The sequence below is a fragment of the Pinibacter soli genome, from assembly GCF_029961145.1.
In the GTDB taxonomy this organism is placed as follows: Bacteria; Bacteroidota; Bacteroidia; order Chitinophagales; family Chitinophagaceae; genus Pinibacter; species Pinibacter soli.
This window is the reverse complement of record NZ_JASBRG010000007.1, coordinates 576,939-634,609: the sequence shown is the minus strand read 5'-3', so window position 1 is coordinate 634,609 and position 57,671 is coordinate 576,939. Positions and strand designations below refer to the sequence as shown.

The window sequence follows — 57,671 nt, the reverse complement described above, 5'->3', positions numbered from 1 at the left end:
CATAACGCCCCATACGTGCAATTACTTGTTTGCCGCTTGCAGATTCAACACCCAATTCACGTTCACCTTTTGCTCTTTCTGCTGTTTCAAGTGTTACTTCTATACTGTTATGAAATGGCGAATAGAATTCATCTATCATTTTATTCCACTTCATTTTGCCTTCGGCAATTTTATCAAAGTCGCTTTCTATTTCAGCCGTAAAACCGTAGTCCATTACCGTTTTAAAATGCTGCTTTAAAAAGTCGGTTACCAGCATACCCAGATCGGTAGGGAACAGCTTTCCTTTTTCTGCACCGGTGGTCTCGGTTTTAGTTTCTTTAGAGATATCGTTCTTCTTATCGAGATGAAGAATATTCAGTTGTCTTAAAACGCCGTCTTTATCGCGTTTCTCGACGTAATTTCTTTTTTGGACGGTAGAAATTGTCGGGGCGTACGTACTCGGACGGCCAATACCCAATTCCTCTAGTTTTTTGATAAGCGATGCTTCTGTGTAACGTGGTGCAGGGCGGGTATACCTTTCGGCGGCCAGCATCTCTTTAAATTCAAGTTGCTGTTTTACCTGCAATGGAGGCAGGATGCTGTCGTTTTCGTCATCACCGTCTTCCTCGTCTTTTCCTTCAAGGTACACTTTCAGGAAGCCGTCAAACTTCATCACTTCGCCGGTTGCGGTTAGTGTATCCTTATTGGTAGAAATGTCAATTTTAGCTGTAGTCTTTTCAAACTCGGCGTCGCTCATTTGCGATGCAATGGTACGTTTCCAGATCAGCTCATACAAACGTTTTGCATCGGGATCATCCACAGTATGGTTTTCCATATAAGTGGGTCGTATCGCTTCGTGCGCTTCCTGTGCACTTTCGTTTTTGTTCTTGTATTTACGTGGCTGGTGGTATTTAGCTCCGTAGCTGCTTGTAACCTCGTTTCTGATTTCGCCCATCGCGGTGTCGCTAAGGTTCACACTGTCAGTACGCATATACGTTATCTTACCGCTTTCGTATAAACGCTGTGCGAGTAACATTGTACGGCTTACACCATAACCCAGTTTCCGGCTCGCTTCCTGTTGTAGTGTTGAAGTGGTAAAAGGTGCGGCAGGAGAACGTTTGGTTGGCCTTACGGTAATGTCCGTAACCGTATAGTTGGCCCCTTTGCAGCTTTCCAGGAACTTTTGTGCATCCTGGGCGCTATCAATTTTTGAGGGGCCCTCTGCCTTGAAAGTTACTTTCTTGCCTGTTATATCGTTTGCTACAAAATAGGCATCGATTTTATAGCTGCTTACTGCGCTAAACTGGTTAATCTCTCTTTCTCTTTCCACGATCAATCTTACCGCCACACTTTGTACACGGCCGGCACTCAGACTACGCTGCATACCGATCTTTCTCCACAGCACAGGGCTCAATTCAAAACCTACGATCCTGTCGAGTACGCGGCGGGCCTGCTGCGCATCTACCAGGTTCATATCTATGGTGCGGGGATTTTGCACCGCTTTTCTGATGGCAGGTGCAGTAATCTCGTTGAAAACAATACGTTTGGTGGTTTTAGGATCCAGGCCGAGAACTTCCGCTAAGTGCCAGCTGATGCTTTCACCTTCGCGGTCCTCATCCGAAGCGAGCCAAACCTCATCGGCTTTCTTCGCAAGGCTCTTCAAGTCGCGAACCACTCTCTCTTTATCTTCGGGAACTATATATCTAGGTTGAAAATTATTGTTTATGTCAATCCCCATATCGTCCTTCTCCAGGTCACGAATATGACCAAAAGAGCTCTTCACCTCGAAATCTTTCCCCAGGATTTTTTCAATGGTTTTAGCTTTTGCCGGGCTCTCCACAATCAGTAAATTCTTTGCCATACTATATTATTATATACCAAAAACGGTTTTAGTGTCGTGCAATTTTAATGTATAACCCTGAAAATAAAAAATTGCCTAAAGCAACTATTATCAAAAAGCATTGATTTTTAATGTAAAAACATCCGCTGGCAAACAGACTGTAAACCACATTTGGCGCGGCATATGAATTGATTATTAATAACTAAAGAAAATTTATGAAAAAAAGAAAAATAATTCCAGCCATAGCTTTAGGCGCTATCGCTGCCGGAGCCGCTTCTTATTATTTTATAAAAAGGCTAAAAAACGGCGAAGAAAACGGAAGTTTAAGCGTAATGGACCGCAGCAGAGGGATCCGGCACATTATTTATTCCGCGAAACGATTTCAGCACGGGCATTCTTTTAAGTAGCTGAAAAAGAGCAATGCATAGCCGAAGAAAAGCAAATGATTTATTAAAAACTGCTAATATGTAAGTGTAAACATATACATATACAACGGAGACCTCGCATCTCACATCTATTAACCATGGTACGACGCTGAAAACGTGTTTTACCGTGGTTTTTTATTTAAACAATTTTTTGAAAAAACATACGTTCTAATATTAATATTCTATTTAAAACCAATATCTCGTTATGGACGCTATTCTAACAAACTCACAAGCGGAACTGGCTGCCGATTTTCAAATGAAAGAGATTCAAGTAAGATACAATAGCCAGATCGGATTATTAAAAATACAAAGCGTGAAATATGCTCAACGAACTCCGGAATTAGGGGGTTCATATTTACAGGCTGCAAAAGATATCATGCATCGTTCATTATTTTTCTATGTCTCTACTGGTTTTGTTTTAAGTGAGGAGGGATTCTATTTTTCAGCAATGGAAAATTAACCTCATCGCAGTTTGTTGGTTATTGGTGATAAAAAGGACAGCTCTTAGGACTGTCCTTTTTTATTGAATAACTGAGTGGTAGCTATCCGATCATGCACTTCAGCATTCGACCACTCAGTTATTCAGTTAATCAGTTATTCAGTTATTGTTGTTTCACCGGTTGATCGCTCTCTAACTCAGGATCACCGTCGTTCTTTTTGCCTTTAATATCTCGTTCTGTTACTAGTTCGGACATGCCTTGTTCTTCACCAGGAGCTTTGTCTTCACCTTCAAAATCTTCATTCGGTAAAGTAGGCTGTTTTTCATCCTTTACCCGGAACTTATTGTCGTTTTTCATATGCCATGAGTTTTGTTCAAACTATAACTTCAAACTTCATTCCGTCGGCAGGGTGAGAAACAATTAATAATTAATAATTAAGAATTAATAGAGCTGTATTCGTTATTTAATTTAACAAACTAAAGATGTGGTCATCGTTGTTTGTTAGGTGTGCATCGGTAATTCAGGTGAACATCGTTGCGTCGCACACTTCAGCATTTGAATATAGATGGACGGGGCAGCGGCACAGAGTTGCAATTTTGAGAACTTTGAGTTTGCAGATATCATTTGCAACAGTACTTATTAATTATTAATTAAAAAAAGCCGGCATTGCTGCCGGCTTGGGTAAGGGGATTTAGGGGCTAATGTTTACTACATGATAAACACTTGCGTTCACAGGGGCTATTCTGGAAAAAGCAACCGCAAGGTTTCAAGATTAGAGTAGGGATTATTGTCTCGCTGCCGCACCTATTAATTATTAATTATTGCCATTAGCTTGCTTATTTTCCTTCAACATCTGCAGCAACTGCAACCCCATCAATCCACTCAAGCTTCCATCGCTGCCATTTCCACCACTTACGATCAGGTCAGGGATGATCTTGATGTTGCCTTTACCAATTTCCTCGGTGATCTTATATTTGGTAAAGTTGTCGCCACCCATGGCTTTAACCTGCAACTCATATGCTTCAGCGGTAGACTTACCAATCGCCATGATTTTTTCAGCTTCCGCCAAACCTGTTTTACTGATCTTTTCAGCATCGGCGCTGGCGTTTATCTTTGTCGCTTCGGCTTGTGCACCGGCTCTTGCTTTTGTAGCTTCCGCTTCTGCATTTGCACGCATTTTGGTGGCTTCAGATTCTGCGTTTACCTGCAGTTTCAAACTAGTCGCATCACCCTCAGCTTTCTTAACGGCCGCATCTGCGGTGCGTTGAGCGATCTCAACACTTTGCTGCGCTTTTACGATCTCTTTCTGCATGTCTGCAATCGCCGTTTCTTTTTCCATACCCTGTCTTTGTTCCTGCGCCATCTTTTGCGTTTGATAGGTTTTTTGTTCCTCTTCCGCGATCTTTCTGTCCGTTAAGGTTTTCATCAATGCTTCCGGAGGAACAATGTCTCCGATCAAAGTATCCACGGCGTTTACGTTGTACTCGTCAAGCACTTCTTTGATGTGTTCCCTTGCAGACTTCTGTCTCTCCTTACGAGTGCTTAAGAAACTGATCACATCGCTGTCCTGCGCACTGTTACGGAAATAGTTACCAATTGTTGGTTCCAGCACTTGCGACACAAGGTTAGTCATGCTACCGAATCGTGCAATCACTTTTGGGGCCTCATTCGCAGGAACGTGAATGATCTGTGCCACGTCAAGATTAAAAGGGAAACCGTCTCTTGAACGAACAGTGATCGTACTTAAATTTTTATCAAGGTCATGCGCTTCACTTCTCGCATTTGCCCAGTTCAACACAAGGTTGGTCGTTGGTACCAATTCAACTTTCATCGTATAAGTGTTAACAGGATATTTGCCCGGACCTAACGGCTCCATCCACACACCACGGAAACCTTTGCTTACGATGTTACCATGTTTAAAAGTATCACCCGTCATATCCTTACCATCTTCACCGATGTAAGAGATCACAACACCTACTTGACCGATCGGTACGTTGGTCATTGGTATCTCCTCGATCTGGATCGCCCACTGGTTGATAAAGTAGCTACCGGCCAGCATTACCTGCGGTTGCAGACCACGATTACCTCCGTTTACCAAAAAGGCATCAACGTCCTGGAAGTTGTTGTGACCTTCAATTTGCTCACCGGCGATTTGTCCGGCTTTAATTGGCACACCGTCCAGCGTTGTAACGATACCCACTTTGTTTTCATGGATGATGGTCATGTCGGCGATAGTCACAGTGAACGCATAGCTGTTGATACGATATGTACCTGCAGTCAGCAGCGCTGTCTGCCTACCTTTCTGACCACCATTGCTAAGGAATTTCTCAGCATCCTGGAAGTGATCGCTGTCCACTGTGCGACCAAGGATGTTACCTGTAGGCAATTGCGCACCGTCGTTTGCCAACACAAGGCCAATCTTGCCTTCCGGAATTATCATGAAGGGTTGCATTTCGACACCGTACTGCCATGGCCACATGCCCCAGTAAAGACCGGGAGCGAGGGTTTGCGCCTGGAAACCGGCTTCACCTTTTGTGGCGATGATGCGTCCGTCTGGCAGGCCACGGTTGGCACCCACTAACACGAATTTTTTTGTAACCAATCCAATTCGGTTTTCCGGTACGATTACCATACCGAAGAACATTCGTAAAATGAACTTGTAGAACAGGATAAAGATCAGTATCAGTGCTATCCACCAATAACTGGCAAAAAGGGTTGGGATGTTCATTGTTTGTGTTTTGTTTTTATTGTTTGATAATTGTTTGATTGAGATGGGAACACAGATTATCATGATTATCATGATTTGTCAAGATCCTGAATATTGGGTTTAAAAATCATGACAACAATCAAAATCATGAGAGTCAGCGTTTCGGCTTTCAGCAATAACTTGCCCACCACATAATGCATTGTTTGGTAACATTGCACATATGCGCTTATGCATAGTTGTTAGCTAGCTTGTACTTTTTTTGCCTTAAATTTTTGTCAGGAACTGAAGGTGATTGCAGGTAGTATTTGGGAACCGTCGTTTGGGAAAAGAACCGCAATATTATGTTTCATATTCGTAGGAGAGGTGCTCCTTTTTTGTTTGATGATGTAAAGATATATCGCGCTATCGCTTCATTGTGAGTGATTTAAGGAGCAGCGGGACTCGCCTAGTGAAGAGCGGAAAAGTATGTGTGATGAGTGGTAAATATGGGGTGTTGGGGGCGTGATAGGTGGATAAGCGGGGAGGAGCAATAGGAATTAGAAATTAGGAGATAGGAATTAGAGTGCCCTGTAGAGACTCGTTGAACGCGTCTTCTCGATGCACCCGTTTTTCTGTACCGGCTCTAAAACGTGCTTTCCACCTGACCAATAATTATCGCAGGAAAAACAGACCTGAAATTTGTTATTCTTCCATTATAAATTGCTTTTTGTTTTACAATTGATGGTTGAAAATGGCGGTTGTTAGAAATTATTTTTCTATTTCATCTTTTATAATATATCATATAATGAGGCTGCCGGGCCATCTCAAAAACTATCTTTAATTTGACTAACAAACGATAGTATAATTAAAATACAACTTGCCATGGAACAACAATATGAATTGTACACTTCAGAAGATCGCGAAGTTTGGAAACAGCTTTACACACGCCAGCACCCACAAATCGTTCAGTATGCTTCTCAAGCGGTTATTGATGGTATGGAACAATGCGGCTTCAGGGCAGACGAAATTCCCGACTTTAGAAAAGTAAATGAAAATTTATCGCACATTACCGGCTGGGAGATCTATGCTGTACCGGGTTTGATCGACAATAAACTTTTCTTCGAAAACCTGGCGCTTAAAAAATTCCCGTGTGCTACCTGGTTGCGTACCATGCAACAACTCGATTATCTTGAAGAACCAGATATGTTCCATGATGTATTCGGTCACGTGCCTTTATTGACCAATCATGAGTTTACAGGCTTCTTGAGCAATCTTGCAGTAATTGCTTTGAAAAATATTGATGACGAAGATTTCATCGAAAGAATGAGCCGCTTGTACTGGTACACAGTCGAGTTTGGTTTAATCAAACAAAACGGTGTGCTTAAAGCGTACGGTGCCGGAATATTGTCATCTATCGGTGAAACAAAATATTCGCTATTCTCTGATCAGCCTAAACGTGTGCCTTATGACCTGCATACAATCTTAGATACACCTTATATCAAAGACAAATACCAGGAAGTGTATTACGTGATCAACTCTTATGAGGAGTTGTTTGCGAGTATTGAGAATTATAGTGAGAGCTATGTTTGAGTAATGAGTAATGAGTAATGAGTGATGAGTGATGAGTGATGAGTGATGAGTGATGAGTTTCGCAACATACTCATCACTCATCGCTCTAATCCGCCTCTATCTCCGAAACAAACGTCCACGACTTATTTCCCGCGCCTTGTTTGCCTTCTTCGATGGTGCCGTAATTTTTTACTAATACCCGTATATAACGGCAATTAGTATTCGCAAAATTAACGGTGATGTTGCCCATGTTATAACTTTCGTAAACAACGTTTGCAGATTGTCCTGCATCGGTGAAGTTTTTTCCATCGCTGCTCACCTGTACCTGTACATATTTGGGAGCATAGATCCAGCTCGCGGGTTGATACAATATGTGAACATTCACTTTCGAAATGTTTTCTGTTTTTCCTAAATCTATAGTTGCGTCACAATCGCCACCAAACCAGCCGAGCCATTCAGGCGAGTTGATGTCTCGTTGTGCCTTCACGCCGTTCACCAATCCGGAAGCTCCGCCATTACCACTGTATTTTGGGTCAGGTATTTTGGTGATGGTAACTTTTTTGCCAGTGGCTTTATTGAAAGAAAAAGTTTGACGCACCTCTTTGCCAAGCGTGCCATCAGCGTTTTTTACTACGGCGACCATAGTGGCATTATTCGTTACCACAATAGGAGATTCGTACACAGTCGCTTTTTCAACAGTTGTCTTGTCTGCGTTGTACACCAATAATTTTCCCGCTGTGTTATTGGTGAATACTTTCCATGAAACGCCATTTCCTCCGGGACCCGGCGTAACAGATGTCTGTATGTCGTAGTAAGCTGTGCTGAAGGTTGTTTTTTGAAAAGACAGTTTCTTAAAAACATCAGGAAGTTTTTGCTCGAATTTTTTCCAATCTCTTTTCGATGCAGGGCTCCATAGTACTTCACTTAGTGCTGCATAACGCGGGAACTCCTGGTACTCAACTTTTGAAGGATAGCCGATGTATTCTGTCCACAAATTTGCCTGTGCACCCAATACATGTTTTTGTTGTGATGCATCTAAAACAGCTGGGATAGGTTCGTAACTGTACACTTTTTCCAACGGAATAAAACCGCCGATGGTTACTGAGTCTTCAGTTTTGGTTTGTGCGTAATCAAAGTAAACATATGTGTTCGGCGTCATGATCACATCATGATTTTGCTTCGCTGCATTGATGCCGCCCTCTTCTCCGCGCCAGCTCATTACGGTTGCGTTTGGTGCGATGCCGCCTTCCAGAATTTCATCCCAGCCAATGATCTTTTTGCCTTTGCTGTTGATGTATTTTTCCATGCGTTGTACAAAATAGCTTTGTAAAGCATGCTCGTCTGCTAAATGTTGGTCCTTGATTCTTTGTTGACATTTCGGACATTTTTTCCAGCTTGTTTTCGGGCATTCATCGCCACCAACATGCACGTATGCCGCGGGGAACAAGGGAATGACTTCATCCAACACATCCTGCAGGAATGTAAAAACGCTATCGTTTCCCGCACAAAAAACATCATCGAAAACGCCCCATGTCTGCTGCACTTTGTAAGGACCGCCGGTGCAGCCAAGATTTGGATACGCTGTTAGCGCTGCAGATGCGTGACCCGGCATTTCTATTTCAGGAATGATGGTGATGTAGCGGTCAGCAGCATATTTCACTACTTCTTTGATTTGTTCTTGTGTATAGAATCCTCCATAATGAATGCTGTCATTTCCGGTGCCGGGATAACGGCCAATGATGGTGCCATCGCGCCATGCACCCACTGATGTGAGTTTTGGATATTTCTTTATTTCTACGCGCCAACCCTGATCATCTGTTAAGTGCCAGTGAAAAGTATTGATCTTGTACATAGCGAGATAATCGATGTACTGTTTTACAAAATCAACATCGAAGAAGTGACGGCAAACATCGAGCATTGCTCCGCGATAAGCAAAGCGCGGATGATCGTTGATATCAACAGCCGGAACTTTCAAAGACTTTGATGCGACCGGCGGAAGCAATTGTATTAATGTTTGTATGCCATAAAAAGTGCCTTGTGCATTATCGCCGGCGATGTAGACATTCTTGCTGTTTACATTCATGACATACGCTCCTGGAACAGGATATTCCATTTTCTCATAGTTCAGCACAATGCTGTTTTTAGCAGTGTTGTTGCCGCTTGCAACCTTCAGTTGAAAGCCATAGTATTTCTGCAGATAGGCGTTGAAAAATGAAGCTGCATTCTCTAAACCCGTTCCTTGCATAACGATGGTTGTGGAAGGAGTGATTGTAAAGTCCGCCTTGGAAGCCTTGATTTCCGCGGGTTCCGGAATGATGCTTTGTGCATGTAACTGTAATAAACTGATTGTCAGGATTGCCGAAGCGAGAATGTTTTTCATCATGTTGGTTTTGCGATATCCGCACAATTTAAGATGTTTTGAAAGCCAGCAGGTAATTTGAAGGCCTTTATTTTTTTGCTGCCTTTGCGTAAGTGTTTAGTTTATGCATTTCAAGAATGGTTTTTTTCCCGTCATTACTTTCGCGATACATTGGAACAAATTTTACGTCAAATTTGACTTCGTCATAGGTGTAAGAAGTACGTTGCAGAACGTTTGTAGAATAAATATCGTTGAATGCTTTCACGTGCACATAGATCTCAAAATCTGCAGTCTTAAGATCATCTAAAGTAAAACCGTAAATAGGACTTTGGTCGTTGATGGGATGCACCACGGTAAAATTCATCGGCAAAGAATCTGCCTGTTTCCGTTCCAATGGAAGGTCGAAGAATTTGTAGACGTTTTCGCCATTCTCATTCGACAGCAAGGCGAGGCTAACTCTTACTTCCACATTTGTAAGTGTATGACCGTCTTTGTAACACGCGAAGCGAAACATTAAACCTGTAATATCCTGATAGGGAGCGATCACAGCATTATCGCTAAATGAAAGAAAGGCCCTGGGTTTGGCGAAACGGCCAAAGAATAAACCGGTAGCTATGGCAAATGAAAGAAAACCTGTCATTGCCTCAAAAGCCGCAACGATATTGGTTCCGTCGCTGATAGGATTTACGCGGCCATAACCAACAGTGGTAAATGTTTCGGTACTAAAGAAAAAAATCTCTTTTATCCTTGACCATTTATCTGCGCTTAAATATCCCTGCAAGCCATTGATGCCGATCGCCACATATATCAGAGTGTAAGCCAGGTTGATTGTGATGAAAAATGCAACGAGCACAATTGCAAATTTCCAGCCGGGCATATTAATGAGTAAGTGATAAACATTAAAGCGTTTGAAAAAAGGTACTCCTTCTCTCTGCAGGTTGAAACTACCATCTTTGTTAATAAAACGACCGCCATAGTTACTGGCATTTGTTCCGAAACCAGTATCGTTATTGGTTTTGGAAAAAGGATTGAGTTTATGTAAGGCCATAGTAAGCGTTGTTATAATTGCAATGTAATATTAGCGAAAAGGCGCGAAATGAAAATCGGTAGACGATTGCATCTTTTATAAGAATTGTTCCGGTTTTGAAATGTCCTTATATTGCTTCGAGCCTTGAAATCAATTACACCATGATCAGGAAAATTGCAGTTGCCTGTCTGTTTGTTTTAATAAATTGTTTTGCTTTTTCGCAAGCAAAACCCAAGCCTTTGCAAATAGAACACCTTGCGGGAAACGTGTATGTTTATACCACGTATAGCCTGTTAGGTGATACGTGGTTTCCCGCAAACGCGATGTATGTAGTTACTTCGAAAGGGGTGGTGATGATTGATACGCCCTGGGACACAACTCAGTTTCAACCATTGCTGGAAAGCATTCAAACGAGGCATCACAAAAAAGTGGTACTGTGTATATCAACACATTTTCATGATGACCGTACCATTGGTGTTGATTTTTTGAAAACAAAAGGTGTCAAGACATTTTGTTCCAGAACGACATATGATTCATGCAAAACGAGGGGAGGGCGACAACCGCAATTTTATTTCACAAAAGATACAACGTTTAATGTAGGCGAATACGCCATTCAAACTTACTACGCCGGTGCAGGTCATACAAACGATAACATTGTGATTTGGTTTCCGAAAGAAAAAGTATTGTATGGTGGATGTCTGATCAAAAGCACCGATGCTATTGATCTCGGAAACCTCAAAGACGCCAATGTAAAAGCATGGCCGGCAACAATGCAAAATCTTAAACGAAAATTTCCTGATCCGCAATTTGTAATTCCCGGGCATCAGGGCTGGAGAGATAAACGGTCAATTGATCATACTATCGAGTTGATAAAGGAATATGAAGCGGGAAAGAAAAACTAGTCTGTTTTATTTCGGATGTTGTATAGATCTGACAGGTTTTAAAACCTGTCAGGTCTTGATCATCGATTAAAATAGAGTATTCGCTGCATCTGTTGTTGAAAAAACTAGGCCGGATTTGGTACAACCTTTTTATTGGCGACAACCTTCGAACTTGCCTCGATATCCATTTTACTAAAGTCTTTCTTTTTGTAGGTGTACAAAGCCTTGATAACTCTTGATGGTTTTTTCCATTCAAACAAATGAATGAGCCAAAGCGTGAAGCGTAAAATACCTTTTGCGCTTACGAGTCCTTCTGCAAGTTTTGTAATGGTTTTGTCGCGGTCCGTTATACAACTGTTGAACACCGCGCCCTGTTTGGAATAAAGATCTTCCGCAAAGCACCATGCACCATCGCGAGCATTGGCAATGCTGAATTGTATGATGATGGCGTTATAGTTGGTTGCATGTAGTCCCATCAATGAAAGCAGTGGAGATACGCGTGTTATTTCATTCATTACCTCGTAGGTTAGTGATGCAATGATGCTATTGATAGCAGCGAAATCTTTTTGGATGTTTGGCAAAGGCCCTCCATTTAAAGCTTGCACTGCTGCAACGCCAAGATCAAGATTGATGTGTGCGTTAATGCCGAGTAACAAATGTTGCAATACCAGTGCTCGGCGCTTGCCGACTGTAGTAAAAGCAATGTCCCAGGAGCCCGTTGGTTTAATATTGTTTTTCCACTGTTCATATGCAGCGAGATAACGATTTGCAAACATTACGTCGAGCTGTTCCATTCTTGCGCCATCTTCAAATTCTCCATTTTTGATGCCGAGTTTCACCTGATAGGTTACTTTGTGATACAGGGCTGCGAAGTAGCCTGCTCGGTTGTTGGTGGTAATAGATTCTTCGATGACTGCTTCAAGGGTTGTTAAGACTTCATCAATGGTGTTTGCTTGCATATGGCGCTGAGTTTGGGTTGTTATTCTGTTGAACAAAAGTTGTGCAATAAAGTTCAATGCTCATCATTGTTGATCAGTTCAAGAGTGCGACGCAAGGATGTTCAATAGTGTTCAAATGCTTGTCTCCAAAAAAAAGATAATTTTATAAACAAAGCAAGAATCGGGTTTTCGGGCGTCAATTCCGCTTGTAATTTTGAGCCATTAAACAAAAAAGTATGGAATTGCAAGAGCAGATTAATTTCAACAGAATTGCGGATGCAATCAACTTCTATAAAGATAATTTCAAACAGCAACCTTCACTTGAGGATGCAGCGGCACATGTGCATTTGAGCCCTTTTCATTTTCAAAAGATGTTCAAAGAATGGGCAGGCATTACTCCAAAGCAGTTTTTACAATATTTAAGTATTGAGTATGCGAAGGATATTTTGAAAGAGACAAAATCGTCTTTGATTGATACAGCCTACGATACCGGACTTTCAGGAACAGGCAGATTGCATGATCTTTTTATTAAAATAGAAGGGATGACGCCGGGCGAATTTAAAAACGGCGGGAGGGAACTTACAATCAATTATAGTTTTGCAGAGACGCCTTTTGGTGAGATGATCGTCGCATCTACACCAAAAGGTATTTGCCACATGGCTTTTGCGGATGATGGACAAGGCGCGGCGTTCAATGAATTGCAAAATAGTTTTCCCAATGCACAGTTTTCCCAATTGGTAGACGCCAATCAGCAACAGGCGCTTTTTATCTTTACACAAGACTGGAGCAAATTGTCGCAAATAAAATTGCACCTGAAAGGCACCGCATTTCAATTGAAAGTATGGGACGCTTTGATTAAAGTACCAGCTGGAGAATTGAAAACATATTCAGGCATTGCAGAGTTGATCGACGCACCAACAGCGTCACGGGCTGTAGGCTCGGCGATTGGCAGCAACCCGGTGGCATTTCTGATTCCCTGCCATCGCGTAATCAGAATGAACGGGGAAACAGGCGAATATCATTGGGGAAGTGCGAGAAAGAGTGCGATGATTGGATGGGAAGCAGCGAGGAGGCGAATTAGAAATTAGAAATTAGTAATGCTTTCTGTGCTGCTGATTAAAGGTGATTGTAGCATGCATTTTCTGCAAGTTTGCACTCGTTCTATTTGCTACACCTGTTAATTATTCTTTATTAACTATAATTAGAACTGCTTTGATAAAACATAGCGATGTCAATGATTCTGATCTTCGCAAAATGATAAGAGCGAATGAAATTAATTTCGGTGGAAATGTGAAGCTGAAAATTTATGGAAAGCTTGATTGCAAGAGTGGAAAGCGGATGAAGAAAGCGAATAGATTTTTTTTCCAGTCAGTGGAAGAGTCAATTGACCATGGCTTCAGGCCCTGTGCGCAATGCATGTATGATGACTATAAAAAATGGAAAGCTGAAAAACTATGACAACCTTGTTTGACAATGATACCGTAGAAAATCTTCTGCCTTATGATGGTGAAGTAGTTTACTATGGAAGAATCATTCCGTTACCTGAAGCAAACAATTATTTGCATACGCTTTTAAAGGAAATTCAATGGAAGAATGACGAGACGGTGATTTTTGGCAGGCACATAATTACAAAACGAAAAGCAGCATGGTACGGCGATTCCAGTTATTCATACACATATTCCGGCACAACAAAACAAGCTTTGCCATGGACAAAAGAATTACTTGCATTAAAAACTATCGCTGAGAATTTGACTGGCACCAAATATAATTCCTGTCTGCTCAATTTATATCACAATGGCAACGAGGGCATGGCCTGGCACAGCGATGATGAAAGCTCGCTTGGCGTAAATACGAGTATTGCTTCTTTTAGTTTTGGTGCAGAGAGGAAATTTTCATTCAAACACAAACGCACCGGCGAATCGCATTCCATATTGCTTGAAAACGGTAGCCTGCTTTTAATGAAAGGCGCCACGCAAACCAATTGGCTGCACAGTTTGCCAAAATCTAAAAAGATTGTTTCGCCGAGAGTGAATCTGACTTTTCGGACAATTGTTGATCAGTGATTGCGATGTACGATAGTGTTTAGGATGAATCATTCTAGCGAATTTCGCAAATCGTACTTCTTACATCGTACATGCCACATCTCCATGTTCATCCCTATATTTGTGCCATGACCCACGACATCAGTTCCTATGCATCAAAATACGTTACTGCTACAAAGGAGGAAATGACACTCTTCAATTCTTTATTGCAGCCTAAAATTGTTCCCAAAAAAACGTTGCTTTTACAAGAGGGTGAGATTTGCCGCTTCGAGGCGTACATTGAAAAGGGATGTGCGAGAACATACTACATTAATGAAAATGGAGCAGAGGTTACACTTCAGTTCGCAACGGAAGAATGGTGGGTGAGCGACATCGCAAGTTTTCACGACCAAAAGCCGAGTCGCATGTTTATAGAGACATTGGAAGATTGTGAACTGCTAATATTGACTCCCGATAGTAAAGAAAAACTGCTTAGAGCAGCTCCATGTTTTGAAAGGATGTTTCGGATTATGGTGCAGCGCAATTTATCACGTTTGCAGGAGCGGCTTTTTCAGACCATTGCAAAAACAGCGGTAGAAAAATACCTTGATTTTATTGAACGTTATCCGACCATTCCCCAGCGGGTGGCTCAGCATTATATTGCATCTTACCTTGGTTTTTCACCTGAGTTTTTGAGTAAGGTGAGGACTAAGCTGTCTAGGAAATAACTGCCAGTGTATGATGTGCTGCGGTCTTTTGGGTAAGCCCCGAATCTTTACCACTAAGGCACTGAGGACACTAAGTTTCACTAAGGGAAGTTAAATTATTTGAATAGTCGTCATCTATAAGGTATTTCTTAGTGAAGCTTAGTGTCCTGAGTGCCTTAGTGGTAAATCTTGATGCTGCGCAGAAACGAATTCCTTTTTCTTTGTTTCCTTAAATTTAACCTTCCTCCATTTCTTGTTCTGGTTCAATGTTTGTAACTTATTCGTGCAGCAACTTTGTAGCGCTGTAAAGTGTTCTTTATAGTGTAACCAAAATAACAATCATGAAAGAAATAAGCATTTTATACATCTGCCGCAACGCTGATATTGTTGATACTATGGTGAGGGTTATTAATAAAACCGAAAACTGGAAGGGTGTTGGTGTGCAGACAGACGACCAGGCGATGGAGATATTCAGCGAGAATAATTTCGACATCATTTTGCTCGGCTCAGGAATAGAGGAGGCCAGCGAAAAAAGACTACGCTCGTATTTTACTTCCCGCTGCGAGGATGTAATTGTTATTCAGCACTATGGCGGAGGAAGCGGCTTGCTACAAACGGAAATTCTGCAGGCACTCAGCCAAAAAGAATAGTTCTTTATTTCTTGTCCTAGTTCAATGGAAATCTTTCATCGCTGTTAGAACTTTGTGTTATCAAAAAAGGAAACTATATGACAAACAGAATTTTAGGACTACATCATATAACAGCTATCGCTGGAGATGCAAAACGTAATTTTGATTTTTATACCAAAGTATTGGGTCTACGTTTTATCAAGAAAACAGTAAATTTCGACGACCCACAAACATATCACTTCTATTTCGGTGACTACGAAGGAACTCCCGGCACCATCCTTACATTCTTCCCTTGGGGAAGTGCAGTGAGACAAGGTCGCAGAGGTGCAGGAATGGCAACAGAGATCGGTTATTCTGTGCCAAAAGGAAGCCTAGAATGGTGGAAACAACGTTTTGAAGAAAAGAACGTTATTTATAACAATATCGCAGAAAAATTCGGTGCGCGTTATCTTACTTTCCTCGATCCGGATGGCTTGAAACTTGAGTTGATAGAAACTGATGACACTGATAGCCGCAAGCCATTCGAAACAGATGAAGTAAAAGCGAATGTTGCGACAAAAGGTTTTTATAATGTTACATTAACATTGAATGACGCTAAACCAACAGCGTCAATATTGACGAATGTGTTTGACTACAAACTGATAGCGCAAGAAGGTAATCGCTACCGTTATGCTACTGATGCAATAGCTACAGCAAACATAATAGATATCGTGGAACTGCCGAATGAAAACCATGGCTTGGGCGCCAATGGTACAGTACACCACATCGCTTTCCGTGTAAAAGATGATGCTACGCAAATGGAATTGCGTGAGAAGATAGAAGCGCTTGGCTTACACATAACACCGCAAATAGACCGTAACTATTTCCATTCATTATACTTCAGAGAGCCTGGTGGTGTGTTGTTTGAAATAGCCACAGATAATCCTGGTTTCACAGTAGATGAGCCGGTAGAAGAATTGGGTAAAAACCTCAAACTGCCTGTTCAGTACGAACCTCAGAGAAAGAAAATAGAAGCGCATTTAGTGCCGTTGAATTAATAATTGAATAACTGAATGACTGAATAAACTGAGTGGTTGAAAGTCGAAGAGACTTTTCGAATATGAACATTCAATTATTCAATTATTCAGTTATTTAAAAAAAAGGAAACAATCATGAACTATAGCGAACTTAAATATATATACCAACCCGCCGAAACGAAAACACAAAACACTCTGTTACTTTTACATGGCACCGGAGGAGATGAGAATGATCTTTTGCCGATAGCTAAATATTTCGGAGACAATTTTAATATTCTCAGTTTGCGTGGGAATGTTTCGGAAGGAGGAATGCCAAGGTTTTTCAAACGTCTGGGAATGGGCATTTTTGATGAGAAAGATCTTGCGTTCAGAACAGATGAAATGGTGCATTTTATTAAGGACTTGGCCGTGAAGGAAAATTTTGATGCTGGTAAAATCATCGCACTTGGCTATTCGAATGGAGCGAATATTGCAGGCTCCACGCTTTTACAATATCCCGATTTTTTAGCGGGTGCAATATTGTACAGACCCATGCAGCCGTTTAAAGAAATTTCTGCCACAGTAGTTAATACAAAGAAAACGCCTGTCTTCATGAGCAATGGTGCCAGTGATCCAACCATTGATCCAGCAGCAACAGTACGTTATGTTGATGTATTGAAAAAAGCTGGCTTTGATGTGGCAGACTACAACTTACAGACAAGTCATGGCTTAACGCAACAAGATATACAGCTGTCAGTGGAGTGGTTTAAGAAGCACATTGGATAAGACGATTTGCACACAGATGACGCTGATTTAGCAGATTTGAGCTGATTTTTTGTTTGCTGGGTAATAGCATTCAGGAGTTGCTTTTTCTAACCGCAAAGGGCAAAGAAGTTGGCAGCAAAATAGATAGCAGGCGGTAAAGGGAGCGAAGGTTGTAAGATATCTTTGTTCCCTTTCTTTTTATGACGCAGCTATTTAAAAGTATGTTCGAAGTTGTAAAATACCTTCGTTGTCTTTGTGTCCACTTCGCGTTCTTTGCGGTTAAAAATCAGCGTAAATCTGCTAAATCAGCGTCATCTGCGTGCTCTCTTATTGTGGGATGGCGCTCATCACTGTCGGTGATTGCTCGTAATCCTCCTCAACGGGTTTGTCACTTATGAAACGGAAGCATTCTTGAGGTGTGGTGGCCCAGGCCTTTGTTTCTTCCAGTTTGTCATCAATCAATTTTCTCCATTTTGTAAACGCATCCGGCGATTTGCCGTTAAAAATTTCTTTTGCGTAATCGTCGTTCATTTTTGCCTGCTGGGCCTTCATATCTCTTACAACAGTAGCGTACATGCTAAAAACAATTCCATAACCGGGAACAGTTTCCTGGTATGATTTTAATTGTTGCCTTCCCCACCTTGCCCAGACTTCTGCAATGTCAAAATATATTTGTTGTTTGGCAATTTGCGTGGCATCGCTTGTAAGGGCAAAAGACCCAGTGATATCAAAAGCGGGAGCGATGTAGGCTTTCTCCAGTTTCCTGCCTCTGTCTTTCTTTTTCTTTGGTACATCCAAAATGCTCCAGATGACAATATGGGCAAAGGCTTTTATATTGGAACTGCCATGAGGTTCTTTGTATTTGTCGGTGCTGTCTCCTTTAAAATCAGAAAGAGAGAGCACGGTTCCGGGTTGCCAGAAAATATGCGCACTGTCCCGCGTGACGAAATTGCTTTGGGCGTGGACAGAGGTTGCAAGAGTAAGCAAAAATAATAACGGCAGTCTGGTCATGTCAATGGGTGTTCAATACTAAATATAAGGATTTCAGGTATTTCATGCAAAGGTTTCACGCAAAGGCGCCAAGGGAAAACAAAGGACGCAAAGGATTTTTGATATTCGGCTCAGCAACGTCTATAAAAAAAGTTTCAGGCACAATTGAGAAGCTTTGGATTACAAGAGTGCTCTTCAGAATTCGTCATATCCTTTGCGTCCTTTGTTTTCCCTTTGCACCTTTGCGTGAAATAAAAAGACCCGCCAGCAGAAAGCCGACGGGTCGTGAAGTATGTTGAGTGTCTTTGATTAACTGCCTTTCTTTTTGAAGAGACCATTGATTACACTTTTGCCGGCGTTTTCAATTCTCTTTTTGTTGTCTTCTACTGTATTTGGAGTGGCTGTTGTGGTGTCTTTTTGACCAAACAACTTATCAGTGATTTCTTTCTTCGCATCGTTGATCACCTGGTTCTTGATCGCTTTTGCAGAATCTTTGATGGCAATTTTCGCGCTATCAGCTGCTGCTTTAGCGAAGTCGGTTGCTTGTTTTTTCATCTCGTCGGCAAGACTGTTTGATCCGCTTGCCATGTCCGTTTTGATGGTTGGGTTTGTTATAGTGCCGCCCATGTGTACTGTCAGCGGAATAATGTCACCTACGTTAACAGGAACGCCTTTTTTCGCTGCTTCTGCGGACAGGTTGTTGATCAGGTTATTGGCTGCGCTTCCCATCATGCTGCGCGGTACTTTCATATTGATCGCATAGTCGATCGTTTGATCAAGGCCGTGTGTACCACCCACTTCCATGTCGATATTGCTTACATTAAACTTGAACGGTTTTACCAATACTTTACCGCCGGCGAAATCAAAATAAGCTTTTACGTCTTTTAGCGAAAGGTTTTGCAGAGCGCTTACATTTAGTGTAGAAGCCAGTTTGTCTACAGGCGCAAATTTGCTCAATACACCTTGCAATAATAACAGATTGCCATTTCCTGTAAGACTTCCAAGATTTGGCATCATGTCTTGTCCCAACGTTCCATTCATGGTCAGCTTAGACTGCATTTTACCGGAAATGAATTTGCCGACAGGCATAATTTTCTGTACCGTATTGAAAGCGTAAAATGTTTTTTGAATATCGAGATTGTTTACGTCGTATGTAAGACTGATCGCTGGATTCTTTTTACTTGCTTTTGTAGAATAGCTTCCGTCAATTGCGATAGAGCCATCCAATGCTTGTGTGCTTACATTTTTCAATGTTACAGTTTGATCTTTAATGATCACCGTTCCGGCAACATTGTTGTAGTCGACTTTGTCATATTTTACCTGATCGGCTTTTGCATTTAATACAAATGAAATGTTCGCAGGTACAACAAAGGGTTCTGATGAAGCGGCAGCTGCAGCAGTGTCTGTCGCCGGCGTTGTGCCCATCCATTTGTTGAGATCAATTTTGTCAGCAGCTACATTTAATGTTCCCGCCAAAGGTTCGTCTTTCAACGAATAACCAATCAGGTTGTCAAACGTGCCGTTTGCATTGAAATTTGTTTTCTGGAAATTTCCTGCAAGGTTATTAACCGTTATGTTTTTAGGATTGAAAGTAAGTTGAGATGTTTTCAGTTCAACGCCATCAGGGTAATCTTTTGATTTGTACACGATGTTATTCGCTGCCAGTGTTCCCGCCATTTGAATAGCGTCATACTGCGATTTATCGATGTATGATTTTTTCCCTTTAAAACTCACATTGGCATTCAAATTTCCCACCAGAGAAGTGCCCGGTTCAAATTTGTAGAACTGTGCAACGTTTGCCAGATTGAATGCAATTTTTGCAGTGCCATCAAAATCAGGATCGGTAGCGGGATTTTTCAATGACAAAGTAAGATCGCCATAATCTTTGCCCACTTCCACGTGTGCCGCAGGAATTTGTATTGTTGTGTGATCCGGTACGCCATCAGGATTGTCAATGATTATCTTCGCACTGGTATTTTGGATCGGTTGTGGAAAATCTTTTGATGCATAGTACAATTTGTTTACATCAATAAATCCTTTTGCACTGAATTCGCCTGGTTTCTGTTGCATGATCACAGAGAGATTTCCTTTTCCTGCAACATCTGCATCCACCACACCTGCAAGTTTTGTAGAGCCATCCAGCTTTACGAATTGTGTAACCTGTGAAAGATCAAGTCTTCCTTTTGCTGCCGCATCGATATAGCGATCCGTCATTGGTTTCTTCAATAACAAACGGAAATCAAACGGCATATTGTCCATTTCAATATGACCTCTGGAAAGATCAACCACCGTGTTGTCTGTAACACCATCAGGGTTGTCTATTTTTACTGCAAGGTTAATGTTCTTAACTGGTTTTGGAAGGTCAGGGTATTGGAAGAAACCATCCTTTACCTCAAGGTTAAGATTGTATGCAGGAATTTGTTTAGGGCTATAAGTCCCTTTTACAAAACCGTTGAAAAGTGCACTACCGCTGGTTTTTATTTTATTAAAATCAGTTTGATAAATAGAAGGAATTAAAGAAAGAATTGACTTGAAGTCAGTAGAAGGCGCATTGAATTTAACATCCATTCCATACGTGCTGTCATTCACCAATTGAAAGAAACCTTCTGAGCTGATCTTAAGATCATTCAACGCGATCTTGTCTGTTTTAAAAGTGTATTTACTGTTTTTATTATCCACCTGTATATCCAGATCGATAGAAGTTTTTGTTCTGTTTAAATATGGAACGCCGCCGTAGCTAAAGTTTACTTCGTCTGCGTCAGTTTTTGTTGCGAGTGTAAAAAGGTCAGACGTGAAGTCGCCGCTACCTTCGTGATTAAGATTTGTGATCTCTGCGCTCATATTTCCCTGCTCATCTTTGTAGCTGATGTAACCGTTGTTGATGGAGTATTTGTTCAGCTTCATTTTAAAAGATGAAGGGGAGGTGCTGGTGTCTACTTTGGCCGTATCAGGCTTAGTAATATCCCAGTTAGCCTTGCCATCTTTATTCACAATGGCGTGGATGCGCGGTTCATCAATGGTAACGGAGTAAATGTTCATTTCGTCGCCCTTGATAACGCTCATGATGTTTAGCGCCAGATCGATTCTTTTCGCAGCAATCAGTGTGTCTTTTTCGAAACTTTCAACGCCGGTAATGCTGAGGTTGTCAAGCGCCACTGCTACGCGAGGGAAATGCCGGAAGAACGAAATGTCTACATCGGAAAATTCTGTTTTCGCATTGAGTGTTTTGTTGATCTCGGTCTTTGCTATTTTAAGGATCTTACTCTTAAAAATAAACGGAGCCGCAAAGGCAACCACTATCAATACCAGCAAAATGATCCCAACGATTTTTAGCGTTTTCTTTAGCATGGATATCCGGGTTTTCTAGTTTTTATTTAATTGAATTTTAAGTAGTCGCAAAAATAAGGCACTAACGTTGCAAGTAAATGCTAATATGGAAAACAATATATCATAAACGGACATTATTTTGTTTCAGTATTTTGTAAATTGACCTATCATGAAAAAAGTAACTATCCTTATCTTGATGCTTTGCATTTTTGATGCCATTTTTGCTCAAAAAATCAAAAAAATACGAATCACACAGTTGGCGGACTATATTCAGCAGTCGAAAGGGCCGCTAATCGTGAGTTTCTGGGCCACTTTCTGTACTCCATGCTGTAAGGAAATACCATACTTTCAAACCCAGACTGCAAAGGATACCGTAGAATTACTACTGGTGAGCCTCGATTTGCCAGATTACTATCCCGCGAAGATTGACAATTTCGCCACTAAACAAAAGTTCACGGCACCTATCGCCTGGCTTAACGAAACCAATGCCGATCTGTTTTGCCCGCTTATCGAAAAAAAATGGAGCGGTGCTATACCCGCCAGTTTGTTTGTAAATAACGCAACCGGCTATCGCAAATTTGTCGAAGGGCAGGTTGCAGAAGGAAAGCTGAAACTGGTGATCGCGGAGATGAAAAAGAAGAAGGTGATTAAGAATTAGGAATTAATGTCGTTTCCTTAAGAGCACCTCTTTTGAATGAGATTGCTTCGCCCGGTTCTTGTTTGTTTATTTTACTTGTTATAATTCAACCATTCATTCCCCGCTCGGGCTCGCAATGACGTGCTGATTCCCGAATTTTGAGGTAACAGGCTGTTGGGTAAAGCTCAAAATGGTTGCGCCGTCATTGCGAGACCCCGCGGAGGATGGAGATTGTAAAAGGAAACCAATTTCTGAAGTCTAGGGAATGGGTCGAAGCAATCTCGAAAAATGTTAGGTTGATGTTTTATTTCGCGACATTTCGGTTCATGATGCTTGTTCAAATTAAACTGGTTCAAAATAAAAAAAGATTTCTGTAGATCGCATTTACTCAGCTGTTTGCAACAAGAAACAATTCTCCGCTTGCCGGCACTAAACCATCCGTTCTTTCTGCAAAATAAAGTTGTTCCATGTCTTTTGTTGAGATAGTCTTCGCTTCCTTAAAACCAGCTTCACGAGCGAGTTCTAATACTTCTTGCGGTGCAAAAAAGCTCACGAATGGCGTGCCCGCAGCCCGTGCGCCCTTGTCTGCAATTTCCTGCATGGGCCGGTCTTCCTCATCAAGTAAATCTATGGGTAGATAAAATGTCATCGCAAGTGTTGAGCCGGTTGCAAGCGCTGCGATTTGTTTTAAAGTGGAAATGATCGCATCTTTTGTGAGATATAACGTAACGCCGGTGCAGGCAACAACAGCAGGTTTGTTTTTAGCGAAACCCGCTTTCAATAATTCCGTCCACCATGAAGATTTTTCAAAATCTACCTGTACAAAATGCAAAGAATCGGGAACGCCGAAACCGAGTTCTGTTAACCGCATTTGTTTCCACGCCAATGTATCCGGCTGATCGATTTCGAATATCTGCAAATGAGCGGAAATGTCTGGCCTGCGTTGCGCAAATGTGTCCAATCCTGCGCCAAGAATAACATATTGTTCAATGCCTTTTTTGCTTTGCTCAATGATCAGATCTTCGATAAACCTTGCGCGGGCCACAATAGAGGCTCGAAGGCGTTTGGTGAACTTCATATCCGGACGTTCCTGCCAGCCCTCTGGAGGGGCCACAAGCTGCAATCCGAGTCTGTCGTCGATGATGTGTGGTGTAGCGTCCACCTGCACGTGTAATGCCCGCCATAAAGCTGTTCTGACTGCTGTATTATCCGGCTGCAATGATTGCGTTGTTTGTTTCATAGCTGATAAAATCGCGCTAAAATTACGGTAATCTTTTTGGGTAAAAGGAGAGGCAGCGCTTTGATTCGAGGCACAATTTTATTATCTTCTGTTCAAACTTATGGTAATGAAAAATTATCAGTTCGCCGCCGGGTTTGTAACATTATACTTGTTGGTTTTTACCATACTTACACAGGCCCAAAATACTCCTGTCAATCTGTTGATGATTATGTTTTTACTAGCTCCATTTCTGGTAATATGGATGGTGGTAATGGTATTGAAATATGCAGTTTATAATGGCAAGGAACTGGAGGAAGATGAAATCCTGTAGAGACAAGGCATTGCCTTGTCTGAGTAATAAATATAGCCGTTTTGCTTTAGCGTTTTGTATTTCGGCGGTCCATCGTCCATTGCTTTTTCTTCTTTTAATCCGTTTGAATAATAACTGTCTTTTCCTTTAGGTCGATGTAAAACCACTCGTCGGTTTTGTCTTTTGGTATACATTCAGAAATATCCAGATCTCTTGCATACTTGCTTAGTGCCGTAGGGCCAAATCGCAGGATCAGCTCGTATTGATCCTGACCTGTCAGACCGATAAATGCAGTCATAGTTATTTGGCGGCTATCATTCACAAACTTTTTAGAATAGTCATTTTCAAAAGTTGGCAACAAAACACCATCGCACCAAAAGCCTTTTAAGTTATCGTCTTTAGAAGAAGCGAGGGCATTTGATATTTCGAGTTCAAGAAACCAGCAAAACTTATTGTCTAACATTATTCTCTTTTAATAATTTTTATTCTTCATTTCAAATTAATGCTTTCAAAATTAAGTGCGTTTATTTTTTGTTCTTTCCTTTGTATATTAAAGTTTATTTTCTGCATGAAGAAAAAGGACCTCACACATTTTGTTCGCTTTGGATCATTAAATCTTAATAAGCAGCAAGGTTTTGGTGAACGAGGCTTTCATAAACCGCCCGCACCTCGCGGATTCTATGCGTTTCCTTATACTGTTCAGGAATTTTTCCTGATAGGAAGTTTGCCTAAAACTCAACCTCACCAGTTTCCTAAAACAAAATTGCCAGCGTATGACGAAACATTACCTGCTGAAGAATTAGAAAAAATAAAGGAAGATATTGATGCCTTTGATTGGGATGGTTATTATGTGAAAGTTCATAAGGTAAAGCAAAATATCAGGAAAGAATTCAGGAAAACAAGCGGATGTCTCTGGCATCATTTGGGTGACCATGTAGAGAATCATGAAGTAATTGCAAGGAATGGAAGCTGGGTTAAAACATCATTAATGACATGGCAAAAAGCTTTCAAAAAATGTTGCCTGGAGATGAGGTATGGTGATAATGATATCATCAAAGTGACTTCCATTAACGAAAGCAAAAAAACTTGCGGCCGTTATGTACGGGATTCTTTTGAAGTTTTTTTCGATGAGAAAGTAGGGTGAGGGGCAGAAATTGAAAATGCACCAGATGCGCAATTCCTTCTAAATGTGGTGAACGATTAATCATTTTTTAAAAACTTAGTCATGAAATTTTTATCCGCTAATTGGTACAAGTTAATGATGAGTTGTTCGTCATTAATATTTGCAGTAGCAATTCTGATCTATGCAATTAAGACAAATACTGCTCTGGCAAAGGATTTGCCCTCGAAAATAAATAACACCACATCCGATGTGTTTGCCGTATCGGACGGTAGAAGCGCTTTTATTATTAAATGGGATCAGGGTATTCAGGAAGGCAAGATTATATACACGATTCCTTTACATTAGAGGTTCCGGGAATTTTAAAATTGCCAGATTAACCTCAAATTATCATCCATCGCTTTGCAATTGCCTCCGAACTTTTATATCTTCAACGTAGCTCAGCGTTTTATACAACAGCGCCAATCCCCGGGTCGTGAAAACAATAATTAAATCCTAAAACCGTCTATATGAAGCCGCTATTTGTACTCGTTTTGGTGGTATACCCCTTTATACAGCACGCTTATGCGCAGGAAATAAAAGAATCCAAAACACGATTTGTACTCGGGTTATCGTTGCCTGAATTGATCCATGCGGGTGTAACTTACAGGTTTGCCAGCTGGAGCCAACTTGGGGTAAATGCCGGGGTGACCCCTGCCTATGATGAAATATATCCGACTATTAGCCTTGAGCACAGGTTATATTTTGGAAATAAGAATCCCAAACTCGCACAAAAAACATGGTTTTGCCGGCAGGGTGGTACATATCTTCCGGATGAGGTGTCGGGCGAACAATTCACTGCTAACCTAACTGTGGGCAAGGACCTGGTATTTAGAAAGAAAAATGGAATGACTATAGATGCCGGCGTTTACTACAAGAACGTGGATAAATCTTCGCATATCTATCCGGCATTGCGGGTTGAATTTTTTATCTCTGCAAAGCCGAGGACGTAAATCTGAAATTGAAAATACGCTAATTTGAAAATGCATTCTGTGTATCGCTCTACGCAATAAAATTTATCTTGTCATTCGATCAATTTTAGAATCAATAACGAAACCTGCGCTCAAAGCATTTGAAAATTTTCAAATTAGTATTACCTCCAGCAATCCCTTGCGGCCATGATAATCTCCTGCACTACTATACGTCCATTCTTCTTCTTTTGAAACAAAGCCGGCTTTGACAGGATTTTGATGCAGGTAATGCAGCTTTTGATTTGCAATAAAAGGAGAGCTCAATTCCATTGGATGGCTTTCCGGCTGCCAAAGCTGAAATTTTAAACCCATTTTACTGCCTGCACGCATCATCAGCCACAGCATCCATTCTCTTCTGCTTTCCCTCTTGTTAGCTTCAAGGGCGATATGCAATTTCTCTGATGTGTGCCGTTTCAAATCTCGCATAATGTTACTTAATGGATTGCCTCTGCTGCCTACTATCATGTGCACGTGATTGGTCATAATGACCCACGCAAATACGTCGAGATCCTTGTTTTGCTGGCAATATCTAACGGTATCCAGGAAGATGTCTTTGTAAATATTTCTTGTAAACAGATCGATCCAATTAACGACAGTAAATGTGACGAAGTAAGGCTTTTCGTTGTCTAAGAATTTGTACTTTTTACTCATGTGGCTTTGAACTTAATTGTAGATTTTTAAGTTGGCCACAGGTTACTAATGCAGATTGTTAATTGCGAATATAGGTATAGGTTATGATATGCATGCGAAAAGTGCTGCCACGATGAAAGTGCACGGCACAGACACGCCAGGCTACGGAAGCTGGGCTGCATGTCCGCGCCAACATTGTGTAGGTGCAGCAGCGTGTCGTGTGTATCGTGCGACATTTTTTTGAAACTTGCACCTGCAAAAATGCCCGCGAACGATCTCGCTGTCGCCACGTTGGCGCAGACATGCAGCTTAGCCTTGCAGCGCTGCGTGTCTGTGCCAACGCCCGCCCCTCGCACACAAACCCGCCCCGCTAACTTACCGACTGCCACACCTGCGAGCCAAACTTGAAAATTTGAAAATATGCTAATTTGAAAGTTCATTTCGCGTAACAAAATCTGGATGACGAGCAAGCGGTAAATATGATCTCCAATACTTTTGATCATGGTGCTATTTTAAACGGCATCAATTACAATCCTACATTTCATCCCATTGAAAAAATAGTTGAACTGCATGAAGAGAAAATTGCTCTTTATGAAAGGATGCTTAAAGAGAAAGAGGAAATGATTGCGAGGTTGGAGAAGTTGATGGAGGGAGGTCAGCTGATGTAAAAATACAAGCATGATCCAGTTCCAAAAGTTCATGCTTGTATAACCTTGATGAAGACAATTATTTAAAGCTTGGGATAGGCAAGATATCGATTTGTCCGTCTTTAATGTCTGCGTGATCTTCTGCTTTAGCTACAGCTTTTTTATAAACAAGAATTGCTTGTTCTCGATGAATTGCCGGCGATGCCATGTGGCCGCACTCAATATTCTGAATGCTTCCATTTTCGTAAATAAAAAAGGCTCCTTGTGATGAAGACCAAATGATAAGAAAAAAACGAGCGTTGCTGTTTTTTACTATTTGCTGTACGTCTTGAGTTAGAATATTATTCATGCAGTTAATTTGATTATGATTTTATCTTATTTGCTTCACAACTTGATACATTGAAGCTTAGGTCTCATTAACTTGTTTGCACCAATCTTTAAAATGCAAGATTAACCTATCAAAGTCATCACTGGAAGGTAGTACTCCGTTGTGAGCAATGATATTTCTTACCTTTTCCAATTCTTCAAGTCGAAGTTCGACAAATTTCATTTCATCGATATATGGCTTAAAGTCATTTTCAAACTTTCTAATAATTTTTACCAGATCTCCCCAGTCTATGTAAAAAAGAGCTGACGCTTTTCCTCTCGGACTCAGCCATTTGCTTTTTGCTTCTTTTTCTTTTCTTTCTTTAAACTTTTTTTCTAATTCAGCATTTTTAGCCGTGTCCCACCAATTTGGACCTAGTTTTTTTGTTAGCACATCATCTATAAAATTTCTCACGGAATTTTCTAAACAATGTAGAATTATATACAATTCGGCCATTTTTTTGGCATCGTCTATATCTGCTGATTTTAAAAACGGGGTGACTTTAATGTTTGCCCGCTCCGTTAATGAGACCTCGGTCTCGATTTGCGGCAAATAGATTTTATTTAACTCATCAAGTGTTTTCCTATTAAGTTTGTAGGTGTCTCTCTGCGTACCTTTTGTGATTTTAGAACTTTTGTTGAGGTCTCGCTTTAAATACGTCGGATTATAGGCAGATAAATGCGCATCCACAAAGTATTGATTAATTTGCTTCATTGAGATATCATGCTGTTTAGTTTTATATTGGTTAAACCAAACAAATGCTAAAACAACCTCAAACTTAGGTTTTCCGGATATTTTGGCGATATCACAGAATTCATTAAAGAAATCACTCATTTTTTATCTTTTTTCTCCTTTGGTTTTCTTGATACCTTTGAATAGGTGCCAATCTGCCATTTGTCCTTTAGTTCTTTATTAGCTATTTCTGACAAATATTTTTTTGCAGCATCTTTCCCGGGGGCTTTTAACTCGACTAAGTCTCCAGACACTCCAATTAATGGGTTGTTTGTGAGCCAATATCGTAAGTTGCCATCTTCCACACTTGCATTGTCTAAAATAGCTGTGAGTTCTTTTCTTGGTACGTTTTCAGTGCCTAATACGAGTTTATAATAAAGGAATATTATGGAGAGTCTTATTCCATAATCTCTTTTTGATGTAGCTTTTAATCGAGTTTCTGATAATGTTGTTTTGTCACCATCAGATTTAAAAATACTTTTCAGTTGTCTTAATTCTAATGTGTCAGAAGGTTCTTCAATAATCTCTGCTTCTTCCTGTTCACTTAAATCCAGTCTATTATTGGGGTAGCTTTTGGGTTGCCCTAAAGTCGCTGGCTTTTTACTAGTAATTTTATTCATTATAAACATTCCAAAGGAGTCGCTTATACTTTGACCGACTGTATCTGTGAAGTTTGCTTTGAACGTTCTGGAGTTTTCTGTTTCTGAAAATTCTATAGTGTTGGTGTTCGAAATGGTGGATTTATTTCCATTTACTTGTTCTCCACAAAAGATACAAACTTTTGCATCTTTTAGCAGTAATCCATCGCAACTTTTGCACTTAAATTGATTCGAGCAGGTCGGGCAAAAAAATCCTTTGTCTGGTAATTGATTGTTGCAGTTTAGGCATTCCATGGTTAAAGTTAAATTTAGGTTGTTAATTTAATGTAGTGTCGTGGTGAATTTTTAAACACGCGACATCGTCATGGGAGAATTTTCGTGTTTACAAATTTCAATTGGGCGGTAGGTGATGGTCACAGTCACGTGCAAGCGATAACTTTTAACTTGATGAAGATAAGTGTTTTACCCTTAAGAAGAATAAAATGTACTAATAATATTCGGATGTGCCGTCGACCACAAAAAAAAGCCGAACCCTTTCGGATCCGGCCCATATGAAAATCAAATCTGTAAATCTTAGTAACCCATGTCACCCATACCGCCTGGCATAGCAGGACCAGCAGGAGCTTTAGGTTCTGGTTTGTCAGCTACTACACATTCTGTAGTCAGCAACATACCAGCGATAGAAGCAGCGTTTTCCAATGCTACGCGGCTCACTTTAGTTGGGTCGATAACACCCGCTTTAAACATATATTCATAAGTTTCAGTGCGAGCGTTGAAACCGTAGTCAGCTTCACCTTCTTTAATCGCCTGTACCACGATAGAACCTTCGATACCGCTGTTAGAAACGATCTGGCGAAGAGGCTCTTCAATAGCACGTTTAACGATGTTTACACCAGTTGCTTCGTCTGCGTTGGTAATACCTTTCAGTTTTTCCAAACTTGCGATAGCACGGATGTAAGCAACACCACCACCTGGCACGATGCCTTCTTCAACAGCGGCACGTGTAGCGTGTAAAGCGTCGTCTACGCGGTCTTTCTTTTCTTTCATTTCAACCTCTGTAGCAGCACCTACGTACAATACAGCAACACCACCACTCAATTTAGCCAAACGCTCTTGCAGTTTTTCTTTATCGTAGTCAGATGTTGTGTTTTCGATTTGCGCTTTAATTTGGTTGATGCGAGAAGTGATATCCGCTTTTTTACCTTTGCCACCTACGATAACAGTGTTGTCTTTATCGATAGTGATAGAAGAAGCCTGGCCCAAGTAAGTAAGGTCAGCATTCTCCAGTTTAAAGCCTTGCTCTTCGCTCACTACAGTACCTGCAGTAAGGATAGCAATATCGTTCAACATTTCTTTTCTTCTGTCGCCAAAGCCCGGAGCTTTAACAGCAGCAACCTTAATGGTACCACGCAATTTGTTTACCACCAATGTAGCCAATGCTTCACCTTCCAGATCTTCAGAGATGATCACTAACGGACGACCGCTTTGTGCAACTTTCTCCAAAATGTGAAGGATGTCTTTCATTGCAGCAATCTTCTTATCGTAAATAAGAATGTATGGGTTCTGCAATTCAGCTTCCATTTTTTCGCTGTTGGTAACGAAGTAAGGAGAGATGTAACCACGGTCGAATTGCATACCTTCTACAACGTCTACAGTTGTGTCGGTGCCTTTTGCTTCTTCTACAGTGATAACGCCTTCTTTACCTACTTTCTGCATAGCCATAGCGATCAGCTTACCAATTTCGCTATCATTGTTAGCAGAAATAGTAGCAACCTGCTCGATCATTTTGTTGTTGTTGCCAACATCTTTTTTCTGGCTAACGAGGTTTTCAACTACAGCTTTCACCGCTTTGTCGATACCGCGTTTCAGGTCCATTGGGTTTGCACCCGCAGCTACCATTTTCAGACCTTCGCTGATGATGGATTGTGCAAGAACAGTAGCAGTTGTAGTACCGTCACCTGCAATATCAGCAGTTTTAGATGCTACTTCTTTCACCATCTGAGCACCCATGTTTTCAATTGGGTCTTCCAGTTCAATTTCTTTTGCAACCGTTACACCATCTTTAGTGATAGCAGGAGCACCGAATTTTTTCTCGATTACCACGTTGCGACCTTTTGGTCCAAGTGTTACTTTAACTGCGTTGGCCAAAGTGTCAACGCCTTTCTTCATTTTATTTCTAGCTTCGATATCGAAATAGATTTGCTTAGCCATATTTGTAATTTGAAAATTTTTAATTTGAAGATTTGAAAATTGAGGTGCGAGATGATTTGAAATTGCTTTGGAAATTCGAGAAGCTTTGAACGAATCCGGAATGATACACAGAAAGCATTTTCAAATTTACATATTAGCACATTTTCAATTTTTTGGGCATCGTTTAAACGATGGCCAAAATGTCACTCTCTCTCATAATCAGGTAGTCATTACCTTCCACGCTCAATTCTGTACCTGCGTATTTGCCATACAAAACAGTATCGCCAACTTTTACAGTTACAGGCTCGTCTTTTTTACCAGGACCCGCAGCCACTACGGTTCCGCGTTGTGGTTTTTCTTTCGCTGTGTCAGGGATAATGATGCCGCCGGCAGTTTTTTCTTCAGCAGGAGCTGGTTTTACAACAACTCTGTCGTGCAAAGGAGTAATGCTTAGCTTCTTAGCCATAATGTTTGTGTTTTTATAGATAAACTATTACAAAGGGCCCGTTTAGCCCTGTTTTTTGGTTCGGCACAAAACTAAACGAATTACGTGCCAATAGGTTCAAAATGTTGGAAAAAAGAAGAGTTGGCAGTTCTGTGGGTGGGAAAGGCACTTGGGAATGTGAAATTTTGGCACCTGCTGTTAATGTGGAAATATGAAAATGTGAGAAATGTGAAAATTCTGAAGGCTGGTCATTTTCTTCAGATGGCGGTTATTCTTTGGTGTCATTATTAAATGATAGTGTGGGTACAAGCATGGATAATGAATATCGGACTTTCAGCATTTTCACATTTTCATATTTTCACATTTTCAAATTATGCCTTTTATGCCTTAGCTTTGCGCGTTCAAATAGTTCTTACAGCATATGATCAGTAGAAGAAATATCCGGGTAAAAGTCATGCAGACGCTTTATGTGATAGATACTAAAGATCAGGATCTTAAACCCGGCGAAGCAGCGAGGCTACTCCAAAAGCAATTTGATTTAACGAGACAATTATTAGTTTACAACATCCATTTCCTGTCAGAACTTGCGCGATATGCTGAAATAGACGCTCACCAAAAAGCTTCTAAACATTTGCCTTCAGCAGAGGACATGAATGTAAATACCAAGCTGGCGGGCAACGAAATCATCTGGAAAATTATTGAGGACAGTAGCTACCAAAAGGCACTGAGTGAAGACATGATCGCTGCAATGCTGGATAAAAATGTGGTACGCAAATTCTACCTCGAGCTGGTTGAAAAACCGGAATACCAACAATATATTCACGCAGAAGGCAGACAAACAAAGTCTGAAAAAGAAATACTGCAATTTATTTTCAGCGATTTATTGCTTCCAAACGAAGCGTATACAGATCATTTAGAAGAGATTTTCTCCAACTGGGATGATGATTGTGATATGATCAACATGCTAGTTATGAGTTATATACAAAAACCTGGTTCATTTAATTTTCAGGAAATGCTCTCGAAAGATAAATGGCAATATGCCAAGAGTCTGACCGAAACTGTTCTGGATAAAAAAGACGTGACGATGGATCTTATCACGCCAAAATTAAAGAACTGGGACCCTGAGCGTATCGCCACTTTGGACATGATCATGATGCAGATGGGCGTGTGCGAACTTTTGTATTTTGAAACCATTCCTGCCAAAGTAACAATCAATGAATACATTGACCTGGCGAAAGAATACAGCACCCCGCAAAGCGGCCAGTTTGTGAACGGTATTTTGGACAATATTCACAAAGATCTGGTGAAGGAAAACAAATTACACAAAGTCAACTTCAAGAAGTAGTTGAAAAATCAAATCCATTACATTTGCAAAAAAACACCATGCGTTATTTGCTAATAATGTCAGTTTGTACCTTACTGGCTGTTGGTTGTAAATCGAAAGAGGCACACTCTCACGATATGACCGGCGGAATGAAACAAAATGGCCCATTGAAAATGGATTCTGCGATGTTTACTACTATAGAGTGGAAAGAACAGGACAAGAAATTTGACAAAATTACAGAAGGTCAAAAACTGGATGTAAGCTTCGCTTTTAAAAATACAGGAGACAAACCTTTGGTCATTTCACGCGTTCAGCCGAGCTGCGGTTGTACAGTGGCAGACCCTCCGAAAGAGCCAATCGCTCCGGGAGCAGAAGGTTTGATCAAAGCTTCTTTCAATAGTGAAGGAAAATCCGGCATGCAACACAAAACCCTTTATGTAACTGCAAATACGAAAGGCACGCAGGAGCATGAGTTGGTTTTTGAAGTAGAAGTGGAAAAGAAAAAGTAAAAAGTAAAAAGTAAAAATTAAGAAGTCAAAAACTGTGTTTCGCTGCAAGGCGGTCAACATTTTGGCTTTTAACTTTTGAATTTTGAATTAATAAATAAAACAAACAATGACAAATCTGACTTTACTACAGGCACCAGCGGGAGGCGGCACGCTTCAATTGGTTTTATTGGGAGGTATGATATTGGTGTTCTGGCTGTTCATGATTCGCCCACAGGCTAAAAAAGCAAAAGATGCAAAAAAATTCCAGGAAGGCATGCAGAAAGGTGACAAGATCGTTACCATTGCAGGTATTCACGGTATTGTAAATAAAGTGAACGAAGATGGCACCATCATTATCGAAACAAGCCCTGGAAGCACTATGAAGATCGAGAAAAGTGCTATCAGCCTTGAGTGGTCTAAACAACAGAACAATCCAACTCCAGCGAAATAATTGCTCGGCAGTTTTATATTATCGACCGGAATTACTTTGAGTGGTTCCGGTTTTTTATTGCCACAGAAGCACTGAGGAACAGAGGAATTATTAATATTCTTAGCTTTATTCCATATTCGTTTTTCTCTGTGCCTCCTTGGCAAACTTTCAAAACAGAAAGCTTATGCCGTTGACGTGCTGGGGTTCTGTAATATTTATTATCATTTCTCAGTTTTCTCTGTGTCTCAGTGGCAAACTTTTAAAAAAGATTCTATGTTGAAAATCGGAATTACTGGTGGCATAGGAAGCGGTAAAAGCACTGCTTCGAAAATTTTCGAAGTGCTTGGTATTCCTGTGTTTTATGCAGATGATGCAACAAAAAATATAATGAACGAATCTCCGGTTATCCGGCAAAAGCTCAGCGAATATTTTGGAGCAGAAGCGTATACCGGCGAAGTGCTCAATAGAAAATTCATTGCCAGCCAAGTATTCAACGATAAAGAAAAACTAGCTTTCCTCAACAGCGTCACGCATCCGGAAGCCATCCGCTACGCCAGCGAATGGATGCAAAAACAAACCACGCCGTACGCCATCAAAGAAGCCGCGTTGTTCTTCGAAAGCGGCTCTCAGGAAGGTATCGACATCATGATAGGAGTGTACACGCCCAAGGCAATGCGCATCCACCGCATCATGCAGCGTGATAATGTAACCCGCGAAGAAGTGCTGAAAAGAATGCAAAACCAAATCAACGAAGAAATTAAAATGCGTTTGTGCGACTACGTGATCATCAACGATGAGCAGCATCCGGTGATTGAGCAAGTGCTAAGTTTGCATGAGAATTTTTTGGCGGCCAGTGGCCAGTAGAGACAAGGCATTGCCTTGTCTTGCCAGCACCCTCGCGCAAATATCTATAACATCGCGATCAAAGGTTAAAACCTGAATTTCATAGACAAGGCAGTGCCTTGTCTCTACTGAATGTGCAAAGCCAAAGATGTTTCACTCACACACTAAAGACTGAATTTCAATTTACTATTGTTTTTGTCGAAAATTTAAAACGATCAAAGGAGTAGGTGCTAATTGTCAGGCCGCCTGACCCTGACGCGTTTGCTTTTTTCCGCATTGCGTAAAACCTTTTTCCCTATTTCGGAGTTGTAATAAGTTGACTTTAAGGACTTTTGCACCCAAATTCAGAAGAATGACCCCCGTATCACGATTTATCACAAAACTATCAACTGCCTGCTTACTACTTTTTGCCTTTCTTTTTGCCCATGCAGGGGGCAACGAAAATGGAGTAACCATTAAAGGAAAGGTTACCACAGCAGACAACAAGCCGGCCGCTTATGTAACCGTAATAATGAAGGGGACAAATAAAAGCGCCATTACAGATGACGATGGTGTTTTCTCTTTTTTCAATATAGTTCCAGGCACTTACGAACTGGAGGTTTCATTGGTTGGGCACAGTCCCGCTACACATCAGGTAAAAGTGGAGAATAAGGATGTTCACATAACTATTCAACTCACTACTTCCGGCAAAGAGTTGCAGGAAGTGATAGTGGTTGGTGGTAGAAATAAATTCACCAGGAAAACCAGCGATTACGTTTCAAAGATGCCTTTGAAAAACATGGAGAATCCCCAGGTCTATACTACCATCACAAAGGCTTTGATGGATGATCAGCTGATTTTTTCTGTAGATGAGGGAATGAAAAACGCAACCGGCATCAGCAAGATGTGGCAGGCCACAGGACGCGGCGGCGACGGGGGCACTTACTACAATTCTCGTGGTTTTGTATTGCAAAGTAAACTGCGCAATGGTGTTGCGGGCAATGTTTCCAACCAGGTAGATGCCGCGAACCTTGAAAGAATAGAAGCGATCAAAGGGCCTTCTGCCACATTGTTTGGTAGCACGTTGACTTCGTATGGTGGTTTGATCAACCGTATTACCAAGAAACCGTATGACAGGTTTGGTGGTGAGATCAGTTATGCAGGTGGCAGCTATAACTTCAACCGTTTTAGTGCGGATGTTAATACTCCGCTTGATTCTGCGCACAATGTGTTGCTGCGTGTGAACGCTGCTTACAACTATGAAGGCAGTTTTCAGGATGCCGGTTTCAGCAGAAACATTGTATTGGCACCAAGTCTTTCCTACAAAGTGAATGATAAATTGTCATTCTCATTTGATGCTGAGTTTTATTCAGGACGCAATACCGCGGCACCACTTTGGTCGTTTATTTATGGCACGCCCATCGCATCGTTGGGAGCAAATAGAGCCGATCAGTTGAAGGTTGATTACAAACGTTCTTACCTGACCAACGATCTGTACCAGACATCGAATATTGCCAACTTTTTTGGACAGATGAACTACAATTTTTCTGGCAAATGGCGTTCGCAAACAAATTTCTCTATTACCAACAGTGCATCTAACGGGCCTTCTACATTCATATATTTATTACCAAACTCCGCCATCAGTGGCAATCCGTCCGATGTTGGAAATGGCTATATTACAAGGAACGATTTCCGGTCGGATAACAGTAGCGACCAGGTGATAGAATTGCAACAGAATTTTATTGGTGAAAACAAAATAGGGAATTTGAAAAATCGTTTTGTGGGTGGTGTAGATTATTTCAGACAACATACCGACCAGGTATTTTCAGCAATCACTTTCGACACGGTAAACGCAATGGGTAACATTCCTAATTACAATAAATTCAACCGGGTGAACCTTGATGCAATGTATGCAACCAAAGGACCTGATTTTTCTTTCCCTACCAACTTTGTTTCAAACACTTATAGCGCTTATGCTTTCGACGTGTTGAACCTGACAGATAATTTACTGGTGACTGCCGGACTTCGCCTTGATCATTTCGTGAATGAAGGAACTTTCGATAAAACTACCGGACAAATTGCACCGGGAACTGCTTATAACCAGACGACGGTTTCTCCGAAATTTGGTATTATTTATCAGCCGATAAAGGACAGGATCTCCATTTTTGGTAACTATCAAAACGGGTTCACCAACAAAAATGGCGTTGACTATGCGTTGAATCCCTTTAAGCCAGAACATGCAAATCAGTTAGAGGGCGGTGTAAAACTTGACATGTTGGGCGGTAAACTCAGCAGCACCGTTAGCTATTACTATATAGAGGTAAAAGATATCGTGAGAAGCTATCCTATTGCGAACAACCCATTTGCACAAATACAAGATGGAACGCAATTGAGCAAAGGAATAGAAGCGGAAGTGACAGCGAACCCGGTTAGTGGATTGAACCTTGTGGCTGGTTTCGCGTACAACAATTCCAAATATACCAAAGCTGATGCGTCTGTACAGGGGCGTCGTCCGGAAACGGCGGGATCGCCATACAACGCGAATTTGTGGATCAACTACAGGTTGCCCGCAGGTTCAATTCATGGTCTTGGTATGGGCTTTGGTGGTAACTATGCGAGCGACAATATGGTTATTAACAGAGCCCCTGTGGGACAATTTACTTTACCGGCTTACACTGTGTTGGGTGCCACATTGTTTTACGACCAACCAAAATACAAGTTCGTTATAAAAATGGACAACATTGCGAACAAACATTACTTCATCGGGTACAATACTGTGAATCCGCAGAAGCTGAGAAGCATAACGGCAAATGTGACGTTTAGATTCTAATAACTGAATAACTGAAAGACCGAATAACTGAGTAGTTGAATGTCAATTTTGCACTTAATCTTTAAACATTCAGTTACTCAGTTATTCAATTACCTGATAATTTAGCAGATTGAAAAAGAAAAACACTTTAAAATACTGGATCGGCAGACTGCATCTTTTGCTTGGATTATCAACCGGGTTGATCGTTTTTATTGTGAGTGTTACCGGTTGCTTGTTTTGCTTTCACGATGAGATAAAAGATGTAACGCGTCCATACAGACACGTAGAGCAGCGTGACCAGGCTTTTGTAGCGCCATCGGTTCTTTTTCAAAATGCGAAACAACGTGTGCCTGCAAACAAACCCAGCTTTGTGGTATATGCAGGAAAAAATAGATCTGCAGCTGTTTATTCGTCAGGCGAAGGCGGACAATTGTACATTTACTTTGATCCGTACACCGGGCAATATCTTGCTACTGAAAACCTAAAAAAAGACTTTTTCATCATTGTAGAATACATTCACTTATATCTGCTGTTGCCTCCGGCGATAGGCAAACAGATTGTAGGAGTGTCTGTGATCATATTTGTTGTGATGCTGATAACGGGCATCGTGCTTTGGTGGCCCAAACGCAAACATGACCGCAAAATGAGCTTTACCATAAGATGGAAAGGCAGATGGCGCCGTGTAAACTATGATCTGCACAAAGTATTTGGTTTTTATGCTTCCGTTATTGCTTTGGTACTGGCGCTTACCGGCCTCGCCATCGATTATAATTGGATGCACAAAGCCATGTACAAGGTGGCAAATGTGGGCCAGAAATACGATAAGAAAGAAGACATGCATCCCGTTGTTGATACCAACTCCGTTGTGTCAGATATGCACCCCGCGATGGATATTGCCTTCATTGAAACGGTGAAAAGATCTGCCCGCGCAGAGATGTTTTTTGTCACGCCTCCCTTTTCCAAAAGCGATCCGATAACGACAGGCGCTTATGCAAAATCTTTAAACTACGATCACCAGGATAATTATTATTTCGATCCCTCATCCGGCAAGCTGCTAAAAAGCTTACCATATAGCGTGAAAAGCTCCGGCATGAAATTCAACGAAATGAATTACGGCCTGCATGTGGGACAGTATTTCAACCTGCCCGGCAAAATCGCCGCCTTCCTTGTAAGTCTCATTTGCGCCAGCCTGCCAATCACCGGCTTTATGATCTGGTACGGAAGGAAATACAAGAAGCATCCGAAGTCTCAAGGAATTCCTGTTCAAGAGAAGCAGCTTGTTTAGCTAATTGCCTGAATAACTGAATAACTGAACGGTTCATTGTCGATTTTACCCGTTGACTTTCTGCCACTCAGTTATTCAGTTAATCAGTTATTCAGTCATTTTTCCGGTTATTAACTTTCGCTTGTATTTAACGCGAACTCTTGGTAAATTACATATTACAAAAACGCATTGTATGAGTTTGCCAAATCCATTACAGAAAATAAGCGAGTTTGCTTCACATCTTTTTTCCAATAATCACGACAACGCCGGTAAGTTGTTCACCACTCAAAAGCAGTGGCAAAGCCTCAATATTTCTCCGCTGGCAAAGGCTGAATTAAACACGCTTCAAACGCTGGTTCCTTTAAACAAAATGTGCAACTACGTCGCATTATTTGAAGGCGATGATGCATCGGACAAATTAGCCGCTGCAGCCCTAATGGCGAAAGATGAAGGCAGACAATTGTACAGGATAGACGTTTCGCAGGTGGTATCAAAATATGCGGGCGAAACAGAAAAAAACCTTGACAAAGTGTTTAACAATGCACAGAGCCATGACTGGATTTTATTCTTCGATGAAGCTGACGCGCTCTTTGCCAAACGAACAAACGTAAAGGATTCGCATGACAAATATGCGAACCAGGACGTAACCTATTTAATGCACAAAATAGAGGATTACAAAGGAGTGGTAATCGTTGCCACCAATTCGATGCCTTCTGACGATGACGATATAAAGAAAATGTCACGAGCTGTTATTACGTTCAAAAGGGGACAGGCATAATTCATTTCGGTGGGTTACATTTCGAACAGTAGAGACGCGTTGAACGCGTCTCAGCAACTTTTGGTTGTCTTAATATTCAAACGATAATATTTCTGTCACACTCATTCGGGTGTAAACGGAGACGCATTCAATGCGTGTCTACTGGCATCGCCACGTTTGTCAACCATTTTTCAGTAGTATGCTTTTGAACCCAAACGGGTTCCCAAAATAAAAAACTGAATAACCGGGGTTTGTTGACCCGCAGTTATTCGTTTAAACAGTTATTCAATTATTAAAACGCTGCACTTACACCAGTATAATTGTGCGGCGTAATTTTTTTCAATTCTTTCTTCACCTCAGCAGTTACCTTCAGGCCGTCGATGAATTTATGCATCACCTGTTTGTTGATTGTTGCATTACCACGAGTAAGATCTTTCAGCGCCTCGTAAGGTTTTGGATAGTTTTCGCGACGCAGAACCGTTTGTATCGCTTCTGCCACAACTGCCCAGTTATTATCAAGATCAGCTGCAAGCTTTTGCTCATTAAGCACCAGTTTGGCAAGGCCTTTTTCAATTGATTTTATAGCAATGATCGTATGCGCAAATGGCACTCCGATATTTCTCAGAACAGTTGAATCCGTTAAATCACGCTGTAAACGGGAGATAGGCAGTTTGCCAGCAAGATGCTCGAACAATGCATTCGCAATACCAAGGTTTCCTTCTGCATTTTCAAAATCGATCGGGTTTACTTTGTGCGGCATTGCAGAAGAACCTACTTCGCCTTTCTTTACTTTTTGCTTGAAATAATCCATGCTCACATATGTCCAGATGTCGCGACAAAAATCGATCAGGATATTATTGATGCGTTTGATCGCATCGAAGTGAGCAGCAAGGTTATCATAGTGTTCAATCTGAGTTGTGAATTGCTGTCTCTGCAAACCAAGTCTGTTTTCCACGAAATCATTTCCAAGCACTACCCAGTTCTTTTTCTCAAATGCTACGTGGTGAGCGTTGAAGTTACCGGTTGCACCGCCAAACTTTGCCGAGAAAGGCACATTGATCACCTGCTCCACCTGGTTTTGTATTCTTTCCACAAATACCATTACCTCCTTCCCAAGTCGGGTAGGGCTCGCAGGCTGGCCGTGTGTACGTGCCAGCATGGAAATGTTTTTCCAGCTGTCCGCCAACACTTTTAATTCGTTATTCAGATTTAAAACAGCAGGCAAATACTCAATTTCAATCGCATGTTTCCATGAAAGTGGAATAGAAGTATTATTTACGTCTTGTGAAGTCAAACCGAAGTGAACCCATTCTTTCAGGTTTTCTACACCGCCTTCATCCAGCTTTGATTTAATGAAATACTCAACGGCCTTAACATCGTGATTAGTGATTTTTTCAGTTTCCTTGATCACTTGTGCATCTTCGATACTAAAGTTTTCTGCCACCTGGCGCAAAAAGTTCTTTGTTTTTGCATTCAGCGAAAAGAATTTCTTATCTGCCAGGAAAATAAAATATTCGATTTCCACGATAACGCGGTATTTCATCAAGGCATATTCAGAAAAATATTCATCTAAATGCTGTACCTGTCTTCTATAGCGGCCATCAACAGGCGAAATGGCAGAAAGCGTAGTTAATTCCATGATTTGTTTTAGAAAGTTTTAGGTAATAAGTAATAAGTTATAAGTGGTAAAAAAATGAGAAATCTGTAAACTCATAGCCTGAGTTTTTATTTTGACAGAATTCCTTATTACTTACAACTTAAAACTTACAACTTCCCTGTACATTTGCGAAATTAAATCAAACAGAGTGGAAAGAAAAATTAGAGTAGGATCTGTTAGCTACCTTAACGCAAAGCCTTTGCTGTATGGATTTGAGCAGGGCGCTATGAAAGACCAGATAGAGTTAATTACAGAATTTCCGTCCAAAATCGCCACCATGCTGGTGGAGGACAAAATAGACATAGGCCTGGTGCCCGTGGCCATCATTCCCCGGCTGAAAGAATGGCATATCAACACAAATTACTGCATTGGTTGCGACCGACCTGTAGCGTCAGTGTGCATTTTCAGTGAAGTGCCCATTCATGAGATCAAGGAAGTATTGCTGGATTACCAGAGCCGTACTTCGGTTAGACTTGCCCGCATATTGCTGAAAGAATTCTGGAAAGTCGACCCGATTCTCAATGATGCCAAAGAAGATTTTCGCGAACACATCTCAGGAACCACAGCTGGTGTTGTGATTGGCGACCGCGCCCTTGAGCAGCGTAAAACATCAAAATACATTTACGATCTCGGTGAAGCCTGGATCCAAATGACCGGTTTGCCTTTTGTTTTCGCCGCATGGATCAGCAATAAACGCCTCGATCCTGCATTCATTGAAGAGTTCAACAAAGCCAATGCTCTCGGACTGGAGCAACTCGACCATGTAGTAGCCGAACATCCATACACGATTTTCGACCTGAAAGAATATTATACCGAGCATATTAGCTACGAACTGACTGAACCTAAAAAGCGCGGGCTGGAGTTGTTTTTGAGCAAGCTGCCGAACTATATGTAATTTGAAAATTTGAAAATTTGAAAATGCTTTTCGTGCGGATTTGTTATTCAATTTAAACACCTTGCTTAGCAAGAATGAATGAATATAGTTCCAGAGTCGCACTCGTCCATTTTCAAATTTTCAAATCTTCAAATTGTCACATTTTCCTGCTCTCCACGTAGAAGTTACGATCCACCACAAACCCAGCATCGGCAGGCATTTTCTCTGATTTCCATTCTTCGGTCGGGTAGAGCCATTTTTCTGCGCCCATTTTTACTTTTACCGGCATGGCGAACCCTTTCACGCAATTACTCCATCTGTATTTCACAGAACCAGCTTCGAATTTGTATTGTAAAACAGGAATTTGAGTTGTTCTTAAATATTGATCAAACACTTTAGTGAAGTTCAAGCCGGAATGACGATTGATGTATGTTTGAATATCATTGGCAGTAACGGTTTGATGATAAAATGTTTTATTCAGGCCAATCAAAATATTCCTGAAAGTATCGTCATTGTTGATGATCTGGCGGATTGTGTGAAGCATGTTTGCTCCTTTGTAATACATGTCACCGCTGCCTTCCTGATTCACTCCATACACGCCGATGACAGGAATGTCATTCACGATTTTTTTGCGACAACCAATTACATAGTCGTTCGCCGCTTCTTTGCCAAACATGCATTCAATGTAAAGCGTTTCCGAATAATTGGTAAAGCTTTCGTGGATCCACATATCAGCAATGTCTTTACAACTGATATTGTTACCAAACCATTCGTGACCGCTTTCATGAATAATGATAAAATCCCACTTCAGGCCCCAACCGGTTTCTGAAAGATCTTTTCCATAGTAACCGTTCTGGTAGTTGTTACCGTATGCAACGGCACTCTGGTGTTCCATGCCTAAATGCGGAGACTCTACCAATTTGTAGCTGTCATCATAAAAAGGATATGGCCCAAACCAGGATTCGAAACAACGCATCATTGGTTTCACCTGCGTGAATTGTTTTCTTGCTTTATCCAGGTTGTAATCAATTACCCAATAGCTGCAATGAAGTTTACCTTTTATTCCATCAAACACCTCAGAAAAGTTTACATACTTACCTATATAAGGAATGATATTGTAGTTGTTGATAGGATTTTTTACTTCCCATTTATAAGTCGTTGTGCGGTCGTTGTTCTTTGTAGTGCTTACCAGTCTGCCATTTCCAACGCCCATCAATGTGTCCGGCACAACAATAGAAAGAGAAGCGCCGCTGTCCGGTTCGTCTCCTAAATATTCTTTGCAAGGCACCCATGCACTCGCGCCAAGTCCCTCGCAGGCAACAGTCATCCACGGTCTGCCTTGTTTGTCTTTTGTGAAGATCCAGCCACCGTCCCACGGAGCTTTCTTTGCAATCCTTGGATTGCCGTGAAAGTAAACAGTCAGATCACGCGGACCTGGTTTTATTTTATAACGTGCCGCAGAATCCCTGATATGCACGTGGAAAACGTTATTCTCTCTTTCGTACTTATATTTTTGTCCGTCAGCTACAATGCTGTCTATCTCCATTGGCTGCTGGAAATCTATCTGCATCGTATGACCGCCGTTGTCAAAATAGGTGATTTTGTTGGAGCCCGTGATTGATTTGTTTACGTAATCAGGTTTCACGGTAATGTCGTAACGCAGCAGGTCCCACCACGTTCTTTCACTATTCAGCGAGCCACGCAAAGAATCTGCATGGGTAAACGTGGCAAGCTTGTGCAATGGCTGCGTAAATGCCTCGCCGCCAACACAAAAAAACAATAAGAGAAGTACGGACAGTTTTCCTTTCATGTTTAAATGATTTTAGTAAAATGGAACGCAGATTTTCATGATCGTTATGATTTTATTAGAACCATGTAAAAAATCATGACAATCATCAAAATCATGAAAATCTGCGTGCCAACTAAACAAATAGTTCGCTAATTTAGAACCCTTTAGGGGAATGAACGCACCTTTCATGTAAAAATGCACAATTTGAAATCAGAAAGATTGGAGATTACGGAAATCAGACGAAAATTTCGCTTCTGCAAAGCTATCATGCTGGGCTTGCCGAAGCCTTCGATTTGCGCTCTGATTCTGTGTGTATTCATGATTGCATGCCATACAAAGCAGCACTCCAATCGAAAAATTTTTCACTACAACGAAAGCACAGGCATTGCATCCCTTGATCCTGCATTTGCAAAAAATCAATCCATCATGTGGGCCATTCACCAGTTGTATAATACTTTGGTGGAAGTCGACAGTGGCCTGAATATAAAACCATCACTGGCAAAAAGTTGGGATGTAAATAGCGATAAGACTGTGTTTACATTTCATTTGCGTACTGATGTTTTCTTTCACGACAACGACGTTTTTTCCGGTGGAAAAGGAAGAAGGTTGATTGCAAAAGATGTTGAATACAGCTTCAGAAGAATTATAGATAAAGCAACGGCCAGCAGCGGCGCATGGATATTTAATGATAAAATAAAAGATGCCAATGCCTTCAAAGCCATTGATGATACTACGTTTCGGCTTACATTGGTAAAACCATTCAATCCTGTCCTTGGTTTGCTCAGTATGCAGTATTGCTCCATTGTACCCCATGAAGTCGTTGAGAAATATGGAAAGGACTTTCGCAGCCATCCTTGTGGCACTGGTCCGTTTGAAATAGTAGCATGGGAAGATGGACAGGCCCTGATTATGAAACGAAACGAACATTACTTCGAGAGGGATGCTGCAGGAAAACAATTGCCTTATCTCGATGGCATCAAAGTTTCATTTTATGACAGCAAGGCGACCGAGTTCTTATTATTTCGCCAGGGGCAACTGGATTTTGTAAATGACATCGAAGCTTCTTTTAAAGACGAAATTCTCACCAAAAAAGGAGAGTTGAAAAATGAATGGAAAGACAAAATAGTTCTTTCAAAACACCCTTATCTAAATATCGAGTACCTCGGCATTTTGGTAGATTCTTCCAATGAATTGCTTAAGAAATCGCCGCTGCGATTTAAGAAAGTGCGTCAGGCGATCAACTACGCCTTTGACCGTAGGAAAATGATGCTCTATCTGCGCAACTCTATTGGTACAACTGCAGAAAGCGGTTTTGTGCCGCAAGGTTTACCGTCTTTCGATGCCAATGCCGTTAAGGGTTATCATTATGATCTCGAAAAAGCGAGAGCTTTATTGAAAGAGGCAGGGTTCGCAGATGGTCAGAACATGCCGGTAATCAAGCTTTTAACCATTCCGATCTATGGGGAATTGGGCAGTTTTGTTGCCAAGCAATTGGAGGATGCAGGAATTAAAGTGCAGGTAGAAGTAGTACAGAAAAGCCTTTTGTTGGAACAAACCGCCAAATCGGAGGCGTTTTTTTTCCGGGGCAGCTGGATCGCCGATTATCCGGATGCGGAAAACTATCTCAGTGTTTTTTATTCGAAGAATCCGGCTCCGCCAAATTACACGCGGTACAATAATCCCGCTTTCGATGCTTTATATGAAAAGGCGATGCAGGAGAACAATGACTCGCTTCGCTACCGGATCTATCGGGAAATGGACCAAATGGTAATGAACGATGCCCCTGTGGTTCCCTTGTGGTATGACGAGGTGATCAGGCTCATTAACAAAGATGTAACAGGCTTTTATCCTAACGCATTGAATTTATTGGAACTACGAACTGTTAATTTACACAAATAAGACGAAATTCATTTTTTATATAACATTCATCATAGTACCTTTGCGGCAATTTTAGAAATTGTTGACGAATGACAGTTATACTTTGTTTCTTTTTCGCACATTGGTTTCTTTCTTTGTTTTTTCATACATTTTTTTTGCATAGATATGCATCCCATCAAATGTATACTACAGGTACAAAAAGAGAGAAACTTTTTTACTTCCTGACCTGGTTCACACAGGGCTCTTCATTTTTGATTCCTCGTGCGTATGCAGTAATGCACCGTATGCACCACGTATTTAGCGATACTGAAAAGGATCCGCATTCTCCGCACTTCTTTAAAGACGTGTGGCACATGATGATCCACACAAGACTCATGTACAATAATTTCCTGACTGGTAAGTCTTTGCCAGATCCTGAGTTTACCGAGGAGTATCTGCCGGTTTGGGAAAAATTGGACAAATTTGGAGATCACATGGTCACCCGTATTGCCTGGGTAGCTGTGTACACTTCTATTTACATCGCGTTTGCGCCTAGTGCCTGGTGGTTTTTGTTGTTGCCTGTTCATATCCTGATTGGGCCGGTACAGGGAGCCATCGTAAACTGGTGCGGTCACAAATACGGTTATTCAAACTTTGACAACGGTGACCATTCTAAAAATAGTGAGCCCTTCGGTATTTTCCTTTTGGGAGAATTGTTTCAGAATAATCACCACAAGTTTGGCAAAAGTCCAAATTTCGCAAAGAAATGGTTTGAACTTGACCCTACTTATCAAATCATGCGTTTTATGAATTTTACCAGGATCATCAGGTTGAAAAAAGCGTAAGACGTTTCCCAACGATATTTTAAACCCCGACCAAGTACAGTCGGGTTTTTTTTATTGCGGTTCCCCATACAGAGACGCATGAAAATACGTCTCTATAAAACCCGGATAAATGTAGTAAAATGGCAGGCGTTAGCTCTGGCAATATCACAAAACAAAAAAGACGCATTTTCATGCGCCTCTTTCAATGTTAAATATGTTTGCTGTTAATAAAGAAGATTTTTCAGCTTGTCGAAGTTTTCAATCCTGATCTTGCCTTCGCGAATTTCAATCAGTTTTTCTGATTTAAAATCACTCAGCGTTCTGATAAGCGATTCTGTAGCTGTTCCAACATAATGAGCGATATCATCCCTCGAAATAGCTATAGGGGAATTATTGTTGCCAACTTTCAGTTTCGCACTAATATCTATCAAAGCCTTTGCCACGCGTTTTCTGAGGGAACTATAAGCTAGCTGCATCAATCTTTCTTCCTGGTCCTTTACATTTAATGAAATGAGCTTGATGAATTTGTGAGCTATAGTAAGATCGTTAAATATTGCATTCAGGAATTCGTCTTTTGGAATGATAACTATCTCGGTTTCGTCGAGCACTTCCGCGTTATCATCATAAACGGAATTTTCCAACAAGGCATGGTAACCTATAAAATCACCATCGCTATATAAGTTGGTAATATATTCTTTACCGTCTTCATTGGTTTTGAAAGTTTTAATGCGGCCTTTTTTAATGTAGAAAAGGCTTTTCGGTCTTTTTCCTTCCGTGTACAACTGCTGACGTTTGTGGAAGGTAACATGCTCATATTGATCCATCTGCATGTTCATAAATCCTGTGCCTTTGAGGTCTCTTAACAAGGAGTTGATTCCCTGGCCAGTTGCTTCGTAGCCTTTGTTGAGTACGTCAAGCTTTTTCAATCTTACTTCGATTGCTTTCAGCAACTCGATATCGTCAAAAGGCTTGGTAATAAAGTCATCCGCGCCCATTTCCATTCCTTTTCTAAAGTCATTTCTTTCCGTTTTTGCAGTAAGAAATATAAAAGGAGTGTTCTCGGTCGCCGGATTTTTTCTCAACATGTGCAAAACGCCATAACCATCCAGCTCAGGCATCATAATATCGCAAACGATCAGGTCGGGCTTGTTTGCAAGCGCCACTTCGATTCCACGTTTCCCGTTTTCGGCCATCAGGGCATTGTACCCCGCCAATGTAAGGATTTCCGTTATATTCTCTCTGATTTCTGTCTGGTCATCGATAATCAAAATGTTTCTCATACTTATAAATAAATTGATTAATGGGAAGCATTCAAAAGTCATAAGACATTGCGAATAAATATATGACAAATGTCAGTTATTATAATGAGATACTTCAACGGCGGCCGGATTGTTTGTTTCTAATTTGCTTAAAATTTCATTTTGGAAACACAGATAGCCGGAAAAGTACATTGTTACCATTGTGGAGAAGACTGCAATACTGTCTCAATACAGTTAAATGACAAAGCATTTTGCTGTGAAGGCTGTAAAATTGTATACTCGCTGCTTAACAAGAGCGGACTGTGCGAATACTATGACCTGAATCAAAATCCCGGAGTAAATCAGAAAATAGCCGTAAGGCAGGGGAAATTCAATTTTCTGCAAGACGAAAAAATAATGCAGCAATTGATTTCATTTAAAGATGAAACTCAGTCGCATGTTACGCTTTATCTTCCGCAGATACACTGCAGTTCCTGTTTATGGTTGTTGGATAATCTCTCCAAATTGAATGAAAATGTCATTAGTTCCAAAGTGAATTTTGTGCGGAAAGAAGTTGAGATCGTTTTTGACCATACGAAATTTTCACTCGAACAAGTAGCGGTTCTGCTGACCAGTATTGGTTATGAGCCATATATTTCATTGAATGATCTGGGAAAGAAAAAGCCCCGTGTCTCAAGGAAAATGATCTTTCAGTTAGGTGTCGCTGGTTTTTGCTTTGCCAATGTTATGCTCATGAGTTTTCCCGAATACCTGGGCCTGGAAAAGAGCGAACAATACCTGCAATATTTTTTCCGTTATATAAATCTTGTGCTGGCGCTGCCGGTGTTTTTCTATAGTTCACAGCCGTTTTATGTGTCTGCGTGGGGAAGTCTTAAACAAAAGTTTCTCAACATAGATGCACCGATCGTGCTCGCAATTTTTGTGACGTTCTTCAGAAGTTTGTACGAAGTGCTGACTTCAACAGGCAGCGGCTATTTTGATTCCATGACTGGCATCGTGTTCTTTATGCTGATAGGAAGAGTGCTGCAGGATAGAACTTATCAGCGGCTTTCTTTTGATCGCGACTATACTTCTTATTTTCCAATTGCTGTTAGCGTTTTAAAAGATAATAGAGAAATTCCAACAGCATTACCGGATGTGAAAGTAGGAGATACTTTACTAATACACAACGAAGAGTTGATCCCCGCCGATGGCATTGTAACAAGGGGGCACGGCTATATTGATTATAGCTTTGTGACCGGCGAATCCATTCCTGTTACAAAAGAAATGGGCGAAATTGTTTATGCCGGCGGTAAACAAAAAGGTGCAAATATTGAGCTGCTTGTAATAAAAGAAGTTGCTCAAAGTTATCTGACGAAGTTATGGAACAATGGCGATTCTCAAAAGAAGGAGCGGCAGGGCAAAAAATCCTTTGTTCATTCATTGAGCAGATATTTTACCATAATTCTTTTCTCCATTGCATTGGTAACAGCTGCGTATTGGGCGTTTGTTGATCCGACAAAAATCTGGAGCTCGGTTACAGCTATTCTTATTGTTGCCTGTCCATGTGCATTATTGTTATCCAACACATTTACAAATGGTAACGTACTACGCATTCTCAGCCGCAATGGATTTTACTTACGCAACGCAGAAACGATAGAAGAAATAGCAAAAGTTGATAGTGTTGTTTTTGATAAAACAGGTACGCTCACCAATGCACACAAACATGATATTGAATATATTGGCGAAAAAATTTCAAAGGAAACGGAACAGCAAATTGCGGCATTGGCTTCCCAATCCAATCACCCGTTAAGCAGGTCGTTAGCCGATTTCCTTGGAAAGAACACTGCGAGCAAGGTTTATAATTTTAAAGAAAAAACAGGAAAGGGAACATCGGGTTTGATTGGCAACCATAATGTTGCTATTGGTTCGAGTGAGTTTGTCACCGGATACAAAAGTGCGCACGAAGAAGGGACTCGTGTATATGTTTCAATTGATAAACACTTTATTGGATATTTTACTTTCAAAAATCATTACCGGCAGATTGAGTCTTGTATTGATCAATTGAAAAACAAAGTTTCATTGTCAGTGATTTCAGGAGATAACGCTTCTGAGAAAAGCGCCTTAGGGAAAATATTTGGTTCAAACAGCAAACTGTTGTTCAATCAAAAACCAGATGACAAACTCGCTTATATTCAGTCGTTGCAGAAAAACGGTAAAACCGTCATGATGCTCGGCGATGGTCTCAACGATGCCGCAGCACTGATGCAAAGCGATGTAGGTGTGGCCATTACTGACGACAGCAATAACTTTACCCCCGCCAGCGATGCAATACTGGAAGCAGGTAAACTGAATAAATTAGCCGGCTTCATACGTATATGCAAGCTGAACAAGCAAATAGTAATAGCCAGCTTCATTCTTTCTATTATTTACAACATTATCGGATTATCATTTGCCGTTCAGGGAAACCTGTCGCCGCTTATAGCCGCCATCCTTATGCCATCAAGCTCATTGAGCATTATTTTGTTGACGTTTGGAGCCAGCAATCTTCTTAGTAAGTATGAGCTGTGAGGTCTGGAGTATAAGGTGTGGGGCATAGGTGAGCATAGTCATTTCAGGATCACAACTTCTAAACGAAAGAAATGACCTTGGTCTTGTCAGTCTAACGAAAACAATTAATCCCTAAATCAATTTTTCAGTTGCATGTAACCTCACATCTTATACTTTATGCCTCTTAGCTTATAGAGTTCGCAATATTTTGTGATTAAAATCATCTTTTTGTTTGATACCCATCAATAAGCAGCAGACGGCTTGACAATATTTTTACATTCGAAATCAATCCCAATGAGTGTAATTGTCATTTTGTTGACTGCAAGTATTTCAGTCGCTGCGCTTTTTCTCGGCGCTTTTATCTGGAACATAAAAAGTGGGCAATATGATGACGAATATGGTTCTTCTGTTCGCATCCTCTTCGACGATACTACCAAAGAAACAAAAACCAAGTAAACATACTACTGCAAAAAATCAAACCGAATATATGCAAATAGAGAAGTTTTATTACGACAACAAGACTGTGAAATGGTTTGCGTACGCCACTATTTTCTGGAGCATTGTTGGTATGCTTGCCGGATTGTGGGCGGCTGTCTCAATCTACTATCCTGCGTTGAACTTGAATTTTGCACCTACTACTTTTGGCCGTATGAGGCCGGTGCATACAAATGCGGTGATCTTTGCTTTTGTGGGCAACGGTATCTTCATGGGCGTTTATTATTCATTGCAACGTCTGTGTAAAACACGTATGTTCAGTGACCTTCTAAGTAAAATTCACTTCTGGGGCTGGCAATTGATAATCGTAGCCGGAGCGCTTACATTGTGGGCAGGATATACAACCGGAAAAGAATATGCTGAACTTGAATGGCCGTTGGATATTGCTATCACACTGGTGTGGGTGGCATTTGGTGTAAACATGTTTGGTACCATCGTTAAAAGAAGAGAAAGGCATTTATATGTTGCTATCTGGTTCTATATCGGTACATGGATCACTGTTGCGATGTTGCACATCGTAAACTCTTTTGAACTGCCAATCTCTCTCTTAAAAAGTTATAGCTGGTATGCAGGCGTACAGGATGCGCTGGTGCAGTGGTGGTACGGACACAATGCGGTTGCATTCTTCCTTACTACGCCATACCTCGGTTTAATGTATTACTTCCTTCCAAAAGCAGCTAACAGACCGGTTTATTCATACAGACTTTCTATCATTCACTTCTGGTCACTGATCTTTATTTATATATGGGCTGGTCCTCACCACTTGTTATATACAGCATTGCCTGACTGGGCGCAATCACTGGGAACTGTGTTCTCTGTAATGTTGATCGCACCAAGCTGGGGCGGTATGATGAATGGTTTGTTCACCCTTCGTGGTGCATGGGACAAAGTAAAAGAAGAGCCGGTGTTGAAATTTCTTGTAGTGGCGCTTACATGCTATGGTATGGCTACTTTCGAAGGCCCGATGTTGTCCATCAAAACAGTAAATGCTATAACACACTTTACTGATTGGACAATCGCTCACGTACACGTTGGTGCGTTGGGTTGGAACGGCTTCCTCACTTTCGCGGTGCTTTACTGGCTCATTCCTAAAATGTGGAAAACGGATTTGTACTCTAAAAAACTTGCTAACACTCACTTTTGGATCGGTACCATCGGTATCGTGTTGTATACCGTGCCAATGTATTGGGCTGGATTTACACAAAGCTTTATGTGGAAAGCATTCACTGAAGACGGGTTGATAAAATTCCGCTTCCTTGAAACTGTTACGCATATCATGCCATTGTACATTACACGTAGTATTGGTGGTGCATTGTATTTGTCGGGTGCTGTAGTAATGGTATATAATCTTTATAAAACAATTGCCAAAGGAAGTTTTGTTGCAGATGAAGCAGCAGAAGCAGCGCCTCTTGCAAAAGAAGTAGCAACTCACGGTAAACAACACTGGCACAGCGTAATTGAAAAACGTCCGTTCCAAATGTTGATACTAAGTTTTGTAGTAGTTGCAATCGGCGGTATCATTGAGTTCATGCCAACGTTCCTTGTAAAAAGCAATATTCCAACCATCGCCAGTGTGAAACCATACACTCCGCTTGAATTGCACGGTCGTGATATTTACATAAGAGAAGGCTGTTACAACTGCCACTCGCAAATGGTTCGCCCGTTTAGACATGAGGTGGCGAGATATGGTGAGTACTCAAAAGCAGGTGAGTTTGTCTACGATCACCCGTTCCAGTGGGGAAGTAAAAGAACCGGACCGGACTTAGCAAGAATAGGAGGCAAATATCTTGACAACTGGCATTACAATCATATGCTCAATCCGCAAACAATATCGCCTGGGTCTATAATGCCAAGCTATCCATGGTTGTTTGAAGATCAGATCGATACTACAAAAACGCCAAAGATGATCAGAGCAATGCAAACGCTAGGCGTGCCGTATGAGAAGGGGTATGACGCCATTGCCAATACAGATTTGATCAATCAGGCTAACGGAATAAAGGAAAGATTGAAAGCAGATAAAATTAAAGTACAGAACACGGATGAGATCGTGGCACTCATCGCTTATTTGCAAAGAGTAGGTAAGGATATTAAAAGTGCACCCAAAAATCAAGTGGCTTCCGCAGCTGCTGCTGAATAAAACTCCGGCAAAGCAGGAAAGAAAACATTAAACAATCAGTTATGAAATTCGTCAACTATCTCGAGAAAATAAGCGGCGTTAGCATTTATCCGATAACATCCTTTCTCATTTTCGGAGTCTTCTTCCTGATCGTGCTCACATGGGCCGTAAAGGCAGACAAGAAATTGATTGAAGATATAAGCAACATTCCTTTAGATAAATAGCAATCACCCCAAATGATGAAGAATATGTCTATCATAAAAACCAAAAACTTTACGTTCAAAAAAATCCTTTTCCTTTTGCCAGGGCTTGTAGCATTGGTTCCATCCAATGCATGGGCACTTGGAGCAACAGATACACCGGCAACGCAAGAATCGTCAATGAGCAATCCACTGGCGATATGGCTAACTGTTGTGATGGGAATACTATTGCTGATTATTGCTTTGTTGGCCTACGTTGTACGCAGCGGAATGGACGTTTACAGAGCGAAAAATATAGTTCCGAAAAACAGTACTGCAATATATGTTATTCTATTTCTTGTTGCAGGGGGCCTCAGTGTTTCTTCTGCCCACGCGGAAACAACAGAAGTGTCGGCTACACATGCTGCAAGCACAATTGCAGGGCTAAGCCCCGTAGCATTTTACCTCATGATCGGCGTGATCATTGCAGAATTGCTTGTCATATTTGCGCTTATCTACAACCTGAAAGTCCTCTTGGGACTTGAAAAGAATAGGATTGAAAAAGAGCAGTTGCTGGAAGCACAAGGTGCAAATTCACTTTCATGGTGGGAACGCTTTAATGGCTTTAAACATGCTTCAGAAGAAGGAGCCATAGTTTTGGATCACGATTACGATGGAATCAGAGAATTGGATAACAAATTGCCCCGCTGGTGGGTTTGGCTTTTTTACCTCACCATTTTTGGTGGTGTAATTTATATGTATCGTTTCCACATTGGAAAAACAGCACCGTTAAGTGGTGAAGAATATGCGATGGAAGTGAAGCAAGCTGCAATAGAACAAGAGGAATATCTAAAAAAATCTGCGAATAGAATTGATGAGACTAACGCTAAGCTCCTGACTGCTGAAAGTGACCTCGCAGCTGGGAAGGCAGTCTTTGCAACAGTTTGTAAAAATTGCCATGGAGAAAAAGGCGAAGGTGCTTTTGCTCCAAATCTTACCGATGATTACTGGTTACACGGCGGTGATATAAAGTCTGTTTTTAAAACAATCAAATACGGTGTTGATGGAAAGGGAATGAATAGCTGGAAGGATACTTATTCGCCTTTGCAGATGGAACAGATTGCCAGTTACATAAAATCACTACACGGCACTAACCCGCCCAATGCTAAACCGCCGCAGGGCGACAAATATGTAGAAGGTATTGCGGCCACAACTACTGCTGCTACCGATTCGGCACAGACAGCGAAATAAAGATTACGCAGGAGTTATAAGGTTTTAATTAAAACAACCACTATGGCCAGTACGGATCCGGATACAAAAAAAAGTGTGAAAGAAGAGGATGTTTCTTTTAGAGACAGACTAGCAACGGTTGATGATACCGGAAAGCGTAAATGGATATTTGCACAAAAGCCCAAAGGGAAATTCTACAGGGCTCGAACAATATGCAGTTGGTTTTTCTTTCTTTTGTTTATCGGTCTGCCGTTTGTGTATGTTAACGGCAGACCTCTTTTCCTTTTCAATTTTCCGGGCGCCAGATTTATTCTTTTTGGAAAAATATTCTGGCCGCAGGACTTTTTCATCCTGGGGCTTGGAATGGTTTCCTTCATTATTTTCATTATTCTCTTTACGGCTGCCTTTGGAAGATTGTTTTGCGGATGGGTTTGCCCGCAAACCATTTTCATGGAAATGTTTTTCCGCAAAGTCGAATATTTGATAGAAGGATCTGCTGCTGAACAAAAACTATTGGCGGGCGAAGGCTGGACAACCAAAAAAATCATGAAGAAAGGAACAAAGCATATTGTATTCTTCCTTCTTTCGTTCATCATCGCAAATATTTTTCTTGCCTATATTATTGGTGTAAAAGAACTGTACAAAATAATTACAGAACCTGTAAGCGAACACATTGTTGGACTGTTTTCGTTAATGCTGTTCTCGGGCATTTTTTACGCAGTGTATGCATACTTCAGAGAGCAGGCATGTACAGTAGTTTGTCCCTACGGAAGACTGCAAAGTGTGTTGCTTGACAAGAATTCAATGATTGTAGCATACGATTACAAAAGAGGAGAGCCTCGTGGCAAGTATAGCAAAGTTGCAAAAGTTGATTTGGGCGATTGCCTGGCTTGTTTTCAATGTGTGAAAGTTTGCCCTACGGGAATAGATATCCGCAATGGTACCCAAATGGAATGCGTAGGCTGCACTGCTTGTATCGATGCATGTGATACAATGATGGAAAAAACCAACAGACCCACAGGGCTTATCCGTTATGCATCAGACAATGGTATAGAGACTGGGGAGAAGTTGCATTACTCAACACGGATGAAATTGTACTCACTGTTGCTGGGTATATTGGTAATGATCCTTGCAACAATGCTGATGACAAGAAAAGATGTTGATGCAACGCTCATGCGTACACCGGGCATGTTGTACCAGGAAAGAGGAAAAGATACCCTGACAAATTTGTACGATGTTAAAGTGGTGAATAAAACATACAAAGACGTTCCTTTGACATTCAAGCTGGAAGGCACGAACGGTCATGTGGAAATAGTAGGAGGGAATCATATCCTGGTTCATAAAGACGGGCAGGGCGCAGGTTCTTTCTTTATAGCGTTGCCTAAAAGCGACGTTAAAAAAAGAACAACCGTTATCCGTATCAGCATGTATAACGGAGATGAAAAGATTGATGAAATGGAGACGAAATTTTTAGGCTTCGTGGACGAGTGAGGAAAGAATAGGAACGCAGATTGTCACGATTGTCATGATTTGATAAGATTGAAGGATATTATGGAAAGGCATGATAATTATGAAAGTCTGTATTCGAACGCTTACGGAGATGAATAATAGAAAAAGAACATAGATTTTGAAAGAGCTAAAATAAATCATGAAAAATCATGACGATCATGAAAATCTGCGTTCCAATTATCTAACAACAAACAACTTAAAAAATGAATTGGGGAAACAAACTATTAGTGGTTTTTGCGGCGTTTGGTTGCTTCATTCTTTATATGGTTTACAGGTGTACACAAACGCAGGTGGATCTTGTGTCGAAAGAATATTACAAAGACGAGTTGGTGTATCAGAACGTGATCGACGGTAAAAACAATGCTGATATGCTGAACAACAAAGTAAAAGTAACACAGGATGATAACAATGTTGCCATTCAGTTTCCTGAAGAAATGCGTGGCGAAAATGTTACCGGATCCATTTGGTTCTACGCACCGGCAAATGCTAAAAATGACTTACAGCTTGTATTAAAAACAAATGGTTCTTTGGTTCAACAAGTACCAAAGGGAAAATTGCAACCGGGCAACTACACCGTTAAGATATCCTGGCAAGAAGCTGATAAAAAATTTTATAGTGAACAACCGATAACCATCAGTAAATGATATGGCAAATCATCACATCAGGCTTTATGCTTGGGCTATTTAGCAGCGCCCATTGCGTAGGCATGTGCGGGCCACTGGCGCTTGCATTGCCGGTAAAGCATTTGCCTGCGGCGGAAAGAAGATTGTCGATGATGCTTTTTTACGGCGGCCGCATCGTGATGTATATGGTCATTGGAACATTGGTTGCTTTATTAGGCAGGAGCTTTTATCTCGCCGGCTTGCAACAGTGGTTGTCGATAATAAGTGGGTTGATGATCCTTGTTTTTTCTGCACAATATTTTCTGAAAAAAAGCAACCGTCTGCCTGCGTTCATAAACAGGTTTCACAACTATCTGAATCTTTTCATGGCAAAACAGTTTAAAAAGCCAACACTGAAAAGCTTTTTAATGCTCGGTTTTGCGAACGGATTATTGCCATGTGGAATGGTATACATTGCCGTTGCGTTGGCGCTAACTACCAAAACTATTTTCAATGGAGCATTGCTGATGGGGATGTTTGGTGTTGGCACGCTGCCTGCGCTCATTTTACTTAGCTATGCCGGTTCATTTGTTAGCTTGCCTGTTCGCAATTATATAAGAAAAATAACACCTGTCTTTATGCTGGTAATAGGACTGCTTCTGATATTGCGAGGCATGAATCTGGGTATTCCATATATTAGTCCGGTGATGGCAGATGCGCCGAGAGATGGTATTATGTGCCACTAAAAAGTAAAAAATAAAAAATCAAAATTCGAAAGCCTTGTGCATGGAGCCTTCGAAGTCCAGTGGCGTATATTGTGTTGCACAGTTTTTTACTTTTGAATTTTTACTTTTCAATAACTTCACGGAATGTTTAAGGAGAAAAATTTCCCAATCATATTATTTTGTTTCATTACTGTCATCTCATCTGCAGTATTGCAATATATCAATCCCTTGTTTCGGTTTTTTGACGGAGGATTGCTCACTGCAATTTTGCTCACCATTTTTTTAAAGGACGATTTTTATACCAAGTTACTAGGTATAGTAAGTCTTGTTCTCGTGGCGGTGTCTGCGTTCTATCCACATGGAAGCATGCCGGTTGAACAAATTGCGATGCAACACCTTTTCTCCGGAATCATCGTTGTGATGACGATGGTCCTGACGCTTTACTTAAAACGACTTTATCGCTTTGTTGATGCGGAAAAGAAACAGGTAAGTGCTTTGTTTGAATACGCTACTGAAGGAATTATTTTAACCAATGATCGCGGAGAAATTGTACTCGCAAATCCCGAAGCGCTTAGTCTTTTTGCTTATGATAAAAATGAGATGATCGGGCGCAACATCGACATCCTGATACCGTCAAAATTTCGGCCA

The 57,671-nt window shown here is 41.1% G+C and carries 56 protein-coding genes (2 of these 56 cut by a window edge); 37 read left to right on the top strand and 19 right to left on the bottom strand.

The genetic code is table 11. The features are described from left to right. Window positions 1–1,840 carry the 5' portion of a type I DNA topoisomerase gene (topA, locus tag QJ048_RS13550; protein ID WP_282334909.1) on the bottom strand. It extends 761 nt beyond the left edge of the window, so the window shows 1,840 of its 2,601 coding nt (coding positions 1–1,840); its start codon is at window positions 1,838–1,840; the stop codon falls past the left edge of the window. Window positions 1,841–2,034: 194 nt separating this feature from the next. Between topA and QJ048_RS13545 the strand changes: the two genes are divergently transcribed. Together QJ048_RS13545 and QJ048_RS13540 are read left to right on the top strand one after the other, a co-directional pair. Then, complete coding sequence (locus QJ048_RS13545) at window positions 2,035–2,226, top strand: hypothetical protein (protein ID WP_282334908.1); 192 nt, start codon at window positions 2,035–2,037, stop codon at window positions 2,224–2,226. Window positions 2,227–2,449: 223 nt separating this feature from the next. Then, window positions 2,450–2,704, top strand: coding sequence for a hypothetical protein (locus tag QJ048_RS13540; RefSeq protein ID WP_282334907.1), 255 nt, complete (start codon window positions 2,450–2,452; stop codon window positions 2,702–2,704). Between the two features lie 142 nt (window positions 2,705–2,846). Here QJ048_RS13540 and QJ048_RS13535 read toward each other — a convergent pair whose 3' ends face one another. Both QJ048_RS13535 and QJ048_RS13530 read right to left on the bottom strand, forming a co-directional pair. Continuing rightward, the gene (locus tag QJ048_RS13535) at window positions 2,847–3,041 is read right to left on the bottom strand and encodes a hypothetical protein (protein WP_282334906.1); all 195 of its coding nucleotides are present in this window, start codon (window positions 3,039–3,041) and stop codon (window positions 2,847–2,849) included. Between the two features lie 457 nt (window positions 3,042–3,498). After that, on the bottom strand, window positions 3,499–5,412 hold the full coding sequence (locus QJ048_RS13530) for an SPFH domain-containing protein (RefSeq protein ID WP_282334905.1): 1,914 nt from the start codon (window positions 5,410–5,412) through the stop codon (window positions 3,499–3,501). Between the two features lie 840 nt (window positions 5,413–6,252). Between QJ048_RS13530 and QJ048_RS13525 the strand changes: the two genes are divergently transcribed. Then, window positions 6,253–6,960, top strand: coding sequence for a phenylalanine 4-monooxygenase (locus tag QJ048_RS13525; protein ID WP_282334904.1), 708 nt, complete (start codon window positions 6,253–6,255; stop codon window positions 6,958–6,960). Between the two features lie 85 nt (window positions 6,961–7,045). Here the strand turns inward: QJ048_RS13525 and QJ048_RS13520 are convergent, their stop codons facing one another. Together QJ048_RS13520 and QJ048_RS13515 are read right to left on the bottom strand one after the other, a co-directional pair. Beyond that, window positions 7,046–9,319 (bottom strand): glycoside hydrolase family 20 protein, encoded by a 2,274-nt coding sequence (locus QJ048_RS13520; protein WP_282334903.1) that lies wholly within the window; start codon window positions 9,317–9,319, stop codon window positions 7,046–7,048. Window positions 9,320–9,386: 67 nt separating this feature from the next. Then, window positions 9,387–10,346, bottom strand: coding sequence for an ion channel (locus QJ048_RS13515; protein ID WP_282334902.1), 960 nt, complete (start codon window positions 10,344–10,346; stop codon window positions 9,387–9,389). 140 nt (window positions 10,347–10,486) lie between these two features. On the opposite strand from QJ048_RS13515, the gene bla reads away from it, so the two are divergent. Then, the gene (gene bla / locus QJ048_RS13510; RefSeq protein ID WP_282334901.1) at window positions 10,487–11,227 is read left to right on the top strand and encodes a BlaB/IND/MUS family subclass B1 metallo-beta-lactamase; all 741 of its coding nucleotides are present in this window, start codon (window positions 10,487–10,489) and stop codon (window positions 11,225–11,227) included. 104 nt (window positions 11,228–11,331) lie between these two features. On the opposite strand, the gene QJ048_RS13505 is transcribed toward bla, so the two are convergent. Beyond that, on the bottom strand, window positions 11,332–12,165 hold the full coding sequence (locus QJ048_RS13505; protein ID WP_282334900.1) for a DUF5995 family protein: 834 nt from the start codon (window positions 12,163–12,165) through the stop codon (window positions 11,332–11,334). Between the two features lie 215 nt (window positions 12,166–12,380). On the opposite strand from QJ048_RS13505, the gene QJ048_RS13500 reads away from it, so the two are divergent. The 7 genes from QJ048_RS13500 (at window position 12,381) to QJ048_RS13470 (ending at window position 17,282) form a co-directional block, all read left to right on the top strand. Then, window positions 12,381–13,232: a methylated-DNA--[protein]-cysteine S-methyltransferase gene (locus QJ048_RS13500; protein ID WP_282334899.1), complete on the top strand. Its 852-nt coding sequence runs from the start codon at window positions 12,381–12,383 to the stop codon at window positions 13,230–13,232. 166 nt (window positions 13,233–13,398) lie between these two features. Continuing rightward, window positions 13,399–13,602 (top strand): Ada metal-binding domain-containing protein, encoded by a 204-nt coding sequence (locus QJ048_RS13495; protein WP_282336700.1) that lies wholly within the window; start codon window positions 13,399–13,401, stop codon window positions 13,600–13,602. Further along, window positions 13,599–14,207, top strand: a complete 609-nt coding sequence (locus QJ048_RS13490; protein WP_282334898.1) for an alpha-ketoglutarate-dependent dioxygenase AlkB family protein — start codon at window positions 13,599–13,601, stop codon at window positions 14,205–14,207. Before QJ048_RS13495 ends, QJ048_RS13490 begins: the two co-directional genes overlap by 4 nt. A 107-nt stretch (window positions 14,208–14,314) precedes the next feature. Continuing rightward, window positions 14,315–14,893: a Crp/Fnr family transcriptional regulator gene (locus QJ048_RS13485; protein ID WP_282334897.1), complete on the top strand. Its 579-nt coding sequence runs from the start codon at window positions 14,315–14,317 to the stop codon at window positions 14,891–14,893. A gap of 320 nt (window positions 14,894–15,213) precedes the next feature. Next, a complete protein-coding gene (locus tag QJ048_RS13480; protein WP_282334896.1) occupies window positions 15,214–15,522 on the top strand; it encodes a hypothetical protein in 309 nt (102 codons plus the stop codon). A 77-nt stretch (window positions 15,523–15,599) separates the two neighbouring features. Then, a complete protein-coding gene (locus QJ048_RS13475; RefSeq protein WP_282334895.1) occupies window positions 15,600–16,538 on the top strand; it encodes a ring-cleaving dioxygenase in 939 nt (312 codons plus the stop codon). A gap of 114 nt (window positions 16,539–16,652) precedes the next feature. Next, window positions 16,653–17,282 carry an alpha/beta hydrolase gene (locus QJ048_RS13470; RefSeq protein WP_282334894.1) on the top strand — a complete coding sequence of 210 codons (630 nt, stop codon included), beginning with the start codon at window positions 16,653–16,655 and terminating at the stop codon, window positions 17,280–17,282. A 306-nt stretch (window positions 17,283–17,588) separates the two neighbouring features. Here the strand turns inward: QJ048_RS13470 and QJ048_RS13465 are convergent, their stop codons facing one another. Then, window positions 17,589–18,272 carry a hypothetical protein gene (locus tag QJ048_RS13465; protein ID WP_282334893.1) on the bottom strand — a complete coding sequence of 228 codons (684 nt, stop codon included), beginning with the start codon at window positions 18,270–18,272 and terminating at the stop codon, window positions 17,589–17,591. A gap of 288 nt (window positions 18,273–18,560) precedes the next feature. Continuing rightward, the gene (locus QJ048_RS13460) at window positions 18,561–21,599 is read right to left on the bottom strand and encodes an AsmA-like C-terminal region-containing protein (RefSeq protein WP_282334892.1); all 3,039 of its coding nucleotides are present in this window, start codon (window positions 21,597–21,599) and stop codon (window positions 18,561–18,563) included. 148 nt (window positions 21,600–21,747) lie between these two features. On the opposite strand from QJ048_RS13460, the gene QJ048_RS13455 reads away from it, so the two are divergent. Next, window positions 21,748–22,236, top strand: coding sequence for a redoxin domain-containing protein (locus QJ048_RS13455; RefSeq protein WP_282334891.1), 489 nt, complete (start codon window positions 21,748–21,750; stop codon window positions 22,234–22,236). 367 nt (window positions 22,237–22,603) lie between these two features. Here the strand turns inward: QJ048_RS13455 and QJ048_RS13450 are convergent, their stop codons facing one another. Next, the gene (locus QJ048_RS13450) at window positions 22,604–23,455 is read right to left on the bottom strand and encodes a class I SAM-dependent methyltransferase (protein WP_282334890.1); all 852 of its coding nucleotides are present in this window, start codon (window positions 23,453–23,455) and stop codon (window positions 22,604–22,606) included. Between the two features lie 106 nt (window positions 23,456–23,561). Here QJ048_RS13450 and QJ048_RS13445 point away from each other — a divergent pair, with 106 nt between their 5' ends. Next, complete coding sequence (locus QJ048_RS13445; RefSeq protein ID WP_282334889.1) at window positions 23,562–23,765, top strand: hypothetical protein; 204 nt, start codon at window positions 23,562–23,564, stop codon at window positions 23,763–23,765. Window positions 23,766–23,859: 94 nt separating this feature from the next. On the opposite strand, the gene QJ048_RS13440 is transcribed toward QJ048_RS13445, so the two are convergent. Next, window positions 23,860–24,207 carry a hypothetical protein gene (locus QJ048_RS13440; RefSeq protein ID WP_282334888.1) on the bottom strand — a complete coding sequence of 116 codons (348 nt, stop codon included), beginning with the start codon at window positions 24,205–24,207 and terminating at the stop codon, window positions 23,860–23,862. Window positions 24,208–24,312: 105 nt separating this feature from the next. Between QJ048_RS13440 and QJ048_RS13435 the strand changes: the two genes are divergently transcribed. The 3 genes from QJ048_RS13435 (at window position 24,313) to QJ048_RS13425 (ending at window position 25,856) form a co-directional block, all read left to right on the top strand. Then, complete coding sequence (locus tag QJ048_RS13435) at window positions 24,313–24,888, top strand: hypothetical protein (protein WP_282334887.1); 576 nt, start codon at window positions 24,313–24,315, stop codon at window positions 24,886–24,888. An 81-nt stretch (window positions 24,889–24,969) separates the two neighbouring features. After that, window positions 24,970–25,212 (top strand): hypothetical protein, encoded by a 243-nt coding sequence (locus tag QJ048_RS13430; RefSeq protein WP_282334886.1) that lies wholly within the window; start codon window positions 24,970–24,972, stop codon window positions 25,210–25,212. A gap of 161 nt (window positions 25,213–25,373) precedes the next feature. Beyond that, window positions 25,374–25,856 carry a hypothetical protein gene (locus QJ048_RS13425; RefSeq protein ID WP_282334885.1) on the top strand — a complete coding sequence of 161 codons (483 nt, stop codon included), beginning with the start codon at window positions 25,374–25,376 and terminating at the stop codon, window positions 25,854–25,856. Window positions 25,857–25,985: 129 nt separating this feature from the next. On the opposite strand, the gene QJ048_RS13420 is transcribed toward QJ048_RS13425, so the two are convergent. Further along, window positions 25,986–26,525 (bottom strand): REP-associated tyrosine transposase, encoded by a 540-nt coding sequence (locus tag QJ048_RS13420; protein WP_282334884.1) that lies wholly within the window; start codon window positions 26,523–26,525, stop codon window positions 25,986–25,988. A gap of 55 nt (window positions 26,526–26,580) precedes the next feature. Between QJ048_RS13420 and QJ048_RS13415 the strand changes: the two genes are divergently transcribed. Then, window positions 26,581–26,748, top strand: a complete 168-nt coding sequence (locus QJ048_RS13415; RefSeq protein ID WP_282334883.1) for a hypothetical protein — start codon at window positions 26,581–26,583, stop codon at window positions 26,746–26,748. A 235-nt stretch (window positions 26,749–26,983) separates the two neighbouring features. After that, complete coding sequence (locus QJ048_RS13410) at window positions 26,984–27,172, top strand: hypothetical protein (protein ID WP_282334882.1); 189 nt, start codon at window positions 26,984–26,986, stop codon at window positions 27,170–27,172. A gap of 58 nt (window positions 27,173–27,230) precedes the next feature. Here QJ048_RS13410 and QJ048_RS13405 read toward each other — a convergent pair whose 3' ends face one another. From QJ048_RS13405 to QJ048_RS13385, 5 genes are all read right to left on the bottom strand, one after another. After that, a complete protein-coding gene (locus QJ048_RS13405; protein ID WP_282334881.1) occupies window positions 27,231–27,500 on the bottom strand; it encodes a hypothetical protein in 270 nt (89 codons plus the stop codon). Between the two features lie 57 nt (window positions 27,501–27,557). After that, a complete protein-coding gene (locus tag QJ048_RS13400; protein WP_282334880.1) occupies window positions 27,558–28,352 on the bottom strand; it encodes a Swt1 family HEPN domain-containing protein in 795 nt (264 codons plus the stop codon). Then, window positions 28,349–29,143, bottom strand: a complete 795-nt coding sequence (locus tag QJ048_RS13395; RefSeq protein WP_282334879.1) for a zinc ribbon domain-containing protein — start codon at window positions 29,141–29,143, stop codon at window positions 28,349–28,351. Before QJ048_RS13395 ends, QJ048_RS13400 begins: the two co-directional genes overlap by 4 nt. Before the next feature lie 279 nt (window positions 29,144–29,422). Then, on the bottom strand, window positions 29,423–31,060 hold the full coding sequence (gene groL / locus QJ048_RS13390) for a chaperonin GroEL (protein WP_217794530.1): 1,638 nt from the start codon (window positions 31,058–31,060) through the stop codon (window positions 29,423–29,425). A gap of 163 nt (window positions 31,061–31,223) precedes the next feature. Further along, on the bottom strand, window positions 31,224–31,505 hold the full coding sequence (locus QJ048_RS13385) for a co-chaperone GroES (RefSeq protein WP_217794531.1): 282 nt from the start codon (window positions 31,503–31,505) through the stop codon (window positions 31,224–31,226). 400 nt (window positions 31,506–31,905) lie between these two features. Here QJ048_RS13385 and nusB point away from each other — a divergent pair, with 400 nt between their 5' ends. The 7 genes from nusB (at window position 31,906) to QJ048_RS13350 (ending at window position 39,399) form a co-directional block, all read left to right on the top strand. After that, a complete protein-coding gene (nusB, locus tag QJ048_RS13380; RefSeq protein ID WP_282334878.1) occupies window positions 31,906–32,829 on the top strand; it encodes a transcription antitermination factor NusB in 924 nt (307 codons plus the stop codon). Window positions 32,830–32,885: 56 nt separating this feature from the next. After that, complete coding sequence (locus QJ048_RS13375; RefSeq protein ID WP_282334877.1) at window positions 32,886–33,317, top strand: DUF1573 domain-containing protein; 432 nt, start codon at window positions 32,886–32,888, stop codon at window positions 33,315–33,317. 106 nt (window positions 33,318–33,423) lie between these two features. After that, entirely contained in the window at window positions 33,424–33,747 is a 324-nt protein-coding gene (gene yajC / locus QJ048_RS13370; protein WP_217794534.1) for a preprotein translocase subunit YajC, read from the top strand. A 252-nt stretch (window positions 33,748–33,999) separates the two neighbouring features. Further along, entirely contained in the window at window positions 34,000–34,590 is a 591-nt protein-coding gene (gene coaE / locus QJ048_RS13365) for a dephospho-CoA kinase (protein ID WP_282334876.1), read from the top strand. Window positions 34,591–34,921: 331 nt separating this feature from the next. Next, window positions 34,922–37,378 (top strand): TonB-dependent receptor, encoded by a 2,457-nt coding sequence (locus QJ048_RS13360; RefSeq protein ID WP_282334875.1) that lies wholly within the window; start codon window positions 34,922–34,924, stop codon window positions 37,376–37,378. Between the two features lie 109 nt (window positions 37,379–37,487). Continuing rightward, window positions 37,488–38,642, top strand: coding sequence for a PepSY-associated TM helix domain-containing protein (locus QJ048_RS13355; RefSeq protein WP_282334874.1), 1,155 nt, complete (start codon window positions 37,488–37,490; stop codon window positions 38,640–38,642). 172 nt (window positions 38,643–38,814) lie between these two features. Continuing rightward, window positions 38,815–39,399, top strand: coding sequence for an AAA family ATPase (locus tag QJ048_RS13350; RefSeq protein WP_282334873.1), 585 nt, complete (start codon window positions 38,815–38,817; stop codon window positions 39,397–39,399). A 271-nt stretch (window positions 39,400–39,670) separates the two neighbouring features. On the opposite strand, the gene purB is transcribed toward QJ048_RS13350, so the two are convergent. Then, on the bottom strand, window positions 39,671–41,017 hold the full coding sequence (purB, locus tag QJ048_RS13345; protein ID WP_282334872.1) for an adenylosuccinate lyase: 1,347 nt from the start codon (window positions 41,015–41,017) through the stop codon (window positions 39,671–39,673). Between the two features lie 166 nt (window positions 41,018–41,183). On the opposite strand from purB, the gene QJ048_RS13340 reads away from it, so the two are divergent. Continuing rightward, window positions 41,184–41,930: a menaquinone biosynthetic enzyme MqnA/MqnD family protein gene (locus tag QJ048_RS13340; RefSeq protein WP_282334871.1), complete on the top strand. Its 747-nt coding sequence runs from the start codon at window positions 41,184–41,186 to the stop codon at window positions 41,928–41,930. Window positions 41,931–42,066: 136 nt separating this feature from the next. On the opposite strand, the gene QJ048_RS13335 is transcribed toward QJ048_RS13340, so the two are convergent. Beyond that, window positions 42,067–43,719, bottom strand: a complete 1,653-nt coding sequence (locus QJ048_RS13335; protein WP_282334870.1) for a M1 family metallopeptidase — start codon at window positions 43,717–43,719, stop codon at window positions 42,067–42,069. A 183-nt stretch (window positions 43,720–43,902) separates the two neighbouring features. Here QJ048_RS13335 and QJ048_RS13330 point away from each other — a divergent pair, with 183 nt between their 5' ends. Both QJ048_RS13330 and QJ048_RS13325 read left to right on the top strand, forming a co-directional pair. Continuing rightward, entirely contained in the window at window positions 43,903–45,597 is a 1,695-nt protein-coding gene (locus QJ048_RS13330; RefSeq protein ID WP_282334869.1) for an ABC transporter substrate-binding protein, read from the top strand. A gap of 68 nt (window positions 45,598–45,665) precedes the next feature. Beyond that, window positions 45,666–46,400 (top strand): acyl-CoA desaturase, encoded by a 735-nt coding sequence (locus tag QJ048_RS13325; RefSeq protein ID WP_282334868.1) that lies wholly within the window; start codon window positions 45,666–45,668, stop codon window positions 46,398–46,400. A gap of 203 nt (window positions 46,401–46,603) precedes the next feature. Here the strand turns inward: QJ048_RS13325 and QJ048_RS13320 are convergent, their stop codons facing one another. Further along, window positions 46,604–47,659 (bottom strand): response regulator, encoded by a 1,056-nt coding sequence (locus tag QJ048_RS13320; RefSeq protein WP_282334867.1) that lies wholly within the window; start codon window positions 47,657–47,659, stop codon window positions 46,604–46,606. 141 nt (window positions 47,660–47,800) lie between these two features. Between QJ048_RS13320 and QJ048_RS13315 the strand changes: the two genes are divergently transcribed. The 9 genes from QJ048_RS13315 to QJ048_RS13275 all read left to right on the top strand — a co-directional run. After that, window positions 47,801–50,188 (top strand): heavy metal translocating P-type ATPase, encoded by a 2,388-nt coding sequence (locus QJ048_RS13315; protein WP_282334866.1) that lies wholly within the window; start codon window positions 47,801–47,803, stop codon window positions 50,186–50,188. 273 nt (window positions 50,189–50,461) lie between these two features. Then, window positions 50,462–50,623, top strand: a complete 162-nt coding sequence (ccoS, locus tag QJ048_RS13310) for a cbb3-type cytochrome oxidase assembly protein CcoS (protein WP_282334865.1) — start codon at window positions 50,462–50,464, stop codon at window positions 50,621–50,623. A 31-nt stretch (window positions 50,624–50,654) separates the two neighbouring features. Then, complete coding sequence (gene ccoN, locus QJ048_RS13305) at window positions 50,655–52,799, top strand: cytochrome-c oxidase, cbb3-type subunit I (protein ID WP_282334864.1); 2,145 nt, start codon at window positions 50,655–50,657, stop codon at window positions 52,797–52,799. Window positions 52,800–52,840: 41 nt separating this feature from the next. Beyond that, window positions 52,841–53,002 (top strand): CcoQ/FixQ family Cbb3-type cytochrome c oxidase assembly chaperone, encoded by a 162-nt coding sequence (locus QJ048_RS13300; RefSeq protein ID WP_282334863.1) that lies wholly within the window; start codon window positions 52,841–52,843, stop codon window positions 53,000–53,002. 24 nt (window positions 53,003–53,026) lie between these two features. After that, the gene (locus QJ048_RS13295; protein WP_282334862.1) at window positions 53,027–54,208 is read left to right on the top strand and encodes a cbb3-type cytochrome c oxidase N-terminal domain-containing protein; all 1,182 of its coding nucleotides are present in this window, start codon (window positions 53,027–53,029) and stop codon (window positions 54,206–54,208) included. A gap of 42 nt (window positions 54,209–54,250) precedes the next feature. Continuing rightward, window positions 54,251–55,678, top strand: a complete 1,428-nt coding sequence (ccoG, locus tag QJ048_RS13290; RefSeq protein ID WP_282334861.1) for a cytochrome c oxidase accessory protein CcoG — start codon at window positions 54,251–54,253, stop codon at window positions 55,676–55,678. A 221-nt stretch (window positions 55,679–55,899) separates the two neighbouring features. Beyond that, entirely contained in the window at window positions 55,900–56,340 is a 441-nt protein-coding gene (locus QJ048_RS13285; RefSeq protein ID WP_282334860.1) for a FixH family protein, read from the top strand. After that, the gene (locus QJ048_RS13280; protein ID WP_282334859.1) at window positions 56,337–57,044 is read left to right on the top strand and encodes a sulfite exporter TauE/SafE family protein; all 708 of its coding nucleotides are present in this window, start codon (window positions 56,337–56,339) and stop codon (window positions 57,042–57,044) included. The genes QJ048_RS13285 and QJ048_RS13280 overlap by 4 nt, the downstream gene beginning before the upstream one ends. A 123-nt stretch (window positions 57,045–57,167) precedes the next feature. Continuing rightward, window positions 57,168–57,671 carry the 5' portion of a PAS domain-containing sensor histidine kinase gene (locus QJ048_RS13275; protein WP_282334858.1) on the top strand. It continues 1,071 nt past the right edge of the window, so 504 of the gene's 1,575 nt are visible here — the first part of the coding sequence; its start codon is at window positions 57,168–57,170; its stop codon lies off the right edge, out of view.

Bases quoted from the DNA above. Each gene is read 5' to 3' on its own strand.
- QJ048_RS13545 (WP_282334908.1), top strand. From the start codon at position 2,035: ATGAAAAAAAGAAAAATAATTCCAGCCATAGCTTTAGGCGCTATCGCT.
- QJ048_RS13540 (WP_282334907.1), top strand. From the start codon at position 2,450: ATGGACGCTATTCTAACAAACTCACAAGCGGAACTGGCTGCCGATTTT.
- QJ048_RS13535 (WP_282334906.1), bottom strand. From the start codon at position 3,041: ATGAAAAACGACAATAAGTTCCGGGTAAAGGATGAAAAACAGCCTACT.
- QJ048_RS13530 (WP_282334905.1), bottom strand. From the start codon at position 5,412: ATGAACATCCCAACCCTTTTTGCCAGTTATTGGTGGATAGCACTGATA.
- QJ048_RS13525 (WP_282334904.1), top strand. From the start codon at position 6,253: ATGGAACAACAATATGAATTGTACACTTCAGAAGATCGCGAAGTTTGG.
- QJ048_RS13520 (WP_282334903.1), bottom strand. From the start codon at position 9,319: ATGAAAAACATTCTCGCTTCGGCAATCCTGACAATCAGTTTATTACAG.
- QJ048_RS13515 (WP_282334902.1), bottom strand. From the start codon at position 10,346: ATGGCCTTACATAAACTCAATCCTTTTTCCAAAACCAATAACGATACT.
- bla (WP_282334901.1), top strand. From the start codon at position 10,487: ATGATCAGGAAAATTGCAGTTGCCTGTCTGTTTGTTTTAATAAATTGT.
- QJ048_RS13505 (WP_282334900.1), bottom strand. From the start codon at position 12,165: ATGCAAGCAAACACCATTGATGAAGTCTTAACAACCCTTGAAGCAGTC.
- QJ048_RS13500 (WP_282334899.1), top strand. From the start codon at position 12,381: ATGGAATTGCAAGAGCAGATTAATTTCAACAGAATTGCGGATGCAATC.
- QJ048_RS13495 (WP_282336700.1), top strand. From the start codon at position 13,399: ATGATAAGAGCGAATGAAATTAATTTCGGTGGAAATGTGAAGCTGAAA.
- QJ048_RS13490 (WP_282334898.1), top strand. From the start codon at position 13,599: ATGACAACCTTGTTTGACAATGATACCGTAGAAAATCTTCTGCCTTAT.
- QJ048_RS13485 (WP_282334897.1), top strand. From the start codon at position 14,315: ATGACCCACGACATCAGTTCCTATGCATCAAAATACGTTACTGCTACA.
- QJ048_RS13480 (WP_282334896.1), top strand. From the start codon at position 15,214: ATGAAAGAAATAAGCATTTTATACATCTGCCGCAACGCTGATATTGTT.
- QJ048_RS13475 (WP_282334895.1), top strand. From the start codon at position 15,600: ATGACAAACAGAATTTTAGGACTACATCATATAACAGCTATCGCTGGA.
- QJ048_RS13470 (WP_282334894.1), top strand. From the start codon at position 16,653: ATGAACTATAGCGAACTTAAATATATATACCAACCCGCCGAAACGAAA.
- QJ048_RS13465 (WP_282334893.1), bottom strand. From the start codon at position 18,272: ATGACCAGACTGCCGTTATTATTTTTGCTTACTCTTGCAACCTCTGTC.
- QJ048_RS13460 (WP_282334892.1), bottom strand. From the start codon at position 21,599: ATGCTAAAGAAAACGCTAAAAATCGTTGGGATCATTTTGCTGGTATTG.
- QJ048_RS13455 (WP_282334891.1), top strand. From the start codon at position 21,748: ATGAAAAAAGTAACTATCCTTATCTTGATGCTTTGCATTTTTGATGCC.
- QJ048_RS13450 (WP_282334890.1), bottom strand. From the start codon at position 23,455: ATGAAACAAACAACGCAATCATTGCAGCCGGATAATACAGCAGTCAGA.
- QJ048_RS13445 (WP_282334889.1), top strand. From the start codon at position 23,562: ATGAAAAATTATCAGTTCGCCGCCGGGTTTGTAACATTATACTTGTTG.
- QJ048_RS13440 (WP_282334888.1), bottom strand. From the start codon at position 24,207: ATGTTAGACAATAAGTTTTGCTGGTTTCTTGAACTCGAAATATCAAAT.
- QJ048_RS13435 (WP_282334887.1), top strand. From the start codon at position 24,313: ATGAAGAAAAAGGACCTCACACATTTTGTTCGCTTTGGATCATTAAAT.
- QJ048_RS13430 (WP_282334886.1), top strand. From the start codon at position 24,970: ATGAAATTTTTATCCGCTAATTGGTACAAGTTAATGATGAGTTGTTCG.
- QJ048_RS13425 (WP_282334885.1), top strand. From the start codon at position 25,374: ATGAAGCCGCTATTTGTACTCGTTTTGGTGGTATACCCCTTTATACAG.
- QJ048_RS13420 (WP_282334884.1), bottom strand. From the start codon at position 26,525: ATGAGTAAAAAGTACAAATTCTTAGACAACGAAAAGCCTTACTTCGTC.
- QJ048_RS13410 (WP_282334882.1), top strand. From the start codon at position 26,984: ATGATCTCCAATACTTTTGATCATGGTGCTATTTTAAACGGCATCAAT.
- QJ048_RS13405 (WP_282334881.1), bottom strand. From the start codon at position 27,500: ATGAATAATATTCTAACTCAAGACGTACAGCAAATAGTAAAAAACAGC.
- QJ048_RS13400 (WP_282334880.1), bottom strand. From the start codon at position 28,352: ATGAGTGATTTCTTTAATGAATTCTGTGATATCGCCAAAATATCCGGA.
- QJ048_RS13395 (WP_282334879.1), bottom strand. From the start codon at position 29,143: ATGGAATGCCTAAACTGCAACAATCAATTACCAGACAAAGGATTTTTT.
- groL (WP_217794530.1), bottom strand. From the start codon at position 31,060: ATGGCTAAGCAAATCTATTTCGATATCGAAGCTAGAAATAAAATGAAG.
- QJ048_RS13385 (WP_217794531.1), bottom strand. From the start codon at position 31,505: ATGGCTAAGAAGCTAAGCATTACTCCTTTGCACGACAGAGTTGTTGTA.
- nusB (WP_282334878.1), top strand. From the start codon at position 31,906: ATGATCAGTAGAAGAAATATCCGGGTAAAAGTCATGCAGACGCTTTAT.
- QJ048_RS13375 (WP_282334877.1), top strand. From the start codon at position 32,886: ATGTCAGTTTGTACCTTACTGGCTGTTGGTTGTAAATCGAAAGAGGCA.
- yajC (WP_217794534.1), top strand. From the start codon at position 33,424: ATGACAAATCTGACTTTACTACAGGCACCAGCGGGAGGCGGCACGCTT.
- coaE (WP_282334876.1), top strand. From the start codon at position 34,000: ATGTTGAAAATCGGAATTACTGGTGGCATAGGAAGCGGTAAAAGCACT.
- QJ048_RS13360 (WP_282334875.1), top strand. From the start codon at position 34,922: ATGACCCCCGTATCACGATTTATCACAAAACTATCAACTGCCTGCTTA.
- QJ048_RS13350 (WP_282334873.1), top strand. From the start codon at position 38,815: ATGAGTTTGCCAAATCCATTACAGAAAATAAGCGAGTTTGCTTCACAT.
- purB (WP_282334872.1), bottom strand. From the start codon at position 41,017: ATGGAATTAACTACGCTTTCTGCCATTTCGCCTGTTGATGGCCGCTAT.
- QJ048_RS13335 (WP_282334870.1), bottom strand. From the start codon at position 43,719: ATGAAAGGAAAACTGTCCGTACTTCTCTTATTGTTTTTTTGTGTTGGC.
- QJ048_RS13325 (WP_282334868.1), top strand. From the start codon at position 45,666: ATGACAGTTATACTTTGTTTCTTTTTCGCACATTGGTTTCTTTCTTTG.
- QJ048_RS13320 (WP_282334867.1), bottom strand. From the start codon at position 47,659: ATGAGAAACATTTTGATTATCGATGACCAGACAGAAATCAGAGAGAAT.
- ccoS (WP_282334865.1), top strand. From the start codon at position 50,462: ATGAGTGTAATTGTCATTTTGTTGACTGCAAGTATTTCAGTCGCTGCG.
- ccoN (WP_282334864.1), top strand. From the start codon at position 50,655: ATGCAAATAGAGAAGTTTTATTACGACAACAAGACTGTGAAATGGTTT.
- QJ048_RS13300 (WP_282334863.1), top strand. From the start codon at position 52,841: ATGAAATTCGTCAACTATCTCGAGAAAATAAGCGGCGTTAGCATTTAT.
- QJ048_RS13295 (WP_282334862.1), top strand. From the start codon at position 53,027: ATGTCTATCATAAAAACCAAAAACTTTACGTTCAAAAAAATCCTTTTC.
- ccoG (WP_282334861.1), top strand. From the start codon at position 54,251: ATGGCCAGTACGGATCCGGATACAAAAAAAAGTGTGAAAGAAGAGGAT.
- QJ048_RS13285 (WP_282334860.1), top strand. From the start codon at position 55,900: ATGAATTGGGGAAACAAACTATTAGTGGTTTTTGCGGCGTTTGGTTGC.
- QJ048_RS13280 (WP_282334859.1), top strand. From the start codon at position 56,337: ATGATATGGCAAATCATCACATCAGGCTTTATGCTTGGGCTATTTAGC.